The sequence below is a fragment of the Labilibaculum manganireducens genome, from assembly GCF_002843385.1.
Taxonomy (GTDB): domain Bacteria; phylum Bacteroidota; class Bacteroidia; order Bacteroidales; family Marinifilaceae; genus Labilibaculum; species Labilibaculum manganireducens.
Map to the genome: position 1 here is coordinate 1 of NZ_MVDE01000033.1, position 57,671 is coordinate 57,671.

44 protein-coding genes, 3 tRNA genes and 3 riboswitches (1 of these 50 running past the window's edge) are annotated in these 57,671 nt (G+C 35.8%); of the genes, 20 read left to right on the forward strand and 27 right to left on the reverse strand.

Annotated features, from left to right (window positions below; genetic code table 11):
- Positions 1-108: 108 nt before the first annotated feature.
- From BZG01_RS16915 to BZG01_RS16955, 8 genes are all read right to left on the reverse strand, one after another.
- A complete protein-coding gene (locus BZG01_RS16915; RefSeq protein WP_101311028.1) occupies positions 109-2,076 on the reverse strand; it encodes a beta-N-acetylhexosaminidase in 1,968 nt (655 codons plus the stop codon).
- 148 nt (positions 2,077-2,224) lie between these two features.
- Positions 2,225-3,619 (reverse strand): cadherin-like domain-containing protein, encoded by a 1,395-nt coding sequence (locus BZG01_RS16920; RefSeq protein ID WP_101311029.1) that lies wholly within the window; start codon positions 3,617-3,619, stop codon positions 2,225-2,227.
- 10 nt (positions 3,620-3,629) lie between these two features.
- Positions 3,630-5,540, reverse strand: a complete 1,911-nt coding sequence (locus BZG01_RS16925) for a TonB-dependent receptor plug domain-containing protein (RefSeq protein ID WP_101311030.1) — start codon at positions 5,538-5,540, stop codon at positions 3,630-3,632.
- 90 nt (positions 5,541-5,630) lie between these two features.
- Positions 5,631-5,836: riboswitch (cobalamin riboswitch) on the reverse strand.
- A gap of 554 nt (positions 5,837-6,390) precedes the next feature.
- Positions 6,391-8,514, reverse strand: coding sequence for a TonB-dependent receptor plug domain-containing protein (locus BZG01_RS16935; RefSeq protein ID WP_101311032.1), 2,124 nt, complete (start codon positions 8,512-8,514; stop codon positions 6,391-6,393).
- Between the two features lie 165 nt (positions 8,515-8,679).
- A riboswitch (cobalamin riboswitch) is annotated at positions 8,680-8,886 on the reverse strand.
- 90 nt (positions 8,887-8,976) lie between these two features.
- Positions 8,977-10,011, reverse strand: coding sequence for an ABC transporter ATP-binding protein (locus tag BZG01_RS16940; protein ID WP_101311033.1), 1,035 nt, complete (start codon positions 10,009-10,011; stop codon positions 8,977-8,979).
- Between the two features lie 10 nt (positions 10,012-10,021).
- The gene (locus BZG01_RS16945; RefSeq protein ID WP_101311034.1) at positions 10,022-11,077 is read right to left on the reverse strand and encodes an iron ABC transporter permease; all 1,056 of its coding nucleotides are present in this window, start codon (positions 11,075-11,077) and stop codon (positions 10,022-10,024) included.
- Between the two features lie 7 nt (positions 11,078-11,084).
- Positions 11,085-12,266: an ABC transporter substrate-binding protein gene (locus BZG01_RS16950; protein WP_101311035.1), complete on the reverse strand. Its 1,182-nt coding sequence runs from the start codon at positions 12,264-12,266 to the stop codon at positions 11,085-11,087.
- Positions 12,267-12,354: 88 nt separating this feature from the next.
- Positions 12,355-12,560, reverse strand: a riboswitch (cobalamin riboswitch).
- A gap of 154 nt (positions 12,561-12,714) precedes the next feature.
- Positions 12,715-13,713, reverse strand: a complete 999-nt coding sequence (locus BZG01_RS16955) for a TIM barrel protein (RefSeq protein WP_101311036.1) — start codon at positions 13,711-13,713, stop codon at positions 12,715-12,717.
- A gap of 427 nt (positions 13,714-14,140) precedes the next feature.
- On the opposite strand from BZG01_RS16955, the gene BZG01_RS16960 reads away from it, so the two are divergent.
- Positions 14,141-14,737, forward strand: coding sequence for a hypothetical protein (locus BZG01_RS16960; protein ID WP_101311037.1), 597 nt, complete (start codon positions 14,141-14,143; stop codon positions 14,735-14,737).
- A gap of 156 nt (positions 14,738-14,893) precedes the next feature.
- Here the strand turns inward: BZG01_RS16960 and BZG01_RS16965 are convergent, their stop codons facing one another.
- Complete coding sequence (locus tag BZG01_RS16965; protein ID WP_101311038.1) at positions 14,894-15,673, reverse strand: hypothetical protein; 780 nt, start codon at positions 15,671-15,673, stop codon at positions 14,894-14,896.
- Between the two features lie 886 nt (positions 15,674-16,559).
- Between BZG01_RS16965 and BZG01_RS16970 the strand changes: the two genes are divergently transcribed.
- The gene (locus BZG01_RS16970) at positions 16,560-16,808 is read left to right on the forward strand and encodes a hypothetical protein (RefSeq protein WP_101311039.1); all 249 of its coding nucleotides are present in this window, start codon (positions 16,560-16,562) and stop codon (positions 16,806-16,808) included.
- Positions 16,809-16,927: 119 nt separating this feature from the next.
- On the opposite strand, the gene BZG01_RS16975 is transcribed toward BZG01_RS16970, so the two are convergent.
- On the reverse strand, positions 16,928-18,301 hold the full coding sequence (locus BZG01_RS16975; protein WP_101311040.1) for an MATE family efflux transporter: 1,374 nt from the start codon (positions 18,299-18,301) through the stop codon (positions 16,928-16,930).
- A gap of 92 nt (positions 18,302-18,393) precedes the next feature.
- Here BZG01_RS16975 and BZG01_RS21440 point away from each other — a divergent pair, with 92 nt between their 5' ends.
- The 4 genes from BZG01_RS21440 (at position 18,394) to BZG01_RS16995 (ending at position 25,065) form a co-directional block, all read left to right on the forward strand.
- Complete coding sequence (locus BZG01_RS21440) at positions 18,394-18,939, forward strand: hypothetical protein (RefSeq protein ID WP_143470929.1); 546 nt, start codon at positions 18,394-18,396, stop codon at positions 18,937-18,939.
- A gap of 260 nt (positions 18,940-19,199) precedes the next feature.
- Positions 19,200-20,723 carry an efflux RND transporter periplasmic adaptor subunit gene (locus BZG01_RS16985; RefSeq protein WP_101311042.1) on the forward strand — a complete coding sequence of 508 codons (1,524 nt, stop codon included), beginning with the start codon at positions 19,200-19,202 and terminating at the stop codon, positions 20,721-20,723.
- 81 nt (positions 20,724-20,804) lie between these two features.
- Positions 20,805-23,897: an efflux RND transporter permease subunit gene (locus tag BZG01_RS16990; RefSeq protein ID WP_101311043.1), complete on the forward strand. Its 3,093-nt coding sequence runs from the start codon at positions 20,805-20,807 to the stop codon at positions 23,895-23,897.
- Positions 23,890-25,065 (forward strand): TolC family protein, encoded by a 1,176-nt coding sequence (locus BZG01_RS16995; RefSeq protein WP_101311044.1) that lies wholly within the window; start codon positions 23,890-23,892, stop codon positions 25,063-25,065. Before BZG01_RS16990 ends, BZG01_RS16995 begins: the two co-directional genes overlap by 8 nt.
- A 329-nt stretch (positions 25,066-25,394) precedes the next feature.
- Here the strand turns inward: BZG01_RS16995 and BZG01_RS17000 are convergent, their stop codons facing one another.
- Both BZG01_RS17000 and BZG01_RS17005 read right to left on the reverse strand, forming a co-directional pair.
- Complete coding sequence (locus BZG01_RS17000; protein ID WP_101311045.1) at positions 25,395-25,997, reverse strand: hypothetical protein; 603 nt, start codon at positions 25,995-25,997, stop codon at positions 25,395-25,397.
- Positions 25,998-26,071: 74 nt separating this feature from the next.
- The gene (locus tag BZG01_RS17005) at positions 26,072-28,549 is read right to left on the reverse strand and encodes an AsmA-like C-terminal region-containing protein (RefSeq protein WP_101311046.1); all 2,478 of its coding nucleotides are present in this window, start codon (positions 28,547-28,549) and stop codon (positions 26,072-26,074) included.
- 256 nt (positions 28,550-28,805) lie between these two features.
- Here BZG01_RS17005 and BZG01_RS17010 point away from each other — a divergent pair.
- The 3 genes from BZG01_RS17010 (at position 28,806) to BZG01_RS17015 (ending at position 29,263) form a co-directional block, all read left to right on the forward strand.
- Positions 28,806-28,879, forward strand: a tRNA-Arg gene (locus tag BZG01_RS17010).
- A 91-nt stretch (positions 28,880-28,970) separates the two neighbouring features.
- A tRNA-OTHER gene (locus BZG01_RS21615) sits at positions 28,971-29,048 on the forward strand.
- Between the two features lie 141 nt (positions 29,049-29,189).
- Positions 29,190-29,263: transfer RNA gene (locus tag BZG01_RS17015), tRNA-Arg, on the forward strand.
- A 253-nt stretch (positions 29,264-29,516) separates the two neighbouring features.
- On the opposite strand, the gene BZG01_RS17020 is transcribed toward BZG01_RS17015, so the two are convergent.
- Complete coding sequence (locus tag BZG01_RS17020; RefSeq protein WP_101311047.1) at positions 29,517-30,548, reverse strand: sugar kinase; 1,032 nt, start codon at positions 30,546-30,548, stop codon at positions 29,517-29,519.
- A 607-nt stretch (positions 30,549-31,155) separates the two neighbouring features.
- On the opposite strand from BZG01_RS17020, the gene BZG01_RS17025 reads away from it, so the two are divergent.
- The 4 genes from BZG01_RS17025 to BZG01_RS17040 all read left to right on the forward strand — a co-directional run bounded on the left by BZG01_RS17025 (position 31,156) and on the right by BZG01_RS17040 (position 35,578).
- The gene (locus BZG01_RS17025) at positions 31,156-32,646 is read left to right on the forward strand and encodes an acyl-CoA dehydrogenase family protein (protein WP_101311048.1); all 1,491 of its coding nucleotides are present in this window, start codon (positions 31,156-31,158) and stop codon (positions 32,644-32,646) included.
- A 407-nt stretch (positions 32,647-33,053) separates the two neighbouring features.
- On the forward strand, positions 33,054-33,443 hold the full coding sequence (locus BZG01_RS17030; RefSeq protein WP_143470930.1) for a hypothetical protein: 390 nt from the start codon (positions 33,054-33,056) through the stop codon (positions 33,441-33,443).
- A 661-nt stretch (positions 33,444-34,104) separates the two neighbouring features.
- A complete protein-coding gene (locus BZG01_RS17035) occupies positions 34,105-34,872 on the forward strand; it encodes a sensor histidine kinase (RefSeq protein WP_180327367.1) in 768 nt (255 codons plus the stop codon).
- On the forward strand, positions 34,865-35,578 hold the full coding sequence (locus tag BZG01_RS17040) for a LytR/AlgR family response regulator transcription factor (RefSeq protein ID WP_101311051.1): 714 nt from the start codon (positions 34,865-34,867) through the stop codon (positions 35,576-35,578). Before BZG01_RS17035 ends, BZG01_RS17040 begins: the two co-directional genes overlap by 8 nt.
- 4 nt (positions 35,579-35,582) lie before the next feature.
- On the opposite strand, the gene BZG01_RS17045 is transcribed toward BZG01_RS17040, so the two are convergent.
- A complete protein-coding gene (locus BZG01_RS17045; protein WP_101311052.1) occupies positions 35,583-35,897 on the reverse strand; it encodes a hypothetical protein in 315 nt (104 codons plus the stop codon).
- Between the two features lie 7 nt (positions 35,898-35,904).
- The gene (locus tag BZG01_RS17050) at positions 35,905-36,156 is read right to left on the reverse strand and encodes a hypothetical protein (RefSeq protein WP_101311053.1); all 252 of its coding nucleotides are present in this window, start codon (positions 36,154-36,156) and stop codon (positions 35,905-35,907) included.
- 336 nt (positions 36,157-36,492) lie between these two features.
- On the opposite strand from BZG01_RS17050, the gene BZG01_RS17055 reads away from it, so the two are divergent.
- The 4 genes from BZG01_RS17055 to BZG01_RS17070 all read left to right on the forward strand — a co-directional run bounded on the left by BZG01_RS17055 (position 36,493) and on the right by BZG01_RS17070 (position 40,521).
- Entirely contained in the window at positions 36,493-37,206 is a 714-nt protein-coding gene (locus BZG01_RS17055) for a polyphosphate polymerase domain-containing protein (RefSeq protein WP_180327368.1), read from the forward strand.
- A 6-nt stretch (positions 37,207-37,212) separates the two neighbouring features.
- A complete protein-coding gene (locus BZG01_RS17060; RefSeq protein ID WP_101311055.1) occupies positions 37,213-37,902 on the forward strand; it encodes a DUF4956 domain-containing protein in 690 nt (229 codons plus the stop codon).
- A gap of 22 nt (positions 37,903-37,924) precedes the next feature.
- On the forward strand, positions 37,925-38,575 hold the full coding sequence (locus tag BZG01_RS17065) for a DUF2490 domain-containing protein (RefSeq protein ID WP_101311056.1): 651 nt from the start codon (positions 37,925-37,927) through the stop codon (positions 38,573-38,575).
- A gap of 221 nt (positions 38,576-38,796) precedes the next feature.
- Entirely contained in the window at positions 38,797-40,521 is a 1,725-nt protein-coding gene (locus BZG01_RS17070; protein ID WP_180327369.1) for a carbohydrate-binding domain-containing protein, read from the forward strand.
- Between the two features lie 223 nt (positions 40,522-40,744).
- On the opposite strand, the gene BZG01_RS17075 is transcribed toward BZG01_RS17070, so the two are convergent.
- The 6 genes from BZG01_RS17075 to BZG01_RS17100 form a co-directional block, all read right to left on the reverse strand.
- A complete protein-coding gene (locus BZG01_RS17075) occupies positions 40,745-41,461 on the reverse strand; it encodes a LytR/AlgR family response regulator transcription factor (protein WP_101311058.1) in 717 nt (238 codons plus the stop codon).
- A gap of 93 nt (positions 41,462-41,554) precedes the next feature.
- Positions 41,555-42,643 (reverse strand): sensor histidine kinase, encoded by a 1,089-nt coding sequence (locus BZG01_RS17080; RefSeq protein ID WP_101311059.1) that lies wholly within the window; start codon positions 42,641-42,643, stop codon positions 41,555-41,557.
- A gap of 132 nt (positions 42,644-42,775) precedes the next feature.
- The gene (locus BZG01_RS17085; protein WP_101311060.1) at positions 42,776-43,993 is read right to left on the reverse strand and encodes an ABC transporter permease; all 1,218 of its coding nucleotides are present in this window, start codon (positions 43,991-43,993) and stop codon (positions 42,776-42,778) included.
- Between the two features lie 19 nt (positions 43,994-44,012).
- Positions 44,013-44,756: an ABC transporter ATP-binding protein gene (locus BZG01_RS17090; protein ID WP_101311061.1), complete on the reverse strand. Its 744-nt coding sequence runs from the start codon at positions 44,754-44,756 to the stop codon at positions 44,013-44,015.
- Between the two features lie 105 nt (positions 44,757-44,861).
- On the reverse strand, positions 44,862-46,118 hold the full coding sequence (locus tag BZG01_RS17095) for an efflux RND transporter periplasmic adaptor subunit (RefSeq protein ID WP_101311062.1): 1,257 nt from the start codon (positions 46,116-46,118) through the stop codon (positions 44,862-44,864).
- A gap of 41 nt (positions 46,119-46,159) precedes the next feature.
- Complete coding sequence (locus BZG01_RS17100; RefSeq protein WP_101311063.1) at positions 46,160-47,497, reverse strand: TolC family protein; 1,338 nt, start codon at positions 47,495-47,497, stop codon at positions 46,160-46,162.
- Between the two features lie 246 nt (positions 47,498-47,743).
- Between BZG01_RS17100 and BZG01_RS17105 the strand changes: the two genes are divergently transcribed.
- Together BZG01_RS17105 and BZG01_RS17110 are read left to right on the forward strand one after the other, a co-directional pair.
- Positions 47,744-48,628, forward strand: a complete 885-nt coding sequence (locus BZG01_RS17105; RefSeq protein WP_218973149.1) for a carbon-nitrogen hydrolase — start codon at positions 47,744-47,746, stop codon at positions 48,626-48,628.
- Between the two features lie 2 nt (positions 48,629-48,630).
- Complete coding sequence (locus tag BZG01_RS17110) at positions 48,631-49,674, forward strand: agmatine deiminase family protein (protein WP_101311065.1); 1,044 nt, start codon at positions 48,631-48,633, stop codon at positions 49,672-49,674.
- Positions 49,675-49,732: 58 nt separating this feature from the next.
- On the opposite strand, the gene BZG01_RS17115 is transcribed toward BZG01_RS17110, so the two are convergent.
- Positions 49,733-51,235 carry an outer membrane beta-barrel protein gene (locus BZG01_RS17115; protein WP_218973150.1) on the reverse strand — a complete coding sequence of 501 codons (1,503 nt, stop codon included), beginning with the start codon at positions 51,233-51,235 and terminating at the stop codon, positions 49,733-49,735.
- A gap of 14 nt (positions 51,236-51,249) precedes the next feature.
- The gene (locus tag BZG01_RS17120) at positions 51,250-51,813 is read right to left on the reverse strand and encodes an RNA polymerase sigma factor (RefSeq protein ID WP_218973151.1); all 564 of its coding nucleotides are present in this window, start codon (positions 51,811-51,813) and stop codon (positions 51,250-51,252) included.
- A gap of 221 nt (positions 51,814-52,034) precedes the next feature.
- Here BZG01_RS17120 and BZG01_RS17125 point away from each other — a divergent pair, with 221 nt between their 5' ends.
- Positions 52,035-52,748 carry a hypothetical protein gene (locus BZG01_RS17125; protein ID WP_101311067.1) on the forward strand — a complete coding sequence of 238 codons (714 nt, stop codon included), beginning with the start codon at positions 52,035-52,037 and terminating at the stop codon, positions 52,746-52,748.
- A gap of 105 nt (positions 52,749-52,853) precedes the next feature.
- On the opposite strand, the gene BZG01_RS17130 is transcribed toward BZG01_RS17125, so the two are convergent.
- From BZG01_RS17130 to BZG01_RS17145, 4 genes are all read right to left on the reverse strand, one after another.
- Positions 52,854-53,576, reverse strand: a complete 723-nt coding sequence (locus BZG01_RS17130) for a hypothetical protein (RefSeq protein WP_101311068.1) — start codon at positions 53,574-53,576, stop codon at positions 52,854-52,856.
- An 89-nt stretch (positions 53,577-53,665) separates the two neighbouring features.
- The gene (locus BZG01_RS17135; protein WP_101311072.1) at positions 53,666-54,400 is read right to left on the reverse strand and encodes an MIP/aquaporin family protein; all 735 of its coding nucleotides are present in this window, start codon (positions 54,398-54,400) and stop codon (positions 53,666-53,668) included.
- Between the two features lie 114 nt (positions 54,401-54,514).
- Positions 54,515-56,014: a glycerol kinase GlpK gene (gene glpK, locus BZG01_RS17140; protein WP_101311069.1), complete on the reverse strand. Its 1,500-nt coding sequence runs from the start codon at positions 56,012-56,014 to the stop codon at positions 54,515-54,517.
- Positions 56,015-56,594: 580 nt separating this feature from the next.
- A protein-coding gene (locus BZG01_RS17145) for a glycerol-3-phosphate dehydrogenase/oxidase (RefSeq protein ID WP_101311070.1) crosses the window boundary here: on the reverse strand, positions 56,595-57,671 show its 3' portion. The gene runs 486 nt beyond the window's last position; the window shows 1,077 of its 1,563 coding nt (coding positions 487-1,563); its start codon lies beyond the right edge, outside the window — the gene reads right to left on this strand; it ends in the stop codon at positions 56,595-56,597.

The window sequence follows — 57,671 nt, forward strand, 5'->3', positions numbered from 1 at the left end:
CCATGACGTCGTAATGGAAATAGCATGTGGGCTACAAAATTTGAGAGTTTCTATCAGACGATGGAAGTATCCGAAGTTAAAAACAAATAAACAAAACTATATTTCTAATTAGGAATAATGTCTAATATCCTTAGGAAACTTAATTTTATCCAGAACTCCGCACTGCATCACCTCATCGTACGTTACCTCATCAAGATTTTTAAATTTCCCTTTTATAATTTTGTACTTTAATCCCTCACCTAATTCAGAAATTGTATCGGACACCAATGGTGAAATTTTAACACATTCAATAGTTCTTATTTTACTCTTTAAGCCTGATTCGTGAAAGGTTTGAGTTTTAATGGTTGTCGTATTTTCTATCACCAACGGTTTAGTATAAATTTTAGAGTTCACATCTGGATTTGAACCATCCAATGTGTACCTTATTTCAGCATCCTGCAATTTTACCTCAAAAGGCATTTCCATCTGATCAAAAAAGAAATTCTTATTAACTCCTCCATGCGGTGCCTGAATGAATGAATTTATCTCATATTTATGCAGTAATTCGTAATGATGATTCATCCTGTCCTGAAAATCATTCCAATTTCGTTGACCTTTAGATGACCACACAACTTCTGCCAAAGCGCAGATTCGAGGAGCAAGCATATACTCTACCCGATCCGGAGTATGCATATATTCAGTCCAAATATTTGCTTGTGCCCCTAAAATATATTTTGCCTCATCTTCATTTAATTCTGAAGGTGTTGGTTCAAATTCATATACTTTTTGTAAGGACGTAAAACCACCAATAGCTGTAGGTTCAATGTAATTCACATCCTGATAATGATCGAAATAACAATGAGATCCAGGTGTCATTATCACATCGTGCTTCTGTTTTGCAGCCTGAATACCTCCTGCAGTTCCTCTCCATGACATAACGGTTGCCTCAGGAGCTAATCCCCCCTCCAATATCTCATCCCAACCAATAATCTTACGATTTTTACTGATTAAAAACTTCTCTATGCGCTGAATAAAATAAGACTGCAGTTCATGTTCATCTTTCAGTCCTTCCTCCTTAATTCTTTTCTGACACAAAGAACATGATGCCCAGTTTGACTTAGGACATTCATCGCCACCAATGTGGATGTATTTAGAGGGAAATAATTCAATGACCTCCAGCAAAACATTTTGCAAAAATTCAAAAGTAGTCTCTTTCCCTGCACAATAGACATCATCAAAAACGCCCCATTCGTTCTCCACCTCAAAAGGTCCTTGGTTACAAGCCAGTTCGGGATAAGCTGCAAGTGCAGCCACAGAATGTCCAGGCAATTCAATTTCCGGAATAACTGTTATGAATCGTTCCGACGCATATTTTACAATCTCTTTAATTTGATCCTGTGTATAAAAACCCCCGTACTTACTCCCATCCTTCTCAATTCGCCACGCACCAATCTCTGTAAGTTTTGGATATTTTTTAATTTCGATTCTCCAGCCCTGATCCTCGGTTAAATGCCAGTGAAAAGTATTCATCTTATACATGGCCATTAAATCAATATACTTCTTGATAAAATCAACAGAAAAGAAGTGACGGCAAACATCCAGATGCATTCCCCGATACGGATACCTTGGCTCATCCAATATCTTTATGTAAGGAATTTTCAACTCAGTATTTAAAGGCACCAATTGCAAAAGGGATTGTATTCCGTAAAAAAAACCTTTGTCCGATTTTGCCTCAATCAAAACTCCTGTAACATCAACAATCAAAGAGTATTCTTCTTCTCCCCAATTGTTATCAGTAACTTTTCTAAAAATGATTTTATTAGATGCCGGTAACTTTCTCGTTATCTTTTTGGGAATTTCAACACCTGTTAATTGATTTATCTGATCGCACAAATAGGAAAGTAAAATCTCTTTGTCTTCCACTTCGTTCGAAAAGAATATTTTCACATCTTCTTTTAACAATAAACTACCCTTATCATTAATAATTCTTGATGGCTTTGGAATTATATTCACAGAATTACTTGTTTGTGCAGTGGAAGTAAAGGAATTCATAACTTGTGCGCTTACCAGCAACAAGAACAAAATAGAAGTTCTCATAGAATCAATTGATTAATTGTTTGTATTCGGCTTTTTGGAGATATAAAAATAAGTAAATAATTGATTGTCCTCCTATTATTCATTAATAAGCATAAAAAAAGTGGCATTCCTAACATGGAGTGCCACTCATCTCTTATCATTTTTTTTGTTAATATGAAAATGTTGTTGAATTAGGCATCGCCCCAACAGTAAATTCTTTTAATTTGCTGCCTGCAGGAGAGTAAACAAGTACTTTTCCAGGATTTGTTCCTTCACACAACCAAAGGTTTCCATTAACAGGATTCACATCCATACCGTAGAATGTTGCATCAATAAACTTAGATGTTGGTAAAGCTGTATCGGTAATGTTCATTGCGTAAACTGCATCAGACATATAATAAATTGATTTTCCATCTTTCGAAGCACAAATATTTTTCAGAGCAAATGAAGTAATATTTGTTAACACATAAGATGTTACTTCACTGTTTGTAGTATTAATTTTTGATATTCCGGCATCATCAATTCCAACTACATTCCAATTTCCATCATAAGAAGTAACACCTGCACAATATACCCAAACATCACCATTCGCATCTTTAGCCATATCTTTTGGACAAGATTTAACCGTTATTGTCTCCACTACTTTATCGGTATCAACATCAATTACCGAAACAGTGTTGTCGTCGTTCGACCATCCGCCACTGTTTGCAACATATAGCTTATCACCTGAAACAATCATTTTTTCCGGTCCTGCACCAACCGCAATTTGTCCGGTTTTAGTCATTGTTTTTAAATCAATAACGTAAACCTCATTATTCTGTTTTGCGTAATTAGCATCGGCTCCGTTACCATTTGAAACGTAAGCCTTTCCATTTGCAAAAGCAATTTCTCTAGGATAAGATAATCCATCAATAGTCGCGTAATGTACAAAATCGGAAGCTGTTACCACTTCAACATAACCGGCACCGCTTCCTGTTGTCACAACAATATATGCATATTCACCATTTATAGCCATCGATTGAGGATATTGACCTAGAGTAACACCACTATTTACTGATGAAAAATAATTATTGGTTACCTCATTATTTCTATTGATCATTGTAACTGAACCATTAGAGTTACCTTCGTTCAATACATAAAAATAGCCAATCTGCTTTTCACCAATACTAATATTAAAAATACCTGTCAATATATTGTCTCCATCTGTAACTGTAAAAGAAAACTTATCAGTTAAAGCTTGGCTTCCGTCGTGTACATATACAATTTTAGAAGCAGCTATATCAGCCTGAGTAAAATTTACTACAGAAGTTGTAGGATCTGAGGCATTTGCAAGAATACCATTCTCTGGAGCAATTGTTACAGTATATATAATATCAATATCATCTGTATCAGTATCTACAACATTTAATTCTGATCCTGTAATAGCTACTGCAGCACTATTTTCAAGAACAATACCATTATTCACCGACAGATTCGGCATTGCATTATCGTCGTCATCAGAACACGATACGAATAAAGAACTTGCAATTAACAGTCCTAACGTAAGATTCAAAAACTTTTTCATAGCTAATTAATTAAAAAATTACATTTACCCCAAAATAATAAGCTCTGCCAGGCATGGGGTAAAACCTGACAATTTCATATGATTCATCCAACAGATTTTCAACTCTACCCGTCAGTTTTATTTTCGCAAAACTGGTATCGAAACGATATCCTCCATTTAAATCTATCAGCATGTTTCCATCAACCTGATCTCCTTCCCAGGTATTGGTATTGGAGCGAACCGTTCCAAGTATTCCAAACTCCCATTTTCCAAACAAATAATCCGAAGAAAATTTGACTATGTGATGCGGACGATAAGCCAATGTTTTCTTATAGTTATCGCTTTCCTTATCATTATTGTAAGCGTCGTTACAGGCATATTTTAATGAAGTTCGAAGACTATTATTTTTGACCTTCAGAAAATGAGTCGCTTCAATATCAACACCTTGAATTACTGTTTTACCAATATTGATCGGTTTCCAAAGTGTTCCTGATCCTGGTTGCCATGCAATTAAATCATCATTAAGAGCCTTATAAGCATTAAAATCTAAAGTAATATCACCATACAATGCCTTTTGTGATAGCATCACTACTCCTAATTCATAATTCCATCCATTCTCTGATTTTAAATCAACATTCCCTGAAATATTCCAATAACGTTCATTAAATGTTGGTCTTTTATAATGTGTTGATGCTTTACTGCGAATATCTATAATAGTAGGAAATAGATGAATAAGAGAACTAAACGAATACATTTCCGGTGGATTAACCTCCGAATTCCACTCCTTAGCATAAGTAAAAATGAATGTTCCGATTAATGGTGTATACTTAGCTGCAAGTGTAGCACGCGACTCATTTTCGTGAATATTACCATCGTAATTATTGGTAATTCCTTTCAACCAATTGTATTTACCATTGATATCAACACTCCATTTATCTGAGAAATAATATCTCAAGTTGACATCATTTAACCAACGTTTCGATTCTATTTCTGAAAATATTTTATATCCCGTATTCGTTGCACTCCCTCTATCGGTATACTTCAAATAATCTGATAAATACGCAGATTTCGCTTCCAAACGAAATTTACCAATCAGTTTTTTCCAACCTATATAGGCTTTAAAGGATGAATCCCGTTGTTTCTGATAGCTAATAGGAGCACCAATTCCCATTAATCCACCAATATTCTTTTCTTTTACCTGATACCAGGCTCCAAAATCAATATAGTGTTCGTTAATTTTCAAGTGCAGGTCTTGAATCGTCCCAAACGCTCTGTTTTCATTGTTATTTAATCGTTCAGTGGGCGATCCAAAATCATGAAAATCGGTGTATGAAAAATCATTCTTCCCATATTGGAAAAAAGCTTGTCCGGAATAGGAAATCCACTTATTGGAATATTTCCCAAAGAGTTTTGTTTTTGTATTTGAGAAACTGCCTATTTCCGAATTCAGACCAACAGAAGACTTTTTCTTCCAATCGGGTGTATTTGACAATTCAATAGCACCACCCAATGTTCCAGAACCATATAAAGATCCTACGGCACCGTAAATCACCTGAACTTGATCAAAAGAACCTGCATTTATTAAGGATAAATCTGCCGAACCTGTTGTTAATGAATTAACAGGAATCCCATTCCAATTCACAGATGTATGTGTTCCTGATGCACCCCGCATCCCAGCCGTAGCAAGAGCCCCAAACGCACCATTCGAAGAAATATTTACCAAAGATGTTTTCTGAAGTAAGCTCGACAAATCCTTTCCATCGTATCTCTGAATAAGAATGGAATCAATTTGCACCGTTTTTTCGGTGGAAGAAAAATGCTGAAGTCTTGGCGCCACAATATCAATGGATTCAATCCGGATGGTATCCACACCTAAGGTTTGCGACCAAACACCAAAACTCAAAAAGCTTACAATTACTGTAAATAAAAATTTCAACTTCATCTTATAATTTGATAAAGAAGAAAACACAAGGACAGAACAAAAGAAATAGATGATTCAATCGTCTTCCAAACATCTTCTCCGAATGTTTTGAAAATTAAGTTTGCATTGGCAGGTCTTCTGACTTACTCAACTTTTTCGGCCTTCCCATCCCGATTTATCGAAACAGTGGCATTGTGGTGAAAAAGCTTTTTTCTGAGCTTACAGCTACGGGAACAGTTCCGGACTTTAACCGGATTCCCTTTTCATCTCTATCTGATTCATTCAGATATATGAGAACCAATTGCATTGCAAATGTATAAAAAAAATCAAAATCAGATTTAGGAATCTCTTATTTATAAAATATTATAAAACACATTGCAAATCAACCACTAATAACCGGCAAACAATAAAAAAAGAGACATCCCAAAACTGGAATACCCCTTTTAAACTGAATAAAAATTGTTTTAGAATCGATAAGTTAATTTAGCAGTTATCGATCAACCATACATATTATAACCATCTTTTTCGGTGTAATTTTCACCAAGTAAATTTGACAATATTAGTCCCAAAATATATCTGTTTTTTAAAAAGTATGCCTTGTAAGCTTACAATTACCATTTCCTTTTTAAAAAGTAAACCGTGTAAGCTTACAACTACCACTTTTCTTTTTAAAAGTATACTGTGTAAGCTTGCAATTACCATTTTCTTTTTAAAAAGTATAGCATGCAAGCTTACAATTGCTGTTTCTTTTTTCGAAAGTATGCTTTGTAAGAAAACAAACGCCATTTTTTTTTCTGATAATGTGCCATGTAAGTTTACATAGATCATTTTATTATTGGAAAACAATGCGTGTAAGCTTACAAGTTATCCTTTAGAATTTATAAGCGAACTTAGCAGTTATTGCTCTACCCGGCATATTGTATCCATCTTTTTCGGTATAGTTTTCATCGAACAAGTTAGCAACAGTTACTCCAAGAGTATATTTTTCTTTGAAAGTATAGCTTGCCGAATAATCAAATACCATTGAAACAGGGTGACGAAGAACTTTTTCAGTAACATTAGTACGAATTGGATAATATGTATACCAATTATCTTCATATCTATGACCAATATAACGCGCATTTAAACGAGTAGAAAATCCATTTAAATTGTCAAAATCAATTCCGAAATTTGCATTGTTATCGCGAACATATCTCATAGGACTGCTCTGGTTTTTATAAGTTCCATCATCTGTTTTAATACGCTCGGTTACAGCTGCATCAATAATATGAGTATAATTTGCGTATAGTTTCAAGGAATAATTGTAATCAACCAAAGCACCAAAATCATAAGATGTTTCAATTTCAATTCCATCCATATCGGCAAAATTGGCATTTTTGTAAGTTTTATACTCATCACCATTGTATGCTGTGCCATCCGGGTCTACAGAATAACTAACGATCATGTTATTATGATGTGTTTTAAAATAAGTAAAATCGAAATTAAAGCCTTTCCCAAAATTCTTATATTCAAATCCAGCATCAAAAGTATTACTTTGCTCATCCTTCAAATTTGGATTTCCCTTTGTGGTTCCATATGCGGTGGTATACAATCCTGCCTTTTGAAAAGCATCAGGAGCATAAAATGCATTTCCCCAACTGGAATGAACCGCTAATCCTTTAAGAAGTTCATATTTTACACCCACATTTTGTGTAAATACATTGTATTCCTCTGTACTTGCTTCATTCCCTAATAAATCGTCCGCTTCCAATTTCAATTTCACCAAATCATATCTTGCCCCTATGGCAATATTCAATTTTCCATTTAAAGTATTTGTATTTATCTGACCAAAAATGCCGGTCGATACATTTTTATATTTTGGAGTAGAAGGGGCTGTAACATCACCCAAAGTATTCCAATTATTGCTTTCGGAAACATCGTTTTTATTGTCGATTCCAAAAGCAATAGAGTGCTCTCCTACTTTAAAGGCATCCTGAAGAATAAAGCCGTAATTTTTATGAATACTCTCGGTATCACCATAAACTGAATTGAAAGTGGTTGTTTCCTCTTTGCTGTGAAAAGGAGATAAACTTAGCTTATGGTTTCCTATTTTTCCCAGTACGTCAGCACTTGTTGTATACTTATTCATATCTTTTGAATCCATACCATACACATGCCAAAAAGAACCTGGTGTTTCAACATCATTGGCAATAAACACCGACTGATGAATATTAATCTTCCAGTTTTCATCTAAAATGAAGCCTAAACGTGCACTTGCATTCTGTCTTTCAAATTGTGAATGCTCCATCCTCTTGCCGTAGGTCGTTGGATCCAATATTGTTTCAGCATCGCTTTTACCAAAGAAATTCTTTTTCCCAATTTTATAATCCTTTCCTTGTTTTTGGTAATTGCAGCTTACATCAAAATCCATCGACTCCGACAAAGCACCACCGGCACTTAAACTACCCGTATACGTTTCGAAGCTTCCGTAAGAAACACTTGCATTTCCGGTAATACTTTGCGTACTTTCTTTGGTAACAATATTGATTACTCCAGCCATAGCCGAAGAACCATATTGTGCTGAAAAAGGACCTTTTAAAATTTCAACCCGCTCTACATTCGATAGATCTATTGTTGCAATATTGGTAGTTCCTGCAGGTTTGCCATCAATTAAAATCACATTGTATTTGTTTGATGTAGATGGAGCGAAACCTCTCATACTTACAGCTGAAGAAATTCCTGGATATTGAATAATATCAACACCGGTAGTCTTTTTTAGCAAATCCCCCATATCAACTGCAGGAGTCGCTTCAATCATTCTTCGTGTAACCACCTCAACCTTTTGAGGAAGATCCTTCATTTTTGCATTTACACGTGATGCGTTAATCTTAACTTCTGATAAATTCAGGTGTCTCACTGCCGTTGTATCTTTGGCAGGATTTGGAATCTCATCAGCTTTTACTGCAGAATTTAATAATGACAGCAATGCAAAAGCCGTTAAAAATGTTCTTTTCATGTCTTTTAAGAATAAATGAAAATAAGTTTAACTAATGCAATGCAGACAGGGAGCTAAAAGAAAATTTCACAACATGACATAAAGAACCGGTCATGGCAGATCAATCCTTGTATCAATGTTCGATAAAGTTTTCGTTCACTTGCTCTTTTTCCCGAAAGCAATGACTTAAAATTGATTGCAAAGGCAGGTCTTCTGACTTGTTCTACTTTTTGAGGCCTTCCCATTCCAAAATCGGAACAGTGGCACAGGACTTTCAAAAAGCTCTTTTTAGAACTTACAGCTACGGGTATAGTCTCGGATTTTCACCGAATTCCCTTTTCATTTCATTCCTGAATAATGAGGAATAAAATACCGAATGCGATGCAAATGTATGTAAAATATTATTCTGAGAAATCTAATTTTAGAAATTTATTTGGCAGTATTTCAGGAGACTCTATAAATGAATAAAATACGGATTTAAAATTAATCGAAAACAAGAAAAGTTCGGAGATAAGCCAGCAGTTCCTGAATGCTCCGACATTTTTTCACCTCTCCATTTCGATGAATTTCCCATTCCATAGTATCTTCGAGCAATTTCACAGAACAATTACCGGCTTCTTCGCAAGTAACCTGATAACCTTCGCGGGACAATGCCCTTTGTGTCCAGAACCCCATTACATCATTACCCAAAACCTGAATGATCTGTTTTTTCTGGTAATTCATAATGAAATTTCCTGTCTTACGATCAAAGATGAATGATTTATTATGAAATGTCTCTTCGATGCTTCCATTCAAAACCAAATCCTCAGGAGCACCAACTTTAATCGTCTGCCCCCGTGCCATCAGCCAAATAACATCTGCAGCCTGAAGTGCTAAATCCAATTCGTGGGTAGAAAGTAAAATGGCCTTATTGGTTTCCCGGGCCAAACGATGCAGCAACCGCATGATGTCAACACGGTTTGGCAAATCCAAATGCGCAGTAGGTTCATCGAGCATAATTAACGGCGTATCCTGCGCCAAAGCCTTGGCGATCATCACCCGCTGCCTTTCTCCATCACTCAACTGATTGATAAAATGATCGGCATAATGCAATAAACCAACTTGTTCCAATGCCCCTTTAATTTTATCGTTATCCTCTTCCGATAAACGTCCCATCCATGAAGTATAAGGATGCCGGCCCAAAGAAACGATGTGGTAAACGGTGAGGTTTCCCACATTAATCCGCTCAGTTAAAACGATACTTAGCAATTGAGCAATCTCTTTAAAATTCCGATCACGAATAGGAATTCCTTCTACCAAGGTATATCCCGCCAAGGGCGATTGAATACCGGCAATGGTTCTCATAAGAGTCGATTTACCCGCTCCGTTCGGACCCAAAAGACAGACCATTTCGCCCCGCCTGATTGTCAGGTTGATATCTGAAAGCAAACATAGCTGTTCCTTCTTCCCTTGTTTGTATCCAATGGAAAGATCCTGAGTTACCAGTATGTCTTTTTGTACTTCTTTAATTTCACTCATAACCCAATTCTTACCCGGCAAAAGAAGCCTTCACATTTCTACTACGCATAATCACCCAAATTACAACCGGCCCTCCAAACAATGCTGTTACCGAATTAATTGGTAATGTATTCTGATTCCCTGGTATTTGAGAAATAATGTCACAAGCAAGCATGATAGCTGCACCAATTAATATTACCGCCGGCATTAGTACTTTATGACTTGCGGTTCTGAAAATAGATCGTGCAATATGTGGCACAGCAACACCAACAAAAGCAATAGGACCAGTAAATGCGGTTAAAGTTCCGGCAATTAATGCCGTACTAATAATAACGGCTATACGAGTCTTATTAACTGATATTCCAACTCCCCGCGCATAATTCTCGCCCAACAAAAGTGCGTCCAATGGTTTTATCAGAAAAAAAGCAATGATCAAACCGCTAAAAACAATGGGTACCATTACTTTCATTTCGGTCCATGTAACACCTGCCAAGCTGCCAAAAGTCCATACGATAAAACTTTGTATTTGCTCCGGATCGCTAAAATATTGCAGAATATTTACCACAGCACCGGTAATACTTCCAAACATGATTCCGATAATCAGCAGTGAAACACTATCTGATATTTTAAGAGAGGCCAAAGCAACCAGCATGAATACCAATGATGCACCAACAACAGCTGCAACCACCAATGCCCAACTACCTAAAAAAGCCGAAATAACTCCAAAAGCAACCGGCATTAAAGCCGATGCCATTACCATTAAAGCAACTCCCAAACTTGCCCCGGAACTAATTCCCAAAACGTAAGGTCCGGCCAATGGATTTCTGAAAAGTGTCTGCATCATTAAGCCTGTAACCGATAATCCGGCTCCAACAAAAATGGCAGTTAAAGCTTTCGGTAAACGAAAATTTAAAATGATGTAGTTCCATGAGTTTTTCACATCAGCACCATATAGTATTGCAAACACCTTTTTAAAAGGAATATTTACACTTCCGAATATCAAATCCAACAGGAAAACGCCACAAATAAGAAGGAACAGTATCCCAAATACGAGCGAAAACAATCTTCCATTTTTATTCAACAGCATAGCTTTCCTATTTCAATTGTTGATAGTAATACAGTTCATAATTTGGCAGCAATTCGGGATGTAAAATCTTAATCACATCTTTAAACACAACATCGGGTTGCATTACACCTGACTCAAACCAATCGTTGGCGCCGCTATCTTTCATTCTTTTTGTAGAACAAAAAACATGAGCTGTTTTATATGATCGAAATAAGGTGTAACGCTCATCCATGTTTTTCATATCCTCCAAAGTTCTGCATTGTCCGGGGCCAAACCAAATATCTGCTTCTCCCTGCTTATCGAAAACAACCTCAAAACTTAATGGCATACTGCCACTGGTGCTATCAGAAAACCAACAATAATCTGCCTTTCCGTCGCGAAGGAATTGCGCTAAGTAGCTTTGTCCGCCTGGCATATACCAAATGCCTTTAAAATTATAGCCCGAAAGAATGCTTGGTTTACTCTCCACATTTTCCACCAACTTTTTCAAATCATTGTATCTCTTTTCTACAGCATTAAAATGTTTTTCAGCCTCGGCCTCCTCATTAAAAAAAGCTGCAATAAATTTTGCCCATTCAGCACGTGCCAAGGGAGAAGTTTCCATCCACTCTATATTATAAGCAACCGGCAAACCTGCTTTCATTAATTTAGTTTCCTTGTCGGTGATGTTCATAAAACCGGCAACCATTACCAATTCAGGATCCAGCTCAACAATTTTCTCGAAATTCAGACTTTCCGAATGACCTACTGCTTGTATCGTTCCATTCTGAGCCTTTTTATCCAACTCCTCATCGTAAATACGATCGCGCAAAGAAACTGCAACAATTCGATCCTGAACGTTTAAGAACTTTAAAATTCCTATTTGAGTACTCGATAGCGCGGCAATACTCCTTACAGGAACCTCTACCAACAAACCATCAGCAGGAACCTGAATATCTGTTTTTTCCCCACGATTCTTCAAATAATATTTTTGGAAAATTTTGCCTTCGTTCCAAGGATCCCAAACAATCAATTCTTTTAAGCCATTGGCAAGAAGTTTAATTTGAAAGCCTTTGGCGTACTTTAATTGAGATTGATGATAAAAAGATGAATCGACAGCTGAATTATCAGCTTGTTTTTCTTTCTTTTTTGGATCGCCGGATTGACAGGAAACAGTACCCAATAACAGAATCAGGAGTAATGCCCAACAGCTTGATTTTAATAAATTCATTTTCTTCCACAATAATTGTGGGGATAGCAGACAAGAAAATACAATTACTACAATTATACCTTCGTTACTCAGTTCCCCGAAGTTACGAAACAGTTCAATTTATTAGGCAGGTCTTCTGGCTTTACCCAATTCTAACGCCTTCCCATGCAAAACTACATTCACATAGTGGCTGATTTGTCAGAACTTATCAATGAAAAATCATTGAGGGCTTACAGCTGCGGGGACAGCTCCGGTATTGCACCGGATTCCCATTTTAATTCTCAAAAGAGAGAAACCCAATTCCTGCAAATCTATGGAATATTTCGGAAAAAGAAGAGGTTTTAAAAAAGCAATCAGGAATAACTGTCGTACAAAAACAAAAAGACTGAATCGTATTGAACGAAACAGTCTTTATTATAAGGTGTAGAAATGTGGAAAATACAATTTAAAGCCACCTCGTTGTATTTCACTAACGTAAAGCATTCATCTGAACATCCAATTTCTCTGAATATTCCTTGATATCCTTTGTAATGAATTCATGAATTACAGTTTCAGGTTCAATCTCATAAATTATTTCTTTTACGCGCTTACTCGTAAATGGTAAATGCTGATCAATCTGCAGAACATGATTACGTGCTGTAGTATATTTCTCTGTATGATTTAAGTCTGACCATCCTGTTGGTAAACCATTCATAACCTGTTTCGTTTGATATTCTCCTGATAAACTCAAATTCAAATGCAGACTCTTAATTTTCGCCTGAATATCTTTCGACAATCGTGATATCCGATCCAAAACAAAATCAATGGCCTCATCCTCACATCTCAATGCAATATTCGTATTCATTAAATGTCCCGTATCCAAAAGTAGATTCCAATTTGAAAAATCCAATCGGGATGCAAAATCATCGGCCTCAGCCGGAAACAAAAAATCCAGACCCGGCCACCACAAATTCTCGATGGCTAATGTAACCGGAGGCTCTCCATCACCAAATTCCTGAGCCGTTCTGTTCAGCATTTCTGCTAACTCCTTCATTACCTCAGTGCTTTTATAGTTAAAATCACGCGTAAAAGCGTGTTCCAATTCTACATGTGCTGCGTGTATAACAGCATGAGATGGTTGAAAATGTGCTGCGTATTCCCACAATTTCTTCTGAGAAGTAATCATTTCTGCAGCATTCTTACCTCCGCAGCAAAACTGCAGATGCTCTGCTGACATATTAGGAAAATAATATTTGGCAGCATCCTCTCCTTTTCGCCAAACATCCAACCAGGTTACCCAAAATGGCAAATGAACACTTTTAACTATTCCTTTTGGAATTTCTTCGGATGGAGAATCATAACCGATTAGTAATTCAACCCCATCTATATTTTTTTCCGTTACATATTCTTCCAGTCCTTTCCATCCGTTCTCAAAACGACTCACATCAGATGGATAAACAGAGAAGTCCATTAAATTTTTATAATTCATATATAATAATGTATTTTTCACCAACACAACCACAAAATTAAGGGGCTGTTTAAAAATTCACATCAAAAATAGTCTTAAATGATCATTTTAACCCCCCCCTTACTATCTATTTCTGAATCCTTTTTTCACTCATCAGATAAAAAAATGACGTTTTGGCCATTTTTCGCAAAATTCGGAAACGTTATCATAAAAACAAATTTGCCGTTTAACGGTTAATAATGACAAATTTCTTTATTAAATCATTGTAACGCAAACAATTTCGGGAGCTCCCGCAACCGTTTTAAGTTGTTTTTTTTGTTATTTATTCAATTTTGGGAATTATTATTTAGATCATTTCTATGATTTATTTCTAGATTTACAATGTCAGCCAATCACAAATAACCGATGGTTGATTTTGTAAATTATTACTCATTTAAATTTAAAAAAGATGAAAACAAAAAACACATTTAAAGGATTGGTATTGGGAGTAATACTATTCTTAGGGACAAGTTCAGCATTTGCAACCGGAAACATCCGAATTAACCCTTATCTGGATACTGATTTATCAATTGTATCTATTATCAATCCAACCGAATCATTGCTTAAAATGAAGATTTACGATGAAGCTGGAAACTTGTATTATTCAAACAAAGTAGGTGGTGAAACTACAGCTCAAAAATTGTTTGATTTCTCTTATCTTGAAGATGGTACATACAAAATCGTTTTAACTGGTAAAGGAGATAATATTGAAAAAGAATTTGTAGTTGCCAACAACAAACTTGTTGCAGAATTAGCTGAGAACACTGCAGAAAAAACTCTTTTCAGAACAGAGGATAACAATTTGTTTGTAACCTACCTGTCTTTTGAAAACAAAGCATTCAACATTTCAATAAATGATGAATTTGGAAATGAAGTATTTAATGGCTCTTATGCATCAGAACCGACTTTCTCTAAAAAATTCAATGTAGAAGCATTGCCAAAAGGAGATTATAAAGTTCGTTTAGTGTCTGACAAAAAAGAGTACAATTATGCCTTCAGAAAATAGTGACCAAAGCGGTTCAAGTGACCAGATGATTCAAAAGAATCATTCCTATATAATAAGTGTAAGCCCAGAGAAATCGGACCTACACTTATTTTTTGCTTTATAAAAAAAACCTCCCGAAGGAGGCATTCTATTATTTCTCAATAATTACAACTCTTCTTACTCAGGCACAGCTTCTTCTTTCTTTACTGCAGTTTCTTTTGAAACAGGAATCTGACCAACTGGTACTGTAGATGTTCCCTTTTTTTTCGATTCAATTTTGGTATTTATTTTTCGAACCTTATGAATTAAGCAGCTAAACATGTACTCTTCGGCTTTCGGTTCATCCTCCTTCATGAGCATTTTCCCGGTTTTCGAGATATCACTTAACTGCTTCCAAAAAAGATTAAGTTCGGCATTGTTATCGACAACCAATTGCTTGCGTTCGCTTGTTTTTTGTTCCTGTAATAAATTTAAATCATACACTTTTTGAGTCATCTGCTCCAATTCAGTACCCAAACTATCCTTATACCCTTTCTCCTTTAATACTTCAAGATTTTTAGCAATATTTTGTTGAATTATTTTCGCTTTTGCACAATAGCCTTCAACATTTCTTATCCGGATCATTTTCTTCGCTTCTTTCACTCCAAAATCGGAGGCTTTAACTAGCATTACTTTGTTTGCCCGTTGAGTATAAGCTGCAATCAATTCCAACTTATGAAGAATTGCATCAAGACCACTATACAAATCAGAAGTAATTTTTTTAATCTCAGCGGTTTGCGTTTTCGACTGAGTAAGATCGGCCACCCGATGAATTCTATTCTGAAAATCAGTAACAAACTCATCATTAAATTCCGGCGAAAAGTTTGAGAACTTTTCACGGTCACGCAAAAATAATTGCAATAGAATCTCTCCCACTACTGGTAGTTCTTCTTGTTTGAATTTATAATATAAACCCATGTGTAAATAATTAGTTTGATTAATACTATGTTGATTTTAAAATAATTTGTTCCAAATTTCGACTAACAAACTCCCCAGGCACACTTCATATTTATTTTAAAGCTATACACTCAAAACAAATAACAGACTCACAAAATTTCACCCTTTCAATTCAATAACTTAAAACTTATTTTCACTCCCTTTAACTACATTACAAGTCCCTTGAGTTACATTTCAATTCCCACGAGCTGCATTACAAGTCCCTTTGCCAACAATCCGAATCCCCCAAGCTACATTCACAGTCCCTTAACTAACATATAAAGTACTTCACCCAACATTTAAACTCCCTTTGGTAACAATGGCAGTGAAAGAGACTAATTTCTCAATCACAAAGCCGGAAACCCCCATCTAACCGACAAAATCCTTAATAAAACCACCACCACAACCAACTATTTATCAGTTATTAAAAGTAATATCAGACAAAAAGAACGACAAAACAATCAGCAAATGGGGATAGCCCGATTTAAAGTATACCTAAATTAGTTTATTCCGCATAATTCATCAAATATTTTAACATTAATTTTACATATAGTAAAAACCTGCAAAACATTCAGTTGAATTTACTTGCGGAAGAGATCTGGAACAGGAAAATTATAAGAATGGTTTGGTTAACTTTTTTATCTATCCTGTTTTGGAGAAAGATGGAAAAACAAGTACAAATTAAATTTAAGTAAAGAATTTTCATTTAAAGAAATTTAATATTTCCGCACTTAAAAATCTATTATATAACATCTTATATCTAAACAAAAACACGTGTTAAAATAAATAAGAAAAAATATATTCACTTTCATTTCAGGATAAAAAAACGTATTTTTGGCATCAATTAAACCACTATAAATTAATTATTATGAAAAAATTATTATTTGCTATTGCCATCTGCGGATTCGTATTTACTTCTTGTGGAAACAAAACTAAAGCTGCTGCTTCTGAAGAAAAAGCATGTTGTTCAAAAGAAAAAACAGAAGCTTCTGCTGAACTTGAAAAAGATTCTTCTAAATGTTGTTCAGCTAAAGCTGAATGTGCAAAAGATACTACAGCAACAGAAGATGTAAGCGCCACAGAGGAAGTTGATGTTGAAGAAGCTGCTGCTGAATAAGCAAAACAGGAATGTACTCTGCCTGCTCAAAAGAATACAGCAGAAAACAAGCAGGACACAAGCAAAATAAAAATCAGCCATGGAGTTTTTCTCTATGGCTTTTTTATTACAAACAGAAATTACTTTTTCCCTGCCTGCAAAAGTTTATTGGAAAGACTTCTAAACCGAAGCATAAACAGAAAAGAGGCTGCTCCTAATCCTGCCGGCAATCCCCACCAAATTCCCACTTCATTCATACCGAAAACAAAAGCACATAAATATCCGGTAGGTAACGAAACCAGAAAGTAGGCAACAAAGGTGAGTAATGTAGGTATGTTCACATCTGACATTCCCCTTAAAATACTTCCAAATACAATTTGAAGAGCATCAAAAAACTGATAAATCACCATTACAATCAGAAACTGAGCTGTTAATTGAATCACTGCCGGTTCCTGCGTAAACCAAGTAGGCAAAATATGTCGCAGACTTACAAAAAGTATGCACATAAAAACAACTATTCCCAACACCAAATGAACTGCAGCCCAACCGGAATTCTTCATTTCTCGGATACGTTTCTCACCCAGTAAAGACGAAATCCGAATGGTTGTGCTTGCTGCAATTCCCTGATAAATCATAAAACTAACCGTAGACAAACTCAATACAATTTGATGTGCTGCCAACCCTTCCACACTAATCCAACCCATCATTATGGTACTCAGCATAAATGCCGAAGCTTCCATTACCAGCTGAGAACCAATGGGTAGACCCAATTGCCAGATACGCCAAAAATCTTTCAAACAATAAACCGATTTCCTGATCATTTCCCGATATGGCATAAAAAATCTTCGAGTCCGAAAAACCCGGAAAAAAGCAATTGCCATAAAACCACGGGCAATTAAGGTTCCATAACCTGCTCCGTTTAAACCCATTGCCGGAAAACCACATTTCCCGTTAATCAAAATATAGTTTGCAGCTACATTCACCAAATTGGCAAGCAACATGATATTCATAGCCACTTTAGTATTGGCTAGTCCTTCACCAAATTGCTTGTATCCCATAAAAATCATCATGGGCAATATACTGGCCGCCAAAATCCACAGGTAACTTTTTGCATCAGTAATAATTTCGGATGGCTGTCCCATTCTTCCCATTAAAAGGCTAAGCAATAAAATTACCACGGTAAGTAATATGCCCATCAATATCATTGCCAGCATGCCGTTTTTAAACCACGATCCTATTTTCAATTTCTTAAAATCGCCTCTGGCCTCGCCTACCAAAGGAGTAATTGAATATGAAAATCCAGTGCCGAAAATAATCACCAGCCAGAAAATTGTATTGGCAAAAGAAGATGCCGCAAGTTCGTGAGTTCCCAAATGGCCAATCATCATGTTGTCAACCAATCCCACTGTGATTTGTCCCAATTGCGCTAAAACTACCGGCAATCCTAGTTTTACAATTGGACCGTAATGAGGTAAATAAGCTTGTAAGGAAAAGGCTTTCGAAATTCTGTTCATGCTAATTAAAATGTGACACTAAAATAAGTTGGATATTCTATTTGGGGAAGGACATCTGTCTTAGGGCTGGCAAATGTAAACATCACAATTGAATGCTCCAATTCCAATTGAGGAAATACAATTTCCACAATCAAACAACAGGCTGTTTTTCTTCATTAAATTGTAATCCCAACAATCAGGTATTGGATATCAATCAGCGAACATCTATATTTGTTGCATATTTGTCGAAAATGAGGAATTTCAAGAAACAAATGTTATGTCTGCTTATGCTAATACCAATGCTGGTATTGCTTGCGCATGATGTAATTCCTCACAACCACAACCATAACACCACCGAAGATCAACAAGTTTCGATTATTCACTTTCATCAACATGTGAAATGCAATACCTGCAATCATGGTGAAACGAACTGGAACCATCAAAACGAAAAAAGCAGTGAATCCTGCTGCATTCTGACTCATAATAGAGTTCAGCAAGAAATCAAATACCAAATCTTCCTTAAAGCGGATGCGATTCTGTTTGATTCGGAAGACATACAAAAAGTTAAAAAATTAAGGGTTCATAACTATATCCTGATTCCTGAACCGCTTCGGTTCTCACCTCTTAGAAGAGGCCCTCCAAATTCGATTTTAGTTTAAGCGTACTGATAGTTACAAATTATCAGCAGGCAGACTATCCAATGGACTGAACTCTATTGAGATAATCGATATACCTAATAATTAACGGTATAAAAAAATCACAAATCTGCAATAAGACCAATGTTACAAACACTTGTTTTATGCTGTAAAACCGATTCATTTTTAAAATAATTTCTGTCTGTGTAATCCCAATGCGTTTGGGACAGCATTCTATCGACTTATTTTAAGGTGTGTTTGGTATCATACAAAATACAAATAAAATGAAACAATATATCTGGATAAGCTTTTGCTTATCAATGCTATTAAGCGCCTGTCATTCTTCAGAAAGTTCAAATACCAATCACAAAGGTCACAATCATTCTGCCGAAACGGAGGCTCACGAAGATCATGCCACAGAAAGCCTGACCTTATTTAATGATAAAACGGAACTATTTGTAGAGTTTCCTACTTTGATGATAGGACATACAAGTCAATTTTTAACCCACTTCACCAATTTGGAAAGCTACAAACCATACACAGAAGGAAAGTTAACCGTTAGCCTGATAAAAGAGGGAAAAGTAGTTCGTCAAACAGTAGAAGCACCGGCAAGAGAAGGAATATTTACTCCAAATGTACAGGCAAAAGAAGCAGGAGTCTACACTCTCGTATTTGATATTGAATCGAAATATGGGAAAGAACAATTCTCAGCCAAAAATATTCGTGTTTATAAAGATCACGAAGAAGCAGAATTGGCTGAAACACCTGAAACCGCTGAAGGAATAAATTTTCTGAAAGAGCAAGCCTGGAAAATCGATTTTGCGACTTCTGAAGCTAAATTGAGTCCTTTTCAGCAAATCATTAAAACAACCGGAATTTTACTTCCATCTGTTAATATGGAAAAGCAAATTGTAGCCAAAAGCAGTGGTATCGTTCATTTTCAATCGCAGGATCTTGTTCCAGGCAAAAACATTAAAAAGAACGATCCGATATTCAATCTTTCAGGAAACGGCTTGGCCGGCAATAATATTTCCACTCAATTTACCGAGGCAAAAACCAATCTGGAGAAGGCAAAATCAGCTTTCGAAAGAGCTAAAACACTACGCGAAGATCAAATTATATCCGAAAAAGATTTTGTGGAAGCAAAAAGCAATTTCGAGAATGCAAGCGTAAATTACGAGAGCATCAATAAAGATTACAATTCGAATGGTTTTTTGATTGCTTCGCCTGTCAGCGGATTTATTTGTGATGTTTATGTGAACGAAGGACAGTATGTTGAAAAAGGAGATGTATTGGCTAAAGTTGATCAGGGATCTAAATTATTACTAAAAGCAGATGTGTATCAGAAACACCTTCAGCAATTGAAACACATTAAATCGGCAAACTTTAAATTACCGTACAGCGAACAAATATTCGATACAGAAAAGCTGAACGGAAGATTAATCGCCTACGGTAAAGACATACACGAAGATGATTATACAACACCTCTGTATTTTGAACTGGATCTGACTTCGGATTTATACGCCGGATCGTTTGTTGAAGTTTATCTGAAATCAGAAAGATCTTCAAATGTTCTTCATATCGAAAAGTCAGCGGTTCTGGAAGATCAGGGACTAAAATATGTGTTTGTGCAATTATCCGGCGAAAGCTTCGAAAAACGATTTGTAACTATTGGTATTAGTAACGGTCAGGAAGTAGAAATTACTTCAGGACTTAAAGCCGGCGAGCGTGTTGTAAGCAAGGGTGCTTATTTTGTAAAACTTGCCTCAATGGCAGGTGCATTGCCGGCACATACGCACGAGCATTAAATTTTGATGCAAGTGTATTTTAGGAATGCACAAGAAAGCTGGTTGAACTAAAACTGATACAAAAATTTAAAATAGACTATCGTGTTAAATAAAATCATACAATATGCATTACACAATCGTATTCTTGTACTGTTTGTATCCATCCTCCTAATTTTAGGTGGTGGCTATACAACAGCAAACATGGATGTAGATGTGTTTCCCGATCTGACAGCCCCAACCGTGGTAGTTATGACAGAAGCTCATGGAATGGCTCCCGAAGAAGTTGAAAAACTGGTCACTTTCCCTATTGAAACTGCTGTTAACGGAGCTACTAATGTCAGACGCTTACGTTCCTCCTCATCGGCAGGATTCTCCATCGTATGGATCGAATTCGAATGGGGAACCGACATTTACAAAGCCCGGCAAATTGTGAGCGAGAAGCTGCTGGCAGTTTCCGAAAGCTTGCCCGAAGGAGCTGGAAATCCTAGTTTGGCTCCTCAATCATCAATTATGGGAGAAGTTTTAATGATTGGACTGCAATCGGACAGCATTTCTCCAATGGAACTAAGAACTTTGGCTGACTGGACCATTCGTCCGCATTTGCTGGCGATTAACGGGGTTGCACAGGTTGTTGTAATCGGAGGCGAATTCAAACAATATCAGATCTTGGCCAATCCTCAAAAAATGAGGTATTACAAAGTCAGTATTGATGAATTAATGAAGGCAGCCCGCTCTACCAACCAGAATTCTGCCGGTGGATTTATCAACGAATACGGAAACCATTACAACATTAGAGGAATTGCCCGCACATCAGATTTTGAAGAACTTGGGAACTCTGTTGTGAAAATGTACAACAATATTCCTGTTCGAATTAGTGATATTGCTGAAGTTAAGGCTGCTGCTGCGCCAAAAATTGGTTTGGGAACCATTAACAGTGAGCAGGCAGTCTTGCTAACTGTAAAAAAGCAACCAGGCATCAATACACTAAAGCTGACCGAAAAATTGGATCAGTCTATTGCAGAATTATCAAAATCATTACCGGCAGGGGTTAGTGTGAATACACACATTTTTCGTCAGGCGGATTTTATTAACTCATCCATTGGGAATGTTAAAAAAGCACTGATGGAAGGTTCCGTTTTTGTGATTGTGATTTTGCTGGTATTTCTGATGAACTACAGAACAACCATAATTTCACTTTTAGCAATTCCAATTTCGCTTTTGGTAACCATGATCACTCTTAAATTTTTGGGCATTACCATAAACACCATGACTTTAGGAGGTATGGCCATTGCTGTTGGTGATTTGGTTGATGATGCAATTATTGATGTGGAAAATGTTTACAAACGACTCAGGCAAAATCACCTTTTACCAAAGGAACAGAGAAAAAAACCAATTAAAATCGTTTACTCTGCATCCTGCGAAATTCGTTCATCCATTATCAATGCAACCTTTATTATTATTGCTGCTTTTTTGCCCTTATTTTTCCTAAGCGGCATGGAAGGCCGAATGCTTCAACCACTTGGCATTGCGTTTATCGTTTCTCTTTTTGCTTCATTGGTTGTCGCACTTACTCTTACTCCTGTTTTGTGCAGCTTCATGCTCACCAGCAATAAAATGCTCGACAGAAAGAACAAAGAAAGCTGGTTGGTTGCTCACTTAAACCAATGGTATAGCCATTCTCTTGGGAAAGCCTTGCTCTACAAAAAATGGATCTTAGGTGGAGCTGCTCTCCTCTTTGTTGTCTCCATTTTTATCCTTTCGGGATTAGGCAGAAACTTTCTTCCTGAATTCAACGAAGGCTCTCTAACAATTACAGCGATTACCAAACCGGGAATTTCTTTGGAAGAATCGAACAAGATTAAAGTTTTGGCCGAAGATGCCTTGAGAACAGTTCCTGAAATCAGTTTAACCGCCCGGCGAACAGGCCGATCTGAGTTGGATGAACATTCGTTTGGTGTAAATACTTCTGAAATTGAAGTGCCTTTTACATTGACAGAACGAACCAAATCCGAATTCCTTCTGGAAGTCCGTGAAAAACTGAGTCATATCTCAGGAGTTAATTTCGCCATAGGACAACCCTTAGGACACAGAATAGATCATATACTTTCCGGCACTAAAGCCAATATTGCGATCAAAATTTTTGGTGATGATTTGAATTTAATGTTCAAACTGGCGAATGATATCAAAACATCGATTTCGCCCATAGAAGGCGTTGTTGATGTAAATGTAGAACAGCAGGTAGAAATTCCGCAAATTAGAATTTTGCCAAAACGCGATATGCTGGCTAAATACGGCATTTCAATTGCTCAATTCTCTGAATTTATTCATGTAGCATTTGCCGGATCGAAAGTTTCGGATGTGTTTGAAGGAATTAGAGCTTTCGATTTGGTGGTAAAGTACAACGAAGAAAACCGTGGTAGTTATGATGCCATTCAAAATGCCTTGATTGATACATGGGACGGAAAGAAAATTCCTTTTAGTTATGTAGCCGAAATTCAATCGCTATCGGGTCCAAATACCATTCACCGTGAAAATGTTCAACGCAAGCTGGTTGTTTCTGCCAATGTTGCCGATCGTGATCTTCGCAGTGTTGTTACTGATATTCAGAACAAAGTTGAGCAAGACATAAAATCTCCTGAAGGTTATAGAATTGAGTACGGCGGACAGTTTGAAAGTGAAGCCAAAGCTTCCCGGGTTTTAATGATTGCATCAATGTTCAGTTTTCTGATTATTTTCCTTCTGCTGTTTCAGGAATTTAGAAGTACTCAACTGGCAGGTATCATTTTATTGAATTTACCATTAGCGCTTATTGGAGGTGTTTTTACCATTTATTTCACATCTGGAATGCTTAGTATTCCAGCAATAATTGGATTCATCACCCTGTTTGGCATTGCTACCCGAAATGGTATTTTACTCATCTCGAACTACCAAAGTATGAAAGGGAAAGGCAATACAATCAAGGATATTATTGTTCAAGGATCTGTTCACAGATTGAGTCCCATTTTAATGACAGCATTGACAGCAGCACTGGCTTTAATTCCAATGGCAATAGCTGGCGATCAGCCGGGAAATGAAATTCAAAGTCCGATGGCAGTTGTTATTCTGGGTGGACTATTGAGTTCTACCCTACTGAATATTTATATTATTCCAATCGTGTATCTTTTACTGAACACTAAAAACAAAGGAAATGCTTAGAATATTATTAATCATCATCATAACAGGATTGAGCATTCAGGGAATGGCTCAATCCTCTGTTCAGAGAATTTTGCAGGAAGTTGAAAAAAACAATCCAAAACTTCAAGCGCATCAGCAATATTTAGAGGCGCAAAAATTAGGAATACGGTCTCAAAACAATTTGGCCAATCCTGAATTGGAATGGGAAAAAAGTTTTTCTTCGCAGGAAGGCAAACCCTACGAAATTTTGGTAAGTCAGAGTTTCGATTTCCCAACCAGTTATATCTACAAAAATCAGCTTAGAGATGAGAAAATAACTAATCTGAAAAATATCCAGGCAAAAGTAAGACAAGACATTTTACTGGAAACAGAATTGATTTGCTTTGAGCTTATTTATAGAAACAAACAAAATATAGAGCTGAGTACAAGATTGGATAATGCGGAAAGATTAACGCGCTTTTTTGAGAAGAGGTTACAGGAAGGAGATGCCAATATTCTAGAGGTTAATAAAATTAGAATGTTGGCTCTTAACACAAAAAATCAGCTGCAGCTGGTACGAAACAAAATATCCAATCTGAAAAAAGATCTACAAAAACAGAATGGAGGTTTGGAACTGAATTTAGATGACCTTGAGTATCCTGTTGTGAGTATGGACGAGGACACTAAACTTCTACTTGAAAATGCTGTAACCACCGATCCTTACTTAAACCAACTAAAAGCAAATGAACAGATAGCTTCGAAAGAAACTTCTTTGGTAAAAACAAATTCTCTTCCTAAGATATCAATCGGGTATCGCTATTTAGGTTCAGATTTGATGAAAGAAGCCAACGGTATGAAACTCGGAATCAGCATTCCTTTGTGGGAAAATAAAAACAAAGTAAAGCAGGCAAAATTAATGGAACTGTTCCGAAAAGAAGAGCTGTCCTTCGAGAAAATGGAGAAAGAAAATGAATATGAGAAACTTTTTCAAACTTTTTTCAGTCTAAAATCCAGTCTTTCCGACTATCAAAATGTGTTTGCAGAAAAGAAATATGATTCTCTTTTGCGCAAGGCTCTTGATTTCGGCGAAATATCTGGAATTGAATATCTTATGGAGAGCATTTACTACTACGAAAGTTTCGATACTTATCTTGAAATTGAACATGAATACAACATCAACAAGGCTAAGATACTAAGGTATCTACTTTAATACTTATGTAGATTCATTAAAAATATCACTTTTCGTATAACTTTTTTGAAACCCTTAGCGTAGAAGTAGCAAAACGGTTTCCGTTTTTAAGGTTTAAAGTGAATAGATTAAAAAAGGATGGGGTGGTTACCATCCTTTTTTGTTGTTCAATAATTAGTGTTTTTTATCGTAAATTATCAATATATTTATCAATTACTTGACAATAAAAAATTTATTCCTATATTTAACCTGAATTCTCAATTGAGAATTCAGGTTATAAAGTGAATTAGAGAAGGGATGGAGTGGTTGCCATCCCTTTTTCGTGCCTTTAATTTTGTGAGATTAAAAGATTATTTTGATGCTCCTACAAATCCAAATTTGAATACCAATTCAAGTCCAACGTGAATTGTTTTTTCATTATAACAAACAATACCAGAAATACCTGTTCCAATATTTTTAAAAAAGGCAACTTCTAATTCTGGTTTAATAATAACACCAAACATTTTGCTTTTTTCATATTCGAAAGTATAATTCGCACCGAATAAACCAGAATCTATTTCAATGTAGTTTATTGGTTCTTTAAAACTAGAATAAGTTAGTCCTGCTCTTAAATTCCATCTTGCTTTCTGATATCCTTTATACGGTAAAATCTTACCAACCAAAAAGGAGTAAGATTTTAATTTGTCTTTTGGATTACTCTCCCCCAAGTAAAAAATTGACACCGGTCCCCCATTATAATTCTCCGGCCGCAAAAGATCTTTTCGTTGTAAGTCATAAAAGCCAATCTGGAGCGATAGTTTTTGTTTATGAATGTAATTCAAATGAACTTCTCCTCCTATATAGTTACCTGCCGAAATTCCATAATCCACATACAGAAGATAATCTTTGGTAAACTGTGCATGTATTAACATTGGAGAGAAAATAAAAAAAAAGATATACAGTTTCTTCATCATTTAAGAGCATTTATCAAGAAAAAACGGAGAACCATAATGATTCTCCGTTCCATATTAAATATGACAAATTTCTTCTACTTAAATAATTTCTTCAACAAATCTTTCCCTTTCTTTTCCAATTCTTTCTTGGCCCGTCGTTCCAACTCTTTGGCCACAGCCTGCTGAGCCTGCTTAATTGCTTTACTTAAATCAAGCTTCACATTAGGATTATCAACTGTACCAGTAATCTTCACAGCAACATCAAGCTCTTTAACTTCATCGAAACCAGGTAATTTATCGAAATACTGATTTACCTCTTTGCCCAACTCATCTTTTGGTAATTTCATATCCATGGTAAAATTCAATTTTCCATCAACAGACTGAGTTCCGTAAATTTGTGCCGGATGACCTGCAACTTTAGCTTCAAATGGCTTTACCTCCACATTTCCATCAGTAATTACAAAATTCATATCGAATTGAGTTATCGAAATCCGTTTGTATTTGTCATTTTTTAATGCCGCAGCTAAGGCGTCGAAAGCTTTATTATCTTTTATCACAATCATTTTGGAATGAATTGCTCCATTTCCATTCAATGTATTCATTACCGGACTCATTTCCTGATCAAGCAAAGATGTAATCTTTAAATCGGATGAAATCTTACCGGAACAATTCATAGCAATTGGAAGCATCTTTTTAATCATGCTTAATGATTCGTATGCTGAATTGATATCAAAATCCTTCACATCCAAACCAAAATCAATGGCTGGTTTCTGAATATTCTTAGTGTTGTAGGAACCATTCATTGTCATCGACCCTTTTAACATATCCATGGATAAGTCAGTTAACTGTGCTTTAGCATTTTTAACAACAATTAGTCCCTTTACATTCTCGATATTCATTTTATCGAACTGTATCAGTTTCATCGAAGAAACCAATTTTAAGTCTAAATTAGCCGGAATTTCAATCACGCTTAATGGAATTGTATCCGAAACCGCTTTTGCATCCTCTTCCTCTGTCATAAATTCATTTATATCAAATAAATTTGAACTCAAAATGAAGTTTCCTTTTAAAACTTTATCTTTTAAAACGTAAGGGATATAGTCCTCTATTTTTCCAGTTAACTGAATATCCGAAACTCCAATTTTGGAGTTAAAAGAAGTCAGGCTGATGTATTTTGGCGTAAAATTCAGAACAGAGCTTATGATCTTAATTCCTTGAGGAAAATCAGGAGTGGAGAATTCAAAGTTTTTCAATTTCACATCCCCTTTGGTCGTAATTTTTTCATATTCCTCCTTTTCTATAGCAGACATCTTTCCGCTAAAACTAACATCAGAGGTAACAACACCTGTAATTTTAATGCTATCCATTGGAATTGCATGGCGAATTTTGGCAAAATCAATCACTCCTTTGAATAAACCATTCATGTAAGGATCTGATATTGGATTCTTTACATGGATTTCTGCATCAAATGGATTGTTGGCAACCTCAAAATGAAATGAATTTACATCAGCTGTCAATAAATCCAGATCTCCTCCCGGATGTTTTACTTCCGCATTTATGGTAATATTGTTAACCGATTCTTTAAGATCAGGATATTTTAGAGTAGCCTTATCAACTGCTAACTTAGCACCAAATGACGGCATATAATCTTCTTTATAATCCCCTTTTACGAAAGCTGTTACTGCCAGAGCTCCGTTAGTCTCCAATCCTTTAAGATCGGCTTTGAATACATCAGGAACCATTGAAAGCAAGGTTTTAAAATCTGCCTTCTGAGCATTCATTTTCAAATCCAGACTATAACCATCCTCTAACATTCCAACATTTCCATCTATACCGAACACCAGTTCATTTAAGGTTAGTTTATTCTCTTTGAATGTGAATATCATATTCTGAAGATCAGCTCCAATAACCGCATCAAGCGATACACTCGCCTTTTTCAAATATTTTACACCATCGTAATCCAAATCAATTCCTGTAATTTGCGATTTTACATTCAAATTCGTCGATTTCACTGTAAAATCACCATTTAGCGTCAAATCCAAATCATCTACAACAAGAACAGTTTTTATGGATGCATCCGCGTAACGCAAAAAGAAATCTTCAATACGTACTTCTTCAAAAATCACTTTAAAATCAGAAACCTCGCCAGTCTCCTCTTCCACCACTGCCTCATCAGATTCTTTTACAATATCCCAATTTGCTTTTCCCGATTCCAAAACAACAGCATTTACTTTTGCGTTGGCCAACACAATTGCCCCAACTTTTATTTGAGTGCCGGACAACGCTGAACCCAAATCAACTGCAGTATATAAACTACCAACTGAAGCCAAAGTGTCAGTTGAGAATTCATTTTTGCCAACAACAGTTACATTCTCAAGCTCAACATAAAGGTTTGGGAAATTTTTAAACATCGATAATGATAAATCTCCTATTTCTACCTTAGCATCTATCGTATTATTAATTTCGGTTTTTACCCGCTCCATTATCTTATCTTTAAAGAAAAAGGGTAAAATGATTAGCAGTGCTAAAAGTAAGACTACAAATCCTCCAAAAAACTTTAGAAACTTCTTCATTATATCATTTATTTATATGGTTTTACATAACAAAAGTACAAAACCTTAAGCATTATACTTGATTCAATGAAAAAATAATCATGAACAAAGTAAATTTAGTTTTTTTTATCCTTAACTAAAATCCTAACTAAAAGATTTAGAGTTTTTTAATACCAGCTTCATTCTGAAGTTTCATTTTTATTAAAAAAAGACTCCTATTTATAGACTCAAAATGTAAAATTTATCTATATTTGCACCGCATTACCGAGGTAATCATGGATGCGTAGCATAACTGGATAGTGCACTACGTTACGGCCGTAGAGGTTGGGGGTTCGAATCCCTCCGCGTTCACGAAAACTCATCAAGAAATTGGTGAGTTTTTTTGTTTTAACACCGTTTTTATATTTACTCTCCACAAAAATATCTCGCTTAAAATAAAAAAGAAAGCATAACTGGATAGTGCATAACTATTTCTGGGTTACGGCCGTAGAGGTTGGGGGTTCGAATCCCTCCGCGTTCACGAAAACTCATCAAGAAATTGGTGAGTTTTTTGTTTTACCTATTTATTTAAACAAAAATATTTTTTTTTCGTAATATTTAAACATAGGCTTGCAGTATGAAAAGAAAAATAACTATATTTGCACCGCCTTAAAAAGGAAAAGGATGCGTAGCATAACTGGATAGTGCACTACGTTACGGCCGTAGAGGTTGGGGGTTCGAATCCCTCCGCGTTCACTTAGAAACTCATCGAGAAATTGATGAGTTTTTTTTATGTACTAAAATCAATACGAATTCAGGGATGAGAATCTAATTAGGGTTCGTAACAAGTTCATCACGAAGGGCGGGGAATATACCTCCGCGTTCACAAGAAACTCACCAATTTCTTGATGAGTCTTTTTGTTTTTAATCAAAATGAACAAGAATGATTGCCCCTACTGATTTAAGATCAATATGTTTGGAAACAATAATGTATTTTTAGAAGATTTTACTACCAATCAATTTTACCGCCCAAGTCCCCTTTCATCAACTGTTCCACTTCCTCCACACTAACGTCATTAGCATCACCTGAAATCGTATGCTTCAAAAATGAGGATGCAACAGCAAAATCAATTGTTTTTTGAGGATTGTTGGGATAAGTAAGAAAACCATAAATTAATCCAGCCATTAAAGCATCCCCTCCACCTACACGATCGACAATATGAGTCATTTGATAAGTTGAAGATTCCGATACTTGGTTTCCATCGAACATGATCCCCATCCAACTATTGTGATTAGCACTAATGGTTCCTCTTCGTGTGGTTATAATTTTTTCAAGCCTTGGGTACTTTTCCATCAAAAGTTTGGATACAGTACCAAAAGTTTCATTCGAATACTCAGCATCAGCGGATAAATTGGTTTGAATACCCAAAACTTTACCTGCATCAAACTCATTTCCTATCAGCACATTTGTTTTAGCAATTAAGGCAGGCATTACTTCTTCCACCTTATTGTTTTCCTTCCAAAGCTTGCTTCGGTAATTTACATCACAAGATACGCTTATTCCCATTTCGTTCGCTTTCGTAAGTGCTTCTATCAGCAACTCGGTAGCACCTGAAGAAATAGCAGGCGTAATACCCGTCCAATGAAACCAGCACGCATCCTGAAATATATCATTCCAATCAATCATGCCTTTTGTAAATCCGGTAAATGCCGAATTGGCGCGATCATAAACAACTTTAGAACCTCTGGCCACAGCGCCTGTTTCCAGAAAGTAAATACCCAAACGTTCCCCGCCAAAAACAATATAGCGCGTATCTACACCAAATTTATTAAGGATTGATTTACAAGATTTTCCAACATCATTGTTGGGCAAGCGAGTAACATAAGCCGTTGGTATTCCAAAGTTAGCTAATGACACAGATACATTAACTTCGCCACCACCGTATGTAGCATTAAATGTGTTGCTTTGCAAAAAACGTTTATAATCAGGTGTTGCCAATCGCAACATGATTTCTCCGAAAGTGATTACTTTTTTATTCATTGCTAATTCCTACTATCATTTAAATCTAAAACTCAAGACAAACACCTCTTTTTTTCATCCTGTAAAAAATCATTCGAAAAACACCACACACTGTGCGCGTTAACGGATTAGGTCAAAAAAAACTAAAATAAGCTATAATTAAATTTTGAAAACAAACACATATACATACAACACAACAGACATTATGCTCTAAAACAAGGAGTATTATCGTTTAATTTAAAAAACTCAAAAAGAATAAATTAATCCGTGCTCGTTAACGGAACGAATATACGTAAAAAACTAAAAAAACACAATTTTATAGCAATAGCTAAAATCATTCTCTTAATAAAACCAGTTCCGGTATTTAGAAAATATTCATAAATACCAATGAAAAAAAAAAAACTCCTTGAGAATAAAGACTGACATATTCCTCCTAAATGCCACCTTTTCAATTTAGAGAAACGAAATTAAAAGACATGTGAGTCTTTAAATCCATTTATTTAGCTTATTTTTATTCCGTCTAAATCCCAATTAAAATAAGTGACAACTATTACCACAAGCAAATTGTGGATTTAAACCAAATAACCTACTTCCTTTTGAAGTAGAATAAATTAACCAAACAAAAAACATGAGTACAAATTTTTCTGAATACATACAGGCTTTTGAAAAGACTCTTAAATCTGTTTTTCACGAACGGGATGACATTAACAAATTTAGTTCGCAAAGAGGTTTTCCTCCTTTGGTAATGAGAGAAGTTATGTCAGGAAACCCACTTTCCGTTGCAATTCCTGAAAATTATGGAGGTAGAGGTATTAAAGTAAAAGAATGTCTGGGCATATTAGCCTCTGCTGCATATGAATCTCTTCCTTTATCGCTGACCTTTGGAATTAATATAGGTCTCTTTCTTGAACCTGTGGCCAAATATGCAAATGAGATCGTAAAAAAAGATATTTTTCAACGCTTCCTTACCAAACAAAATATGGGCGGTTTAATGATTACTGAACCTGATCATGGAAGTGGTGCTTTAAATATGCAAACTTCATTCACAGAGAAAGACGATCGTTTTCATATTAAAGGAACGAAACATTGGCAGGGACTAACCGGTTTAGCAGATTATTGGTTAATTACATCACGTCATCAAAAACAGGATGGACAACTTGGCAGAGATATCGATTTTTTCATTTGCGATGTAACTCAAAAAAACCAACAAGTCGTTGTTGAAGAATACTATGACAATCTTGGTTTGTATATGATTCCTTACGGCAAAAATAAGCTCGATTTACAAATACCTAAAAACTTCAAATTAAATCCTGAAACAACTGGAATTAAAATGATGCTTGATATTTTGCACCGCAGCAGAATGCAATTTCCGGGTATGGGACTTGGTTTTATTAAAAGACTAATGGATGAAGCTTTGAATCAATGTAAAAATAGAATTGTTGGCGGCAAAAGTTTAATCTCTTACGATCAGGTACAATTTCAAATCTCTAAAATTCAGAGTGCTTTCACAATATGCTCGGCATTTTGCTCTCGAAGCAGCACAAAAAGCAGCATCGAAAATGATCTTTCGGCAGATGGAATTGAGGCCAATAGTGTAAAAACCATTGTGACTGATTTAATGCAGGAATCTGCCCAAACACTGGTTCAGTTATCTGGCGCAAAAGGCTATCGACTTAGTCACATTGGAGGCAGAGGAATTGTGGATAGCCGCCCGTTTCAAATTTTTGAAGGAGCAAATGAAATGCTCTACACTCAAATTTCAGAAATGGTAATCAAACTAATGAAAAAGAAAAAGGAATTCAACCTGTTTCAATTTCTGAAAAACTTTGATTTAACGACTAAAGCATCCGAATTCTTTAAAAAACAAACTGATTTTTCTTTAAACACCGATTTACCTCAACGTAAATTAGTTGATCTGGGAAGAGCCATAGGTAGAATTGTATCAGCAGGATTAGTAATTGACCTTGCTGAAAAAGGATTCCGAAAAGATTTAATTGAAAACTGTTTGTCTTCTCTTCAGCAAGACATCAGTAATCTAATCTATTCTTACCACAACAGCAGTAAAATTACAAGTGTTGATGAATATCAAGACGGAAGTTCATGGTTGGAATTCTCTTAATTCAATATTTATTTGTGCTATAATACAATGGTCATCTGCATCAGATGGCCATTTATATTTTTAAACAATAAGCCCTATCTCCTATTACCCTATAAATCTCCAGATTTCCCCTTCTGTTCTTGAAAAATTCTATTACTATAATACATCTAAACTTATAACGTAAATGTAAAACGGATGTTATTTTAAAGCCAGATGCTACAGATAAATCAATCGTCTTTGTTGAAATTTACAACTTTTGGCTTAGTAATTAAAGTTCATAATTAGCTAATTCAATATATTATTCTCAAAACCAAATTGACACGATGAACCAATTCGCAGATGAAATTCTTGTATTCATTGATTCCTTTTTAATATAAGAGCAGAATCTCATTCATTAGTACCAAAACTAAAAACTAATACACAAAGGCATGAGAATTATAAAATTAACAATAATATTAAGAATTGCTGTAATGATGCTTTTAGATGTAAACTTTGCACAAGCTCAACAAAGAGATCAACAAGGTCCACCTCCAATTCCAGATGCATCACAGATAAAAACAATGGTGATGAAATTATCAGGTACTCTCGTTCTAAATGATGTCCAAAGCAAGCAAATGTATGATTTATTTACAGCTCATTTTGAAGAATTATCGGCTAAAATAGAATCATCCAACCATCCTAGAAGCGAAATGGAAGCCTTAAAAACTAAATTTGAAACAGAAGTGAAATCCATTTTAACTACCGAACAGCAAAAACAATTTGAGGTTTTCATGAAGCAAAATGAGCCAAAACACAGGCCTCATCATTCCCAAGAATAATCAATTGTAAATTTCCGGTTTATGGATCATCTTCGAAAAGATGTTCCATAAACCAATCTCACTTTCACAACAATATTAATCAAACCTGCTTGTGATCTTTTCTTCTGGAAATAAAACTCAGCAATTTGCAGATGAAATTTACCCATTCGTAGAATCTATTTAAACTAAATACAAAAAAAAACTTCCTTTGACAGGAAAGCTATCATATCACAAAAAGAAATAAACAACAAATAAAGCTGGTAATAATTTGAAGCTTTCTCTTAAAAATAAACATCTTGGAATTTTCAAAAAAACCTTAGCTAATACAATGTTTACTCAAAAAAGAAGTGAAAATATAGTCTATTGTTTAATATGCGCTATTGTATTGGCTTTGCCAGTTTTCACATTAAAAGGCGGTGATGAATTTAGCTGGAGCAGAGTTATTTTAGAGTGGATTCGAGTCCTCCCTTTTTTACTTATTTTCATTATAAACAATAGTCTGTTGGTCCCCAAACTACTATTTCAGAAAAAATTTATCTGGTATTTCACCTCAATATCTGCAATAGTTATTTTGTTTTCTGCTATAAACCATTTACCTAACGTACTTCATGATTTTTTGTTTTCCGGACACATTCCTAGGAATATGCCTATGCATCCCGGTGAACATATGAAACCGGAAAGTATGATGGATCCGTTTCGAAAACCACCCAATGATAGAAAACCACTGTTTGAAGGTTACAAATCTTTCAACTACATCATTTTCGAAAATATGATTATTTCCTTTTTGGTGATAGGTTTCAATAATGCTATAAAGATAGGTATTCAAAGACATTTAGAAGAATTGCAACATGAGGAAAAAGAAAAAATTTATTTAAAAACAGAACTCTCCTTTCTACGCCAACAAATTAGCCCTCATTTTTTCATGAATACACTCAACAACATTCACGCTCTAATAGAGATAGATCAGATTCAGGCTCAAAAATCAATAATAAAATTATCTAAACTAATGAGATATCTACTGAATGAATCGCAACAAGGAACAGCAACAATCAGAGAAGAATTTGAATTCATGACTTCCTACATCGACTTGATGCGTATTCGATATTCAGATAAAGTGAAAATTAATATAGATCTTGATGTAAAAGAGGATTATATAAAAATCCCTTCCTTACTTTTTATTTCTCTGGTAGAAAATGCTTTTAAATATGGGGTCAGCTATTCACAGGAATCCTATATTTTCATTGATGCAAAACAGGATCAGCATTGGTTGATCTTTGAAATAAAAAACAGTGTATCCCCTTTATCAAAAAAAGAAAAAGGTATTGGTGTAGGCTTGGTTAATTTGCAAAAACAATTGGATATTCTGTTTGATGGGATCCAGAGCTTAAACATTACTGAAAGTGAAAACGAATATTACGTTAGACTTACAATTCCTTTAGAAAATGATTAATTGCATAGCCATAGACGACGAACCCCTAGCTTTAAAACAAATAACCGGGTACATTGAAAAAACTGCTTTTTTAAATCTTAAGGCTAGCTTCGAGAATGCCATGGATGCTCTGCAGTTTATTGCAGAAAATAAGATTGATCTGATTTTTCTGGATATTCATATGCCCGATCTGAATGGTATGGACATGGCTAAATCACTAGACAATCGTCCAAAAATAATTTTCACAACTGCGTATAGCGAATATGCAATAGATGGATTTAAGGTAAATGCCCTTGATTATATCCTGAAACCTCTTGACTATACTACTTTTTTAAAATCAGCACTAAAGGCTCAAATGCACCTCGACCACATCAGTTCTAAAACCGAAGATCTAAATGCAAATTCTGATCACTTATTTATTAAATCGGAATACAAAATTATCAGAATCGAAATTAAAAACATACTTTACATTGAAGGTATGCGAGAATATGTGCGCATTCATTTAGATAATACGAAACCATTAATGACACTACTTAGCATGAAGAAGATAGAAGAAAAACTTCCATCCTCACCATTCATGAGAGTTCACCGATCCTTCATTGTAAACCTACAAAAAATCACAACTATAGAACGAAGCAGAATCATCTTTAATGATGTTTACATTCCAATAAGTGATCAATACAAAGAAAAATTTCAACATTTTATCGACAATAATTTCCTGATTTAAAAAGTCAGAGAATAAATTTTAATTCCACTTCGTTGTCGCGCCCTTCTTTTTGCTTTAACTGAAACTGCCCTTTCGGATTAATTTTCAAGCCCTTTTCAGAGGAAGAACTCGTAATTCTATCCTTTAACTCAGTCTGAACTTCCTGTGACAAATGATCATTAAAGTGCAGAAAAAAAGAATTTAAATTCGCATCGTCAAACTGAATCAAGAAAGCATTGCTGTCTACAAACAACAAATCATCATAAGGATAAGAAATTGTAAATCCCAGCTCTTCAATCAACTCTTTTATTTTTGTTAATTCCCGGTATACCGCACTCATAGATGTATTATTTTGTATGACAAATAATTAATTCAAACAAATGTTTCAGATTAAAAAGATTATCTGCCTGCTCGGCAAACTGGCATTCAGAATGTAAATGATTAAAAGCCTCTTCAAATTCGGCATCCGAAAACTCCAAATCCTCAACAATCTGAAACTTTCTAAATTCCATAATTCCATTTAATTTGTAAAGCGATTTCCGAAAACTGGAATCGCGATCCGCGTTTTTCATGAATTTTATTGCATTTCCTATCGACATATGCTTAGATTTTACATTTTTGTTAGTATTTTCCAACTCAATCCAACATTTATGTAGGACAAAGTCCTTTTCACAACTGATTACAAATCCAATAAACAAAGTAATTATAGAAAATCATCTCTGTTTTTATAGAATTACTGCAATTCATATGCCAAGGAATTTCTGCTCTGTACAAAAGAAATACCCTCAATTAAAAATTTCATTCGTTGATAAAATCCTCCATTCCGTTGATTCCTTTTTCAAAAACGGCTCTATTGTAATATTTTCGAAACAAAATTAATCAACTGGAAACCAAGTATGAATACGGAATGTTTTGATCAAATTAAATTAGTAGACATGGAAAAGGTGAGGTTAATGAACCGAACAGATCGGAAGTTTTGGTTTCATTCCGATTACCTTCCTAAACTATTACAGGAAGTGCAACATGACTACCACCTCCTATGCATCGAAGGGAAAAGTCTACTATCCTACTCTACTGCCTATTTCGACACCAAAAACGACCGTATGTTTTCAGCCCATCACAATGGCAAATTGAATCGTTTTAAAATTCGAAAAAGAACTTACATTGATTCTGGCATTCATTTTTTGGAAATCAAATTCAAAAATAACAAAGGAAGAACCATTAAGAAAAGAATCCCTTGTGCTCTCGATAATTCCTCATTCACTAGTACAGAATCTCAGTTCATTAATTCACACACTCCATTTTATACAAAAGAATTAATTCCCTCCTTGCTCAACAAATTCTCACGATTGACTTTAGTGAACAAAAACCTAAAAGAAAGATGTACCATCGATTTAGACATTGAATTTGAAGTAGCAAATCGCATTGTTACCCTTGACAATCTGGTTGTTGTGGAGATAAAATCGGATGGAAAATCTAATGTGTCGCCACTAGCACAGGCTTTGCGCAAAAATAGAATTAAAACCAGTGGTTTTAGTAAATACTGTATTGGCCGCTGCATCACCGATCCAATTCTAAAGCGGAATATATTCAAAGAAAAAATTAGAACCATCGAAAAAGTTACCCAAACAAGTATTCATATAATTTAAATAAGCATGCTCGATCTATTACAAATTTCAGACACGATTAGCAAAACAGTACCTGCTATAACTGAAATAAGTTCTTGGGAAGAAGAATTTCGATTTTTGGGAATCAAACTGATTAATATTGGCGATTTTACAGAACTCATCATCCGTTTCATTTTTAATACCTCGCTTATTTTTATGGTAACCCATGGCATGTATGCAAGGAACAGCAGTCGGAAAGATTTTTATTTCAGCTATCTATCTATTGGTGTGATTGTTTTCTTACTATGCTTCCTGCTAAACAGTGTAAAACTCGAACTTGGATTCGCTCTTGGCTTATTTGCCGTTTTTGGAATTATCAGATATCGAACCGATGCCATTCCAATAAAGGAAATGACTTATCTTTTCATCATTATAGGTATATCAGTAATGAACGCACTTGCCAACAAAAAGGTAAGTTATGCCGAATTAATCCTGACGAACTCGCTTATTATTGCCGGACTTTGGTTTCTCGAAAAAAGATTAATGCTTAAGCAGGAAAAATCCATTAAACTGATTTATGAGAAAATTGAAAACATTCACATGGAAAACCATGATAAATTGTTGGACGATTTTCAAACGAGAACAGGAATCAACGTTATCCGATATGAAATTGAACGAATCGATTTTCTGAGAGATGTTGCAGAAATAACCCTCTACTACAATGTTAATGGTCAATAATAATCAACCCAAATCTTAGATTATGAAGCATCTGATAAGAAAGACTCCCTACCTAATTATACTACTTTTGATTCTTGTTACTTCGGCAAGAGCACAGGAAGTTGAAAATGATTTTCAAACAAGAACATCAATCACTTTAAGTACAAAACTGCTCAAAAACCTAAAGCTCGATATTACGCCTGAATTGCGTTTCGAAGACAGCTTTACTCTTGACAAATACCTTTTGGAAGGAAAGCTTTCTTATGGAGTGTCAGATAATTTATCACTTGGTGCAGGATACCGGTATTACGTAAATAAAAGAGAAAGCAAAAGCACCGAATTTGATAATCGGTATTCATTCAGCATAAAATACGAAAAAGTCTGCCTCCGTTTCGAACCATCTCTAAAAATTAGCTATACTAACGACTCTGATGATGATTCGAACAGTAATTTACTTCGATGCAAAGCCTCGGTGAAATACAATATCCGAAAATGCAAAGTAACTCCTTTTGCAGGTGCCGAAGCTTTTCAGGAGTTTAACGGCGACGGCCTTATAAAAATGCGGTATTTTCTTGGTCTGGATTATAAAATCTGCAAAAAGAATTACATCGAAGCCAGTTATAAATTCGATTACTTTCAGAATGAATTAAAAAATAAACACATTGTTAGCATCGGTTATAAATTTAAATTTTAAACACAGTATTACAAACTAGAGTATCAGTCTTTAATTTCATTTCTGTTATAAATAATGCATTAGCAATAATAAAAAAAACAGCAAATGAATCTGTCTTATACTTTTATCGATTACGATACAGCATTCAATCATACACCGCAAGTCTAAGGTTACAAATATAATTAAGGATAAATGCTGTTACAAACTATTTAAATTAACCATTAACAAATTACACTATGACAATGGAAAAAAAATTATTTTTCGTCGCCGCGGTATTTCTAAACTTTACCTTTCTTTCGTGCGAACGAGATACTAAACTGTATCAGACCGAAGACGAAGAGGTAATTAATGACGAAGGAAATGCAGAAAGTCATGATAATTCTGATGATTATACATGGGATAACACCAGTGAAATTCCGGTCTTGTTAAACGATAATTCAATTGTGTGCAATGCAATTGGTGTAAGCATAGACGAAAGTACCCTTACCATAACATCTGCAGGTACTTACAACATTAGTGGTTCACTCTCCAACGGACAAATTATTGTTGATACTGAAGACGAAGACATTGTTAGACTCCTACTAAATGGAGTTACGATTACCTGTTCGTACAATTCGCCCATTTATGTGAGAAATGCAGAAAAAACAATGATCGTACTGCAGGAAGGCACGCAAAATTACCTTACCGATGGAATAACATACACTTATGCCGAGTCTGATGATGATTCCAACGCAAGTATTTACAGCAAAGATGACCTGACTATTTACGGTAAGGGTTCTCTTACCGTAGCTGGAAATTTTAACGATGGAATTACCAGTAAAGACGGCCTTATTATAGAAAGTGATTTAATCACTGTGAATGCGGTTGATGATGGCATAAGAGGAAAAGACTATCTTATAATTAAAGATATAGAGCTTACTGTTATTTGTGGCGGGGACGGTTTAAAATCTGACAACGATGAAGATTCTTCAAAAGGCTATATTTCTATTGAGACGGGAACATTTACCATTACCGCAGATGGCGATGCCGTTTCTGCCGAAACAGATGTTTTAATTGCCTATTGTGAAATGAACATTATATCAGGAAACGGCAGTACTGGCAGTGTTTATTCAACTACATCCATGAAAGGAATCAAAGCAAATGAAATAATAAGTATCGACAATGGCATTTTTACGATTAATTCAACTGACGACGCTATTCATTCAAATGGAAGCATCACCATTAATGAAGGTACTTTTGAGATTGCCTCTGGTGATGACGGCATACACGCTGACGCTGACCTGGATATCATTGGAGGATACATCAACATCAGTAAATCTTACGAAGGATTGGAAAGTGCCCAAGGAAACATCAACATTTATGAAGGAGAAATATTCGTAATATCGAGTGATGATGGCGTTAATGTCTCCGCAGGTAGTAATTCTAACAGACCTGGCGGAACAAAATCCTCAACCTCTTATTCTCTGAATATTTACGGTGGCTACATTGCAATTAATTCGAAGGGAGATGGATTGGATTCCAATGGTGCAATTACTATTAGCGGAGGAACTATAATCGTTAGCAGTTCTGAATTAAGTGATAACAATGCCATAGATTACGATGGCTCCTGTGTAGTTAGCGGAGGATTGATTATAGCATCAGGTACTTCGAGAATGAATCAGGCACCCAGCACATCTTCATCTCAGTACTCAGTTTCAATCACATTTAGCTCAACTCAAAAAGCAGGAAGAATGATCCATATTGAAAGTACTGATGGCAGTCAAATTCTGACGGTAAAACCTAAAAAATCTTTCCAGTCTTTGGTCGTTTCTTCTCCCGATTTAAAAAAAGGAACTACCTACAATATTTATCAGGATGGAAGTTCTACCGGATCAGAGGAGAATGGCCTGTACACAAATGGGACATATACTGCAGGTAGCAAATATTCAAGTTTTAGCATATCAAGCATGGTGACCTATGTAAATTAAAAAAAACATAACTCTATGATCTTTGCAGATTCTTTCATAACAAGAAAGAATCTGCTTGCTTTTTTAGCATCACCCTCCTAATCTGAAACAAAATATATTTAAAATAAGGATAAATTTGACTTGCCGTTTGAAATATTATAGAATTCTACCACTTAAATCTTTGTTAGGTCAAATCGAAAATTAAACTTCATTGGTAATAGTAGGCTGACAGTTTTGCACCATCTTATAAAAAATTCTTATCCAAATATTCCTGAAATCTCTCTTTATACATATCACTCACCGGTATGTATGTCTTTCCAAAAATTATTCGGCTACGTTCTATGGTGTCAATTTTATCAAGATTGACAATATACGACCGGTGAACACGCATAAATCTGTCTTCCGGCAATTTTTGTTCAAGGGACTTCATTGAATTGAGCGATAAAATTGGTTTCTCGTTTTCTATTGTATGAACTTTAATGTAATCTTTTAACCCCTCGATGAATAAAATATCATTAAAATTGATCCTACGGATTTTATATTCCGACTTAAGAAACAAAAATTGACTATTGGCTTGAATGATTGGTTGTGCATCCATTTCCAGTTCACATTGTTTATGCGCTTTTCTGGCCGCTTTAAGAAATTCTTCATAGCTAAACGGCTTCAGTAGATAATCAAGCGCATTTAATTTAAAACCTTCAAGAGCATACTTCTCGTAGGCAGTTGTAAAAATGATTTTATGCGCACCTTCAAGACTTCGTGTAAATTCAATCCCTGTCAAATCAGGCATTTGTATGTCAACAAAAATTAAATCGACCGGTTGCGACGATAAAAAATCAATCGCATCCAGCGGATGATCAAATTCACCAACCAATTCCAGAAAAGATGTTTTCTTAATGTATTCGCTCACCAAATTAAGGGCAAGCGGTTCATCGTCGATAACAATGGCTTTCAATTTCATATGATTATAATTTTAAACTTTTGCCATATGGAACTTACCATGCTTGGAATAATCATCCCCCTGTGTGTCAAAATCGCTTTGGCATGGCTCGTTTCATATTGTCAAATTTTTAATGTTCAGATAGACCCTGAAAGTTGGTTCATTGTTGCTGATTTTTAAATCGTATTGATCGGGAAATAAAAGATTCAGCCTCTTTTTTACATTTTCAAGACCTATACCCGAGTATTGCAAATCATCCACCCGACCTCTTTGCCCAACACTGTTTTCACAATAAAAATGAATCTGGTCATCCTCAATTTCCATTCCAATAGTAATGAATGAGCGGTCGCGGTAACTCAATCCATGCTTAAAAGCATTCTCGACAAATGGAACAAAAAGTAATGGTGGGATCGAAAAATCAGTATAGTCTTTCGGAAATTCGATCTGCAATTCCACTCTGGAACTCAGCCTAAGCTTCATCAGATCGATGTAATTGCTCATAAAATCTATTTCGTGACTCATTAGCGTTTCGCCATGTTCCGATTCGTAAAGCAGATATCGCATCAATTTCGAAAGTTTCAGCACCGATTCCTGTGCCGTTGACCCGTCAATACCAATTAGCGAGTAAATATTATTTAGGGTATTGAAGAAAAAGTGCGGACTAACCTGATTTTTCAGGAAGGCCAGTTCCGAGTTTAGTTTTTCCTTTTCAAGCTCCTTTTGTTTTTCTTCATTCTGTTTCAATTTTTTCATCACACCAAGCCCCATTGCAAAACCCGAAATCAGAAACGAAACCAGAATGTGGTTATAAATCCCGAAAGCCTTCATCGGAGGCCGTATGTTATTGTCTTCGGTCAATTTTTTCATGACTTCCTGAAATTTGGCATTCTGAACCGAATCAAAAAGAATCGTATCATTAATATAGGAAGTCAAAAAGTAGGTGCCCAGAATCAATCCGGAAAGGATAACAAGATAACTTACTTTTCTATCCTGAAGAAAAAAACTTGGTATCAACCAAAGATAGCCAACATAAAAAATAAATCCTGCAGAAAGAGTATGCACATAAAACTGATACAAATGATGCCTGTCACTTGAGTCAAAAGCATTATTTAAATAGAATGGAATACTGATAATTATAATCCAGGCAATAACATGCAATCCTATGCTGATTTTTTTATCAGATATGCTTAAAATTTTAGCCATTGATTTTATTTTTACCAAAGATAATTAACCGCTACTCTAAAAAAAATGTTTTAACCAAATTCAGGTGTTCCATGCAGGCAATTAGAGATTCCCTTTGTCTCTTTTTCTTCCATCTTATCCAATCATCCAATATTATTCGTATCTCAAAGCATCAATCGGGTTTAAGCTGGCAGCTTTGCGGGCAGGGTACCATCCAAAGAAAATACCGATGGCCGAACAAACCAGAAATGACATAATCACTGAAAAGGAAGAAATAACTACCGGCCAGTTCATTACCGAAGCTGTAACCTGCGTAGCCAAAATTCCTAAAGTAATTCCAATAATCCCACCAAATGCGCTTAATAAAATTGATTCAATCAAGAATTGCATCAGGATATCATTTCCACGTCCACCAACCGAAAGCCGAAGACCAATTTCACGAGTACGTTCGGTAACAGATACATACATGATATTCATAATACCTATACCACCTACCAACAGCGATATTCCTGAGATGGCACCCAACAATGCAGTCATCACATCACTAATGGAGCTAAACATCTGAACTATTTCTGCTTGCGATCTCACCTGAAAATCATCTTCCTCACCCTCTTTTAGTTTATGACTGGTGCGTAACGATTCTGTAATCTGAGTGATAGCTGCATCATTCAATTCCTCGCTAACTGCTGATGCCGCAATACTCTGAATGTGAGTAATAGCCAAAATTCTTTTCTGAACCGTTGTATAAGGAGACATAATCAGGTCATCCTGATCCTGTCCCATCCCATTTTCACCTTTTTCACTCAAAACTCCAATAATAAGAAAAGGAATGTTCCCAAAACGAATTGTTTGACCTATAGGGTCTTTATCAGGAAACAAATTTTCGACAATGGTTTTGCCAACCAAACAAACTTTAGAATAGGATTGGATTTCCTTCTCGGTAAAACTCCGCCCGGATTTAATTGTATATTTACGAATATTAAAATATTTATTATTTACCCCATAAATAGTTGTTGGCCAGTTTTCATTGCCAACAACTGCCTGACCACTTGAACGGACTTCTGGTGAAATAGCACTGATCGCCGGACAATTCTTCTCAATAAACTCTAAATCTGTCAATTTAAGGTTTTGCGCATCACTATTTCCCATTCGTACTCCTCCTTTTTGCTCTCCTCCAGGCATCACAAAAATAAGGTTGGTTCCCATATCCGACATTTGTGACTGAATACTCTTCTTTGAACCCTGCCCAATGGCGAGCATCACAATCACCGAAGCCACCCCTATAATGATGCCCAGCATAGTTAAGAATGCTCTGAATTTGTTACGTTTCAAGGCACTTAATGCTATTTTTACTGAATTAGTATAATTCATAATTATATATATATTACAATTAATAGAGTTCTTCCAACGGAAGTGCATTGAGTAATTCGATGGCATTATTTTGTTTGCTAACAATTTCTTCACGAATAATATGCCCGTCGCGAAAAACTACTTGACGGGTCATAAATTTAGCGATGTCAGGCTCATGAGTAACAAACACAATTGTTTTCCCTTTTGAATTCAAATCCTGAAATAATGCCATAATTTCGTAGGAAGTTCGGGTATCCAGGTTACCGGTGGCTTCATCAGCAAGAATTACAACCGGATCGTTTACCAGCGAACGGGCAATAGCTACACGCTGTTGCTGCCCTCCCGAAAGTTGATTTGGCATGTGATGTATGCGATCACTCAGACCTACGGATTCAAGAGCGGCTTCAGCACGTTCGCGACGTTCTTTCGGTTTAATTTTCGAGTTGTAAAAAAGAGGAAGTTCAACATTTTCGAGTGCCGAAGTTCTCGACAAAAGATTATACGACTGAAAAACAAATCCCAGTTTGTGGTTGCGCAAGGCTGCCAGTTCATTATTCGAAAGCTCTCCCATACTTATTCCATCCAAAAGGTAAGCTCCTGAAGTTGGTTTATCCAAACAACCTAAAATATTTAACATGGTCGATTTTCCTGATCCGCTGGTTCCCATAATAGCCACGAACTCACCTTGTTTAATTTCAAGATTTATACCTTTCAAAGCCCGCACCGTAATTTCGCCAACATAAAAATCCTTTTTCAGATCTTTAACTTCTATTATTGTTTTCATCTGTTTGTATTTTTCATGTTCTGGTCAGATGGAACTAACCACGATTAAATAATCATGCCCATATGTGAGTCAATAATTGTTTAATTATGGATCGTTCATATCTGTTTATTTAACTGATTTTTTATTACCTCCTGGCCTTTGTGGCATAAACGGACTTTGGCTGGCTGCTGGTGCAGAAGTTGATTGAGCTGCAGATTCAGTATTCATTGAAACCACAACTTCGTCGCCCTCTTTTAACCCTGATACAACTTCGTAATTAATTTCATCAGTGACACCTACTATGACATTTTGTAAATGAATGATACCACCCTGTTTCACCCAAACAATTTGCCCTTCCCCGTCTGATTTCTGAAATTCAGCATTTCCTTGTCTCAATTCAGACTCTGGTCGCTCACCAATCTGTTCATTCCCTCCCAAAACAGATTCATTGTAATTTTCTACTGCTGCAGGATCGGGTTTAAAACGAATGGCTTTTGCCGGTACCAGTAAAATATCTTTCGCTTCAGTAACAAAAAATGTTGCATTAGCGGTCATTCCAGGCATTAGTATTTTCTCAGGATTTGGAGCATTAATAATTACGGTGTAGGTAATAACATTAGATGATTCAACCGGTTGCAATCTTATTTCGGTAACCGAACCAGAGAATTTTTTTAAGGGAAACGCATCAACAGTAAATTCAATCCGTTGACCATTACGAACCTGTCCTATATCAGCCTCATCAATATTAGCTTCCACACGCATTTGAGTCAGATCATTTGCAATCGTAAACAAAGTTGGCGTACTAAAACTTGCTGCTACTGTCTGTCCTTCGTCAACAGCCCGTTCAAGAATAATCCCATCAATTGGTGAATAAATTCTGGCATACGACCAATTAATTTTATTTTTGTTGTATACTGATTTTGCATTATTCAGACCCGCTAAAGCATTACTATAATCATATTCAGCCAAATCAAAATCCGATTGTGCTATCAGTTTTTTATCAATCAGTGCTTTGTAACGCTCAAAGGTTGCTTTTTGGTATTTCACCTGTGCTTCAGCCTGATCAACCGAAGATTTACTTTGTTCCAACTGTGCCAATAATGGTGTTTCATCCAACAGAGCTAATAACTGTCCTTTTTTTACCTGCGAGTTAAAATCAACAAATATTTTCTCGATAACACCTGAAACCTGAGTACCCACCTCTACAGTTTTAACAGCTTCGAGTGTTCCTGTTGCAGTAATTGTATTACTAATTGTTCCTTTTTCAATTTTTGCGGTTTCAACCGTGATACTTTTTTTATTACTCCCAAGGGATCTGGAGATAAAAAAACCTATGGCAAGAATGACCACAACTGATCCAATATATATAAATTTCTTTTTCATGATGATGTATTTATTTTGTTTCTGTTTCTACTCAACGACAATCAGAGTGTCAATGGAATTCCTTTATAAAAATCGAGCACCTTATAACTAAAAATCATATTGAATTTTGATTGCAGCAATTCGCTTTCAGAAGTGATTAGATTGGTTTTTTGAACTAAAAAATCCACCGAGTTAAGCAAACCCAATTTGTATTTTTCATTCGTCACGTCATACGATTCCTGAGTCGATTTATTTTGCTCCAGACTGGCTGTGTAACGGCTTTGAGCCGAAACCACATCAGCGCAGGCTTGTTCAATGCTTTTACGCAGTTCGTTTTTCGTATTCACAAGATCCAACTCTGCTTCAAATACCGATATGCTTGCAACAGCCACATTTGTTTTAATTTGTTTTTTCTGAAATATTGGAATAGATAGTGAAACTCCAACTGATGGGTTTACTTTATCATTTAACTGACTAAAATATCCAGAACCTGTTGTTAAGCTGGAATAAGCTGAAGACAACCCCGCATTCATTGAAAGACTTGGAAGCGCATCTGCTCTCGCAATTTTGATACCCAACATGGCGCTTTCTTTAGTAAGCTCAGCATATTTAATTTGTGGCTTAATACCCAATGCCAGATTGTAAATTTCCTGTGCCTCTGGCTCACCGGACTCAAGCAACATGCTGTTCAAATCAGGAGAACTAATTTCAAAACTCATATCTACAGGAAATTCCATCAATTGCATGAGTGTAACTTTGCTCATATACAATTCACTTTTCGCTGCCGCTAAGGTTGATTTTTCCATTGCAAGTTCGGACTTGATCTGCAAATAATCCGACATCGAAATTACCCCCAGGTCTACCCTTTCTTTTGCCAGATCCAACTGCTCTGTAGTTGACTCAATTTGCTTTTGGGCATTACTAACGCTTTCTTTTGCATACAAAACCTGGAGATAACCATTAAGGATATTTAAACCTATTGATTCCTTTACCTCTTCAGAATAAAAATGCCCGCTCTCTAAATCAAGCTTTGCCGATTTAATCTGATTCGTTAGTTTATTGCCATTAAAAAGGGATACATTTGAATTCACAGAATAACTGGTACTGTTTGCACCTTTACTACTTCCATATTCTCCAGTTGTTGAATCGAATCCTTTGTACCAGTTAAAATTTTGGTTCGCCGATGCATTCAGTGAAGGCAATCGGTTGGCTTTTGCCTGTTTGGAATAAAGCTCATTTTTGTTATTTAACAAATCAGCTTTCTGAACTGTAATATTATTAGTCAAAGCATAATTAATACAATCCTCCAAAGTCCATATTTTGTTTTGGGCTTTACCTGTAATACCTGAAGTGAGAATCAAAAATCCGGCAATCAGTAAACTTGTTTTTATTTTTTCCATACCTATATTGCTATTTTAACCTAAAACTACTGTTACAGCATATTTTGAAGGCATTAAATAGACAATTGGCAGATTTTCACCGACGTTTAGGTGTTTTTTGAGTTTGGTGAAAAATCAGTAATCTCAGAATAAGCGAATTTAAAAGACTTTAAAAAGCTAAATTTTTCATTCCTTTTATAAATTTCAGCTTGTTTTTCACCAGCGATTTATAAAAAGAACTATTTTTATGCCGAAATACTAAAGATGATGAAGAGAAAGTATAAAGTATCGGTTATTCAGCTTAACCTAAATGACATACCCGAGAACAACCTTAAAAAATGTTTAAGCTGGGTAAGAGAAGCTGCGAAACAAGGAGCAGAGGTAATTTCATTACCAGAACTATACAGTAGTCATTACTTCTGCCAGAGTGAAGATGTTGACAATTTTGCCTTGGCAGAACCTTTGTACAGCACGTCATTTACAGCTTTTAGTGCTTTGGCAAAAGAGCTGGGTGTAGTGATCGTTGTTCCGTTTTTTGAAAAAAGAATGCCAGGCATCTATCACAACAGCGCATATATTATTGATACAGATGGATCGGAAGCTGGCTTGTACCGAAAAATGCACATCCCGGATGATCCTCATTTTTACGAAAAATTCTACTTTACTCCGGGAGATTTAGGCTTTAAAAGTATAAATACCAGTAAGGGCAAAATAGGAACCTTAATTTGCTGGGATCAATGGTATCCTGAAGCTGCAAGATTAACTGCACTAAAAGGAGCCGAAATTTTATTCTACCCTACTGCAATTGGTTGGGCGCCGCACGAAGTTGAAGAGTTTGGAGAAAAACAACACGGCGCATGGATGAATGTAATGAAAGGTCATGCTGTTGCAAATGGAATTTATGTTGCTGCAGCAAACCGAATAGGATTGGAAAAATATGTTCCCGACACAAATGGGATTATCTTCTGGGGAGGTTCATTTATAGCCGGTCCGCAAGGTGAAATATTAGCTCAGGCTTCTCACGATAAAGAAGAAATATTAATTGCTGAAGTCGACTTGGATTTACAAGAGAATGTTCGCCAAAACTGGCCTTTTTTCAGAGACAGAAGAATTGATGCATTCGGAGAAATTACCAAAAGAGCAATTGATTAATTATGAGCGCACAAAACAGAAGATTCCCGGCTGAATGGGAAAAACAACAAGGCATTATTCTTTGTTTCCCGCACAACGGGAACGATTGGCCTGGAAAATATCAGGCCATACAGTGGGCATTTATAGAATTCATTAAGAAAGTTGCCGGCATTGAGCAAGTTGTGCTTGTAGTGGCCAATGAAAAAATAAAACAAAAAGTAAGCAGGATGCTTACAACGGCTCATGTAAATCTTGCCAACATCGATTATGTGCTGCACAAAACAAATCGGAGTTGGATGCGCGATTCCGGGCCGATTATTATAAAAAACGGAACCGATTCACGAGAAGCATTAAACTTCAATTTTAATGGCTGGGCGAAATACAAAAATTTCCAGTTGGACAAACCTGTCCCTGAAAAATTGGCTTCCTTTCTTAAACTTCCTGTAACACAGGCTATGTATAAAGGCAAACCTGTAATTTTGGAAGGTGGAGCTATTGACACCAATGGCAAAGGAACGCTTTTAACTTCTGAGGAATGTTTGCTCGACCATGAAATTCAGGTTCGCAACCACGGCTTTACCAAATCAGATTACGAAGCTGTTTTTAAAGAATATTTAGGAATCACCAACACCATTTGGCTGGGAAATGGAATCAACGGAGACGATACGCATGGACACATTGATGATTTGTGCCGTTTCGTTAACCAAAATACCATTATTACAGTGGTTGAGTCAAACAAAGAGGATGCAAATTATCTGCCTTTGCAGGATAACCTTACGCGATTAAAAAATGCCAGACTGGAAGATGGTACACAACCTAATATTGTGGAATTGCCAATGCCTAGCAAATTAGAATTCGATGGAATTAGAATCCCTGCAAGTTATGCTAACTTTTTAATTTTAAACCGTTGCGTTCTTGTTCCTACGTTCAACGACAGTAAAGATCGAATTGCATTGCAGATTATAGCCGATTGTTTTCCCGACAGAGAAATAATAGGCATCAGCGCTATTGATTTAATTTGGGGTTTTGGAACCTTACATTGCTTAAGTCAGCAAATTCCTGAATAAATCACTTTGCAACAATAAAATACAAACCACTGGAAATTCCAGTGGTTTTTGTTTCACTTTAAAAATCGTAACGAATACCAGTGAAGATGCCAATTGAATATGGCTTGTAATCATACTGATTACTTGTGTTAATAGAGTTCAGATAATATTTTACCGAAGGTTCTAAACCAATTTGAAGTTTTGAGTTCAGCCTGTATTCCAAACCAAAACTAAACTGAGAACTGAAGTTTGTTGTACGAATGCCATCAATTTCCCCTATCTTTTTATTTCCCTGTGATTGGTCATACACACCATTTCCAACAATCATATTGGCACTTAATCCACCCGAAACGAACATCCCTACTCTCTTCTGAATAAGATTGTAACGCATTAAAAGAGGTATTTCTATCGACTTAAAGCTTTGGATTAAATCTTCCGAAGAAGATGGAGAATAAGAACTTGAAATTTTTTCGCCGGATGCTGCAGTCATAGGTAAATTACTACCTCCACTTAATTTTATTGGTCCTGCTGCTGTGTGTTCCGGATAAGTTCGTGTTAATACAACCTCATTATTCACAAAATTTTCATCAGATCCAAAAATTGGATCGGCATACATAAGGGCATCCCGGCTTCCACCGCGAGCACTCATATCCTGACCAAAGCGGTTGTAAACTATTCCGGTTTGCACAGCCAATTTCTCATTCATGGCATAATTCACCTTAGCTCCTCCTCCAACACTCCAAATTCCAGAGCCTGCATTACCACCTTTACTATCGCCCGAATAAGAAGAATAACTAGACGAAACCTGACCTATTATTGACCATCTGTTTTCTTTGTTTTTATCATGCCCCAATTGCTCAATTGCCAAAATATTTTTTTGAATTTGTATTTCATCCGCTAAAAGTACTAAATCCTGTTGCTTGGCTAATTGACTCGTATTTGGAACTAACTGAGAAGGAGGATCATACTCGAAATTCGAAAGCTTTTCCTCCGTTTTTCGATTCATCAATCCATTCACAAATTCACTATCCAAAAAGGCCAAATCTTTTTCGTTTGATAGAAATGTGGTGTTTAATTTCGATGCTCTAATTTCCGTACCATTAGAATCTGGAAACTTACTAAGCAGACTGCTTGTATTTCCATTGTTAAATATTTCCGGTGAGTTCGCATCCTCTAAATTCGGTTTATGAGATACTTTATCTGCAATCATTATTTCCTCTTGCTCATTTTCAGACACATACAATTCATCTGAAGTATTCGCATTATTGATTAATTCCTTTTTAGTTGAACTATTCGTTTTGGAATCTATTTGCTGATCGAAGTTTCGCACAGAATCATTTTGAAATGATGTACTATTTTCAGAAAGAGTATTTAGTTGCATGTTGTAGTTTGACTGCCCACTAAAATAGTGATTGCCTATAGCCAAGAGCAAAAGAATTGACGCAGCAACACCTGTCCACATGTAAATAGCAAACAACCTCTTCTTCTTTGCTGCCATCAGCTGACTGTTTATTCCTTCCCACACTTTAGGGTTCGGAGAAACTGACAGATTTTTTAATCCCTCGGCAAAAAGACTATCCATATGTTTGTTGTCCTTTAGCATACTCTCAAATTATTCTCTTTCACACTTAAGTAATCATTTACTTTTTGTTTTAAAATAGCTCTTCCCCGAGCCAAATTAGATTTTGACGTTCCAACTGAAATATTCATCACTTCAGCAATTTCGTTGTGCGGATATCCATCCAAAACATATAAGCTAAATACCATTCGATACCTATCGGGTAATTCCTGCACCATTTTAAGCAAAACATCTAAAGAAATATCCAATTCGGAATAGTTTTCATCTCCATCATCTTCTATCTCAAGAAACTCATCAACAACTTGAATTTTCTTTGCTTTTCGAAATTTTTCGAGTGCGGTATTCACTATTATTCTCCTCATCCATCCTTCAAATGATCCTTTAAACTGATAAGATTTAATATTCTGGAAAATTTTAATGAACCCATCCTGCAAAGTGTCTTCAGCCTCGGCCAAATCTTTGGAATAGCGCAAACTCACCCCTAACATTTTAGAGGCAAATTCTACATAGAGAAATTCTTGAGCTTTCGATTTTCCCTTAATGCAATCCTTTATGATTTGATCCAACAGATGGTTTTCCAACTTCTTTCGTGGTTTAGCGCAAAACAGATTTGTCTGTTAGTTGCAGTAATTACAAATAGGTTGCGTTAAATTTAAGCTTTTTTTAAATATTTGATCCTCATCTCTACTCCTTAGATTTTCAAAATAAATGTAAAAAATAACACCTCCAAAAGCAACCAATTTCATTTTTACTCATCAAAAAGATAAGTCAACAGAAATATTAATTTAATATTTATTTAAAAATGAAAAAGTTAAAAATTAGCCTTCTATTATTAATATCCATATCATTACTGTCTGCATGTGACACAAACGATATTCAAGATGTTCAATTTAATGGTGCTGGCGATGTATTTGTGCGCTGCATTAAAGTTGGTGATGAAACTCAGTATGCTCCGGTATTTTATTCTTACTCGAATGAAAATTTATCCTTAACATCAGTTGAAAGTCCTGTATCAGAAGTGCCGGATTACAATTTAAGTGATTATTCTGCTGATAAAAGAGTGTTTAGACTACTTCCTAATGCTGCAGATTATTCAACTGATGATGTAGCCAATGGTATTTATCAATTTAAATTAACCTCTACAAAACAAGAAACAATCCAAACTCAGGATAAACTTTTGGATTCGAGAATTGACCCAATGGTTATTACTGATTTTACCTATACTAAAGAAGGCCATATTTTCGAAATTAAGTGGAATGAGTTGAATCATGCCGATACTTATGTGGTAAAATTAATGGTCGAGAAAGATGGATTGTCTTATTACATTTCTGATCGAATATCTGCAACAGAATATAAGTTTAATCAAAACTCAAAAAACTGGGCATACAATATTCAATTAACCGCCGGAAAAACTTATTGGCTAGGTGTATTTGGTTATGAATTTGAAAATTCTTCAGTCGCTGATGGATCAAACATCAACTGCGAAACTGTTGAGTACAAAGAGATTGTTTGGTAACAAAAAAATCCCGCATTCCAAAAAGATGCGGGATTTTAATGTTGATCGTTAATTAATTTATGAACCTATATTTAATCAGAATATATTCTGATAATTAGTTCTAATTTAGAAACCGATACCTAAAATAAGGTTAGCAGTTTCTGCCTGTGGATTAATACCGATCTTAGCCCATGTATTCAAAGAAAAATTCTCGGTAATTTTTACTGTTCTTGAAGCAGAAGCTCCAATGTTTACGAAACCAAAGCTCTCTCCGTAAACCTGATTTTCAAATGCATTAAGACCTGCAAATAAAGAAACTGTCTCTCCTCCAATTTTTACTGGATAGCCAAACTCTACATAGGTTGAGTAGTTCTGATCTCCGTTTGCATCCAAATCGCGACCATAAAGCATTGTACTCCAACTAACACTTAACGGAAAGTTATCAGCTACATAGAAATTGAAACTCGCATCAATCAAGTGATTTGTTGTGCTTTTGTCCAAATCAAGATAGTTGTAATCGTCGATAGAAGCTCTGTCTCTGTTTGCGAATAAATCCCAAACTGCAACATTAAAATGATCACTAAACTTATATCCTACGTGAAAATCGAACTCTGAATAAGTATTGTCAAATGCATATCCACCCCATGCTCCAAAAGTAAAATTTTCATTTGTATATGCCATATCCATTTCGAAGTTAGCAGTATTACTTACCATGATACCTCTCCAGTAGTGACGGGTAGTTACCGATGGACTTACTTCTACTTTACCTTGTGCGTTAACAGTAAGGTTTGAAGCCGTTATTATCATCAGAACTAATAATGCTGATAGTTTGAATGTAATTTTTTTCATCTTAATTTGAATTAGTTTCTGATAAGATTTGGATTAGCATGTATTCCAAATCTCATCAGACAGGTTAATTTTTGTAGTGGTTAATTTTATTATAAAGACATGAAAAGTACTGCCGCAATTACAGCTCCCAATACTGGTGCTACAATTGGGATCAAAGAATATCCCCAATCACTTGTTCCTTTATTATCCATTGGAAGAATTGCGTGCATAATTCTTGGACCTAAATCTCTTGCCGGATTAATTGCATATCCTGTAGTTCCGCCAAGTGAAAGACCTATAGCAACAACCAACAGAGCAACAGGTAAAGCACCCAAAGTTCCCAATCCAATTTTAGCACCTTCAATTCCTGAAGCTTGCAACGATGGACCTGCTAAATAAAAGATTACGAACACCAATACAAACGTTCCTATTATTTCGCTAATTGCATTGCTGGTAAGGTTTCTGATAGCTGGCCCCGTAGAGAAACAAGCTAATTTCGCTCCACCATCTTCTGTAGCATTAAAGTAATCGCGGTACATTAACCAAACCAAAAATGCTCCCATAGCCGCACCCAGCATTTGTGCTGCAATAAAAAGACCAACCTTCGACCAAGCAAACATACCTGCAACTGCAAGACCAATAGTAACAGCAGGGTTAAGATGTGCTCCTGAAACTGGACCTGCAACTGCAACTCCAGTAAATACCGCTAATCCCCAACCTAAAGTGATAACTATCCAACCACTGTTATTTCCTTTTGTTTTATTCAATACCACATTCGCTACCACACCATTACCTAGTAAAATTAGCAGCATTGTTCCTAAAAATTCTGCAATAAATTCATTCATAATATAAAATATTAAACAGGTTTTGTTATTAAAAAAGAAAATACCAGATTGTTTCTTTTCCTCCAATCTATCCATCACAAATCTGGTATTAATTCAAATAGCTTCTATTTAAGCTTACTCATCGATATCCCAATTCTTAGAACGTCCTAAAGCTTTATTCCAACCGGAAATAAGTCTTTTAGATTCGTCTTTAGCCATTGTAGGTTCGAATTTCCGATCCATCTGCCATTGATTTTTAATATCATCTATACCATCCCAATATCCTACTGCTAAACCAGCTAAGTAAGCTGCCCCCAAAGCAGTTGTTTCAAGAGTCTTAGGACGATAAACCGGTGCATCAAGTACATCCGACTGGAATTGCATTAACAAGTTGTTAATTGCGGCACCACCATCCACACGCAGCTCTCTAATTTCGATTCCAGCATCAGCTTCCATCGACTTCAAAACATCCATTACCTGGAAAGCGATTCCTTCCAAAGCAGCTCTTGCAATGTGAGCAGCGGTTGAACCTCTTGTAAGACCTACAATTGTTCCTCTGGCATACTGATCCCAATGTGGAGCTCCTAAACCTGTAAGAGCAGGAACCATAAATACACCACCATTATCTTTTACTGAAGTAGCCAATGCTTCAACATCTGCAGATGATTTAATAATACCTAATCCATCGCGTAACCACTGAACAATTGCACCTCCCATGAAAATACTTCCTTCCAGACAGTATGTAGTTTCGCCATTAATTTTCCATCCAATAGTTGTAAGCAAGTTATTTTTAGATTTTACCGGCTTATTTCCTGTATTACAAAGCATGAAACAACCTGTACCATAAGTATTCTTAACAGAACCCGGCTCTATACACATTTGACCGAAAGTTGCAGCCTGCTGGTCACCGGCAATACCTGCGATAGGTACTTTATGAGCAAATAATGTGGAAGTTGTATATCCGTAAATTTCAGAAGAAGACTTAACTTCCGGCAACATGCTTCCAGGGATATTTAACAGCTCTAACATTTCAGTATCCCACTTAAGAGTGTTAATATTATATAGCAAGGTTCTACTTGCATTACTTACATCAGTTACATGAACTTTGCCTTTTGTTAATTTCCAGATCAACCAGCTATCTATAGTCCCGAATGCCAACTTACCAGCTTCTGCTTTCTCGCGGGCACCATCAACATTGTCAAGAATCCATTTCACTTTCGTTCCTGAGAAATACGAATCAATAATCAATCCTGTTTTATCCTGAATCATATCAGCATGTCCGGCAGCTCTTAATTCATCACAATATTTTGAAGTTCTTCTATCCTGCCAAACAATTGCGTTATAAATTGGCTCACTGGTTTCACGATCCCAAACAACAGTTGTCTCTCTCTGGTTGGTAATACCAATACTGGCAATACTTTTACCATCAACACCAGCATGAGTAATTGCTTCTGCTGCTACACCTGCCTGAGTAAACCAAATTTCGTTTGCATTATGCTCCACCCATCCTGGCTGAGGAAAAATTTGTGTAAACTCTTTTTGCGCAGTACTAATCATCTCGCCTTTCTTGTTGAAAACGATAGCACGAGAACTTGTAGTTCCTTGGTCAAGTGCTAAAATAAACTTGTCTTTCATATTAATTCTAATTTTGGGTTATTGTGTTATTTAATTATCAATTTAATAGTAAGCTTATCAATAGATAACAATCCGGTTTTATAGATTTCTATCAGTTCGTATTGTTTATTAGGATCGCATAGAATGAAATACAGATTTTCATTTCAATTAAATATTGTATTTAGTTCATTTATTATTTAATTAAATCGATTGCGTTATTCACTCAAAACAAAAAAATCCAACTACAATACTGCTAATCAAAATAGTAGGGCACAACACATATCTTATCCACTTCTTCATTTTATCAGTATACTTTAATTTCTGTAATCGATTGCAGCAACATTGTAAAAAAAATCCCACTTAAAACTTCCCTTTTTCAATCTATCAAAAGCTCTGCAAATTTTTCTTTTTAGAGGATGGAAGAAAGGTGACAAGAATAACCACCTTTCTTCCTGGTGTAAAATGTAAGTGGATTTACGCTGAGTTAATTTTGTGCCAAAAACTAACTGATTAATATTATACCTAACAATTACAGCAGTACCTTTTTAATTTCCGAAGTACTGCTAACTTCTCACCGCAAATCCACTTCCTCAATTACTAATTATTGTAATATATATCGAGATGCTAACTCACTATATTTTTTAACCTGATCTTCTTCCCACTGCTTGTCGTACCCTAATTCTTTGGCCAACAATTCAGCAACTTTAGGAGCCATCAAAACACTTTCTTTTGCATCCAAAAGCAAACATCTTGTTCTACGGGATAATATATCTTCAACCGTTCTGGCCATCTCGTGTCTTGCTCCCCAAACTACCTGAGCATTAATTACCTTCAATTTTTCACTTAAATATTGATTTAGTCCGGTTTCTTTTTTTGCAAGATTTAAGATTTTTTCCTCATCAGAACCATAGAAAGACATTGGATTTTTCAAATCAACGCCATTCTTATAGCCATGTATTTTCAAATCACGGGTAATCGATTTCTTTTCCGGAAGTTTACCTGTTTTTGCTACAGTATCAATAACATCCTCTGCCATTTGGCGGTAGGTAGTCCATTTACCTCCGGTAATTGTAACCATTCCTGATTTTGAAACTACAATTTTGTGTCCTCTCGAAATCTCTTTGGTTCTTTTGCCCTCACCACTTGGTGCTGCTAAAGGTCTTAAGCCTGCAAACACACTTCTTACATCAGATCTTTTTGGCGGTTTTGTTAAGAATCTTCCTGCTGTTTCTAAAATAAAATTAATCTCTTCTTCCAAAGCTCTTGGTTCCAATTCTGCAGAATCCTTTTGTACGTCAGTTGTACCAACTACAACCTTACCATGCCAAGGCACTGCGAAAAGCACACGTCCGTCAGATGTTTTTGGAATCATAATAGCATGATCACCAGGCACAAACTCCTTATCCAACACCAAATGAACTCCCTGACTAACTTTTACTATGTCTCTTGCTTTAGGTTCATCCATCTTGATGATTTCATCAACAAATACACCTGTAGCATTTAGAATAACCTTCGCTTCCAAGGTGTATCTGGAACCGCTTTCCATATCTGTTACCAATACAGAATTTACTTTCCCATTGAATTTCTTTAATCCATCTCCCTTCATGTAGTTTACAGCAACACCGCCATTTTCTACAAATGTTTGACACAAGTTAACCGCTAATCGAGCATCATCAAA

Excerpts from the sequence above, each read along its gene's own strand:
- BZG01_RS17040 (WP_101311051.1), top strand. The coding sequence starts at position 34,865 with ATGATTAATTGCATAGCCATAGACGACGAACCCCTAGCTTTAAAACAA.
- BZG01_RS16950 (WP_101311035.1), bottom strand. The coding sequence starts at position 12,266 with ATGAATTTATTAAAATCAAGCTGTTGGGCATTACTCCTGATTCTGTTA.
- BZG01_RS16945 (WP_101311034.1), bottom strand. The coding sequence starts at position 11,077 with ATGCTGTTGAATAAAAATGGAAGATTGTTTTCGCTCGTATTTGGGATA.
- BZG01_RS16915 (WP_101311028.1), bottom strand. The coding sequence starts at position 2,076 with ATGAGAACTTCTATTTTGTTCTTGTTGCTGGTAAGCGCACAAGTTATG.
- BZG01_RS17055 (WP_180327368.1), top strand. The coding sequence starts at position 36,493 with ATGGAAAAGGTGAGGTTAATGAACCGAACAGATCGGAAGTTTTGGTTT.
- BZG01_RS17100 (WP_101311063.1), bottom strand. The coding sequence starts at position 47,497 with ATGGAAAAAATAAAAACAAGTTTACTGATTGCCGGATTTTTGATTCTC.
- BZG01_RS17115 (WP_218973150.1), bottom strand. The coding sequence starts at position 51,235 with ATGGATAGTCTTTTTGCCGAGGGATTAAAAAATCTGTCAGTTTCTCCG.
- BZG01_RS17035 (WP_180327367.1), top strand. The coding sequence starts at position 34,105 with ATGATGGATCCGTTTCGAAAACCACCCAATGATAGAAAACCACTGTTT.
- BZG01_RS17005 (WP_101311046.1), bottom strand. The coding sequence starts at position 28,549 with ATGAAGAAGTTTCTAAAGTTTTTTGGAGGATTTGTAGTCTTACTTTTA.
- BZG01_RS17090 (WP_101311061.1), bottom strand. The coding sequence starts at position 44,756 with ATGAAAACAATAATAGAAGTTAAAGATCTGAAAAAGGATTTTTATGTT.
- BZG01_RS17030 (WP_143470930.1), top strand. The coding sequence starts at position 33,054 with ATGAGAATTATAAAATTAACAATAATATTAAGAATTGCTGTAATGATG.
- glpK (WP_101311069.1), bottom strand. The coding sequence starts at position 56,014 with ATGAAAGACAAGTTTATTTTAGCACTTGACCAAGGAACTACAAGTTCT.
- BZG01_RS16965 (WP_101311038.1), bottom strand. The coding sequence starts at position 15,673 with ATGGGTTTATATTATAAATTCAAACAAGAAGAACTACCAGTAGTGGGA.
- BZG01_RS16975 (WP_101311040.1), bottom strand. The coding sequence starts at position 18,301 with ATGAACAGAATTTCGAAAGCCTTTTCCTTACAAGCTTATTTACCTCAT.
- BZG01_RS16935 (WP_101311032.1), bottom strand. The coding sequence starts at position 8,514 with ATGAAAAGAACATTTTTAACGGCTTTTGCATTGCTGTCATTATTAAAT.
- BZG01_RS16955 (WP_101311036.1), bottom strand. The coding sequence starts at position 13,713 with ATGAATTATAAAAATTTAATGGACTTCTCTGTTTATCCATCTGATGTG.
- BZG01_RS17060 (WP_101311055.1), top strand. The coding sequence starts at position 37,213 with ATGCTCGATCTATTACAAATTTCAGACACGATTAGCAAAACAGTACCT.
- BZG01_RS17020 (WP_101311047.1), bottom strand. The coding sequence starts at position 30,548 with ATGAATAAAAAAGTAATCACTTTCGGAGAAATCATGTTGCGATTGGCA.
- BZG01_RS16985 (WP_101311042.1), top strand. The coding sequence starts at position 19,200 with ATGAAACAATATATCTGGATAAGCTTTTGCTTATCAATGCTATTAAGC.
- BZG01_RS16925 (WP_101311030.1), bottom strand. The coding sequence starts at position 5,540 with ATGAAGTTGAAATTTTTATTTACAGTAATTGTAAGCTTTTTGAGTTTT.
- BZG01_RS17110 (WP_101311065.1), top strand. The coding sequence starts at position 48,631 with ATGAGCGCACAAAACAGAAGATTCCCGGCTGAATGGGAAAAACAACAA.
- BZG01_RS17045 (WP_101311052.1), bottom strand. The coding sequence starts at position 35,897 with ATGAGTGCGGTATACCGGGAATTAACAAAAATAAAAGAGTTGATTGAA.
- BZG01_RS17070 (WP_180327369.1), top strand. The coding sequence starts at position 38,797 with ATGGAAAAAAAATTATTTTTCGTCGCCGCGGTATTTCTAAACTTTACC.
- BZG01_RS17125 (WP_101311067.1), top strand. The coding sequence starts at position 52,035 with ATGAAAAAGTTAAAAATTAGCCTTCTATTATTAATATCCATATCATTA.
- BZG01_RS17080 (WP_101311059.1), bottom strand. The coding sequence starts at position 42,643 with ATGGCTAAAATTTTAAGCATATCTGATAAAAAAATCAGCATAGGATTG.
- BZG01_RS16995 (WP_101311044.1), top strand. The coding sequence starts at position 23,890 with ATGCTTAGAATATTATTAATCATCATCATAACAGGATTGAGCATTCAG.
- BZG01_RS16920 (WP_101311029.1), bottom strand. The coding sequence starts at position 3,619 with ATGAAAAAGTTTTTGAATCTTACGTTAGGACTGTTAATTGCAAGTTCT.
- BZG01_RS16960 (WP_101311037.1), top strand. The coding sequence starts at position 14,141 with ATGAAAACAAAAAACACATTTAAAGGATTGGTATTGGGAGTAATACTA.
- BZG01_RS17095 (WP_101311062.1), bottom strand. The coding sequence starts at position 46,118 with ATGAAAAAGAAATTTATATATATTGGATCAGTTGTGGTCATTCTTGCC.
- BZG01_RS17065 (WP_101311056.1), top strand. The coding sequence starts at position 37,925 with ATGAAGCATCTGATAAGAAAGACTCCCTACCTAATTATACTACTTTTG.
- BZG01_RS21440 (WP_143470929.1), top strand. The coding sequence starts at position 18,394 with ATGCTCCAATTCCAATTGAGGAAATACAATTTCCACAATCAAACAACA.
- BZG01_RS17075 (WP_101311058.1), bottom strand. The coding sequence starts at position 41,461 with ATGAAATTGAAAGCCATTGTTATCGACGATGAACCGCTTGCCCTTAAT.
- BZG01_RS17025 (WP_101311048.1), top strand. The coding sequence starts at position 31,156 with ATGAGTACAAATTTTTCTGAATACATACAGGCTTTTGAAAAGACTCTT.
- BZG01_RS17130 (WP_101311068.1), bottom strand. The coding sequence starts at position 53,576 with ATGAAAAAAATTACATTCAAACTATCAGCATTATTAGTTCTGATGATA.
- BZG01_RS17050 (WP_101311053.1), bottom strand. The coding sequence starts at position 36,156 with ATGTCGATAGGAAATGCAATAAAATTCATGAAAAACGCGGATCGCGAT.
- BZG01_RS16940 (WP_101311033.1), bottom strand. The coding sequence starts at position 10,011 with ATGAGTGAAATTAAAGAAGTACAAAAAGACATACTGGTAACTCAGGAT.
- BZG01_RS17135 (WP_101311072.1), bottom strand. The coding sequence starts at position 54,400 with ATGAATGAATTTATTGCAGAATTTTTAGGAACAATGCTGCTAATTTTA.
- BZG01_RS17000 (WP_101311045.1), bottom strand. The coding sequence starts at position 25,997 with ATGATGAAGAAACTGTATATCTTTTTTTTTATTTTCTCTCCAATGTTA.
- BZG01_RS17105 (WP_218973149.1), top strand. The coding sequence starts at position 47,744 with ATGAAGAGAAAGTATAAAGTATCGGTTATTCAGCTTAACCTAAATGAC.
- BZG01_RS17085 (WP_101311060.1), bottom strand. The coding sequence starts at position 43,993 with ATGAATTATACTAATTCAGTAAAAATAGCATTAAGTGCCTTGAAACGT.
- BZG01_RS16970 (WP_101311039.1), top strand. The coding sequence starts at position 16,560 with ATGAAAAAATTATTATTTGCTATTGCCATCTGCGGATTCGTATTTACT.